34 protein-coding genes and 1 pseudogene are annotated in these 43,745 nt (G+C 50.4%); 14 read left to right on the top strand and 21 right to left on the bottom strand.

Translation table 11 applies throughout. The annotated features are described in order from the left end of the window. Positions 1 to 989: 989 nt before the first annotated feature. From Q0K92_RS08690 to Q0K92_RS08710, 5 genes are all read right to left on the bottom strand, one after another. Positions 990 to 3,176 (bottom strand): SUMF1/EgtB/PvdO family nonheme iron enzyme, encoded by a 2,187-nt coding sequence (locus Q0K92_RS08690; protein WP_297325415.1) that lies wholly within the window; start codon positions 3,174 to 3,176, stop codon positions 990 to 992. Then, entirely contained in the window at positions 3,173 to 4,549 is a 1,377-nt protein-coding gene (locus Q0K92_RS08695; protein ID WP_297325416.1) for a toll/interleukin-1 receptor domain-containing protein, read from the bottom strand. Before Q0K92_RS08695 ends, Q0K92_RS08690 begins: the two co-directional genes overlap by 4 nt. 175 nt (positions 4,550 to 4,724) lie before the next feature. Continuing rightward, the gene (locus Q0K92_RS08700; RefSeq protein WP_297325417.1) at positions 4,725 to 5,642 is read right to left on the bottom strand and encodes an alpha/beta hydrolase; all 918 of its coding nucleotides are present in this window, start codon (positions 5,640 to 5,642) and stop codon (positions 4,725 to 4,727) included. Positions 5,643 to 5,879: 237 nt separating this feature from the next. Beyond that, positions 5,880 to 8,609, bottom strand: coding sequence for an SUMF1/EgtB/PvdO family nonheme iron enzyme (locus Q0K92_RS08705; RefSeq protein ID WP_297325418.1), 2,730 nt, complete (start codon positions 8,607 to 8,609; stop codon positions 5,880 to 5,882). A 316-nt stretch (positions 8,610 to 8,925) separates the two neighbouring features. Continuing rightward, complete coding sequence (locus Q0K92_RS08710; RefSeq protein ID WP_297325419.1) at positions 8,926 to 10,182, bottom strand: hypothetical protein; 1,257 nt, start codon at positions 10,180 to 10,182, stop codon at positions 8,926 to 8,928. Between the two features lie 276 nt (positions 10,183 to 10,458). Between Q0K92_RS08710 and Q0K92_RS08715 the strand changes: the two are divergent. Beyond that, positions 10,459 to 10,546, top strand: a pseudogene (locus Q0K92_RS08715) (IS5/IS1182 family transposase); the annotation flags it as partial. Between the two features lie 205 nt (positions 10,547 to 10,751). Next, positions 10,752 to 10,874: a hypothetical protein gene (locus tag Q0K92_RS08720; RefSeq protein ID WP_297325420.1), complete on the top strand. Its 123-nt coding sequence runs from the start codon at positions 10,752 to 10,754 to the stop codon at positions 10,872 to 10,874. A 13-nt stretch (positions 10,875 to 10,887) separates the two neighbouring features. Here Q0K92_RS08720 and sucD read toward each other — a convergent pair whose 3' ends face one another. From sucD to Q0K92_RS08785, 13 genes are all read right to left on the bottom strand, one after another. Continuing rightward, positions 10,888 to 11,775, bottom strand: coding sequence for a succinate--CoA ligase subunit alpha (gene sucD / locus Q0K92_RS08725; RefSeq protein ID WP_297325421.1), 888 nt, complete (start codon positions 11,773 to 11,775; stop codon positions 10,888 to 10,890). A 9-nt stretch (positions 11,776 to 11,784) separates the two neighbouring features. Further along, the gene (locus Q0K92_RS08730; RefSeq protein ID WP_297325422.1) at positions 11,785 to 12,966 is read right to left on the bottom strand and encodes a malate--CoA ligase subunit beta; all 1,182 of its coding nucleotides are present in this window, start codon (positions 12,964 to 12,966) and stop codon (positions 11,785 to 11,787) included. Positions 12,967 to 13,070: 104 nt separating this feature from the next. Further along, positions 13,071 to 14,018, bottom strand: coding sequence for a CoA ester lyase (locus tag Q0K92_RS08735; RefSeq protein ID WP_297325423.1), 948 nt, complete (start codon positions 14,016 to 14,018; stop codon positions 13,071 to 13,073). 427 nt (positions 14,019 to 14,445) lie between these two features. Further along, a complete protein-coding gene (locus tag Q0K92_RS08740) occupies positions 14,446 to 17,142 on the bottom strand; it encodes an SUMF1/EgtB/PvdO family nonheme iron enzyme (protein ID WP_297325424.1) in 2,697 nt (898 codons plus the stop codon). 38 nt (positions 17,143 to 17,180) lie between these two features. Then, a complete protein-coding gene (locus tag Q0K92_RS08745; RefSeq protein WP_297325425.1) occupies positions 17,181 to 18,146 on the bottom strand; it encodes an ADP-ribosylglycohydrolase family protein in 966 nt (321 codons plus the stop codon). 13 nt (positions 18,147 to 18,159) lie between these two features. Continuing rightward, the gene (locus Q0K92_RS08750; RefSeq protein WP_297325426.1) at positions 18,160 to 18,342 is read right to left on the bottom strand and encodes a Trm112 family protein; all 183 of its coding nucleotides are present in this window, start codon (positions 18,340 to 18,342) and stop codon (positions 18,160 to 18,162) included. Positions 18,343 to 18,393: 51 nt separating this feature from the next. After that, a complete protein-coding gene (locus Q0K92_RS08755) occupies positions 18,394 to 19,233 on the bottom strand; it encodes a ParB/RepB/Spo0J family partition protein (protein WP_297325427.1) in 840 nt (279 codons plus the stop codon). Positions 19,234 to 19,275: 42 nt separating this feature from the next. Next, complete coding sequence (locus tag Q0K92_RS08760) at positions 19,276 to 20,034, bottom strand: ParA family protein (RefSeq protein ID WP_297325428.1); 759 nt, start codon at positions 20,032 to 20,034, stop codon at positions 19,276 to 19,278. A 133-nt stretch (positions 20,035 to 20,167) separates the two neighbouring features. Beyond that, positions 20,168 to 20,821 carry a 16S rRNA (guanine(527)-N(7))-methyltransferase RsmG gene (gene rsmG / locus Q0K92_RS08765; protein WP_297325429.1) on the bottom strand — a complete coding sequence of 218 codons (654 nt, stop codon included), beginning with the start codon at positions 20,819 to 20,821 and terminating at the stop codon, positions 20,168 to 20,170. After that, entirely contained in the window at positions 20,818 to 22,716 is a 1,899-nt protein-coding gene (mnmG, locus tag Q0K92_RS08770) for a tRNA uridine-5-carboxymethylaminomethyl(34) synthesis enzyme MnmG (protein WP_297325430.1), read from the bottom strand. The genes rsmG and mnmG overlap by 4 nt, the downstream gene beginning before the upstream one ends. Before the next feature lie 584 nt (positions 22,717 to 23,300). After that, complete coding sequence (locus Q0K92_RS08775; protein WP_297325431.1) at positions 23,301 to 23,654, bottom strand: hypothetical protein; 354 nt, start codon at positions 23,652 to 23,654, stop codon at positions 23,301 to 23,303. Between the two features lie 62 nt (positions 23,655 to 23,716). Beyond that, positions 23,717 to 26,959: a DUF748 domain-containing protein gene (locus tag Q0K92_RS08780; RefSeq protein WP_297325432.1), complete on the bottom strand. Its 3,243-nt coding sequence runs from the start codon at positions 26,957 to 26,959 to the stop codon at positions 23,717 to 23,719. Positions 26,960 to 27,096: 137 nt separating this feature from the next. Beyond that, the gene (locus tag Q0K92_RS08785; RefSeq protein ID WP_297325433.1) at positions 27,097 to 27,561 is read right to left on the bottom strand and encodes an FKBP-type peptidyl-prolyl cis-trans isomerase; all 465 of its coding nucleotides are present in this window, start codon (positions 27,559 to 27,561) and stop codon (positions 27,097 to 27,099) included. A gap of 609 nt (positions 27,562 to 28,170) precedes the next feature. Between Q0K92_RS08785 and Q0K92_RS08790 the strand changes: the two genes are divergently transcribed. The 6 genes from Q0K92_RS08790 (at position 28,171) to Q0K92_RS08815 (ending at position 34,102) form a co-directional block, all read left to right on the top strand. After that, positions 28,171 to 29,697: a Calx-beta domain-containing protein gene (locus Q0K92_RS08790; RefSeq protein ID WP_297325434.1), complete on the top strand. Its 1,527-nt coding sequence runs from the start codon at positions 28,171 to 28,173 to the stop codon at positions 29,695 to 29,697. 85 nt (positions 29,698 to 29,782) lie between these two features. Continuing rightward, on the top strand, positions 29,783 to 30,646 hold the full coding sequence (locus tag Q0K92_RS08795; RefSeq protein ID WP_297325435.1) for a Calx-beta domain-containing protein: 864 nt from the start codon (positions 29,783 to 29,785) through the stop codon (positions 30,644 to 30,646). Next, positions 30,550 to 30,978: a Calx-beta domain-containing protein gene (locus tag Q0K92_RS08800; protein ID WP_297325445.1), complete on the top strand. Its 429-nt coding sequence runs from the start codon at positions 30,550 to 30,552 to the stop codon at positions 30,976 to 30,978. The genes Q0K92_RS08795 and Q0K92_RS08800 overlap by 97 nt, the downstream gene beginning before the upstream one ends. A 49-nt stretch (positions 30,979 to 31,027) precedes the next feature. Continuing rightward, positions 31,028 to 31,405, top strand: coding sequence for a Calx-beta domain-containing protein (locus Q0K92_RS08805; protein WP_297325446.1), 378 nt, complete (start codon positions 31,028 to 31,030; stop codon positions 31,403 to 31,405). Beyond that, positions 31,356 to 33,311, top strand: a complete 1,956-nt coding sequence (locus Q0K92_RS08810) for a Calx-beta domain-containing protein (protein WP_297325447.1) — start codon at positions 31,356 to 31,358, stop codon at positions 33,309 to 33,311. The genes Q0K92_RS08805 and Q0K92_RS08810 overlap by 50 nt, the downstream gene beginning before the upstream one ends. A 173-nt stretch (positions 33,312 to 33,484) precedes the next feature. Then, positions 33,485 to 34,102, top strand: coding sequence for a YqhA family protein (locus tag Q0K92_RS08815; protein WP_297325436.1), 618 nt, complete (start codon positions 33,485 to 33,487; stop codon positions 34,100 to 34,102). Between the two features lie 17 nt (positions 34,103 to 34,119). Here the strand turns inward: Q0K92_RS08815 and Q0K92_RS08820 are convergent, their stop codons facing one another. Then, positions 34,120 to 34,623 (bottom strand): nicotinamide-nucleotide amidohydrolase family protein, encoded by a 504-nt coding sequence (locus tag Q0K92_RS08820; protein WP_297325448.1) that lies wholly within the window; start codon positions 34,621 to 34,623, stop codon positions 34,120 to 34,122. Between the two features lie 152 nt (positions 34,624 to 34,775). Between Q0K92_RS08820 and Q0K92_RS08825 the strand changes: the two genes are divergently transcribed. Further along, positions 34,776 to 35,885 (top strand): acyltransferase, encoded by a 1,110-nt coding sequence (locus Q0K92_RS08825; protein WP_297325437.1) that lies wholly within the window; start codon positions 34,776 to 34,778, stop codon positions 35,883 to 35,885. A 102-nt stretch (positions 35,886 to 35,987) separates the two neighbouring features. After that, positions 35,988 to 36,557 carry a hypothetical protein gene (locus Q0K92_RS08830; protein ID WP_297325438.1) on the top strand — a complete coding sequence of 190 codons (570 nt, stop codon included), beginning with the start codon at positions 35,988 to 35,990 and terminating at the stop codon, positions 36,555 to 36,557. Positions 36,558 to 36,669: 112 nt separating this feature from the next. Here the strand turns inward: Q0K92_RS08830 and Q0K92_RS08835 are convergent, their stop codons facing one another. Beyond that, on the bottom strand, positions 36,670 to 37,512 hold the full coding sequence (locus tag Q0K92_RS08835) for an HDOD domain-containing protein (protein WP_297325439.1): 843 nt from the start codon (positions 37,510 to 37,512) through the stop codon (positions 36,670 to 36,672). A 436-nt stretch (positions 37,513 to 37,948) separates the two neighbouring features. On the opposite strand from Q0K92_RS08835, the gene Q0K92_RS08840 reads away from it, so the two are divergent. From Q0K92_RS08840 to Q0K92_RS08855, 4 genes are all read left to right on the top strand, one after another. After that, complete coding sequence (locus tag Q0K92_RS08840; RefSeq protein WP_297325440.1) at positions 37,949 to 39,196, top strand: lipoprotein-releasing ABC transporter permease subunit; 1,248 nt, start codon at positions 37,949 to 37,951, stop codon at positions 39,194 to 39,196. Then, entirely contained in the window at positions 39,189 to 39,881 is a 693-nt protein-coding gene (gene lolD / locus Q0K92_RS08845) for a lipoprotein-releasing ABC transporter ATP-binding protein LolD (protein ID WP_297325441.1), read from the top strand. Before Q0K92_RS08840 ends, lolD begins: the two co-directional genes overlap by 8 nt. Before the next feature lie 89 nt (positions 39,882 to 39,970). Continuing rightward, the gene (locus Q0K92_RS08850; protein ID WP_366084243.1) at positions 39,971 to 41,020 is read left to right on the top strand and encodes a class I fructose-bisphosphate aldolase; all 1,050 of its coding nucleotides are present in this window, start codon (positions 39,971 to 39,973) and stop codon (positions 41,018 to 41,020) included. Positions 41,021 to 41,104: 84 nt separating this feature from the next. After that, complete coding sequence (locus Q0K92_RS08855; protein ID WP_297325443.1) at positions 41,105 to 42,820, top strand: ABC transporter ATP-binding protein; 1,716 nt, start codon at positions 41,105 to 41,107, stop codon at positions 42,818 to 42,820. A gap of 35 nt (positions 42,821 to 42,855) precedes the next feature. On the opposite strand, the gene Q0K92_RS08860 is transcribed toward Q0K92_RS08855, so the two are convergent. After that, positions 42,856 to 43,745, bottom strand: an 890-nt coding sequence (locus tag Q0K92_RS08860; RefSeq protein WP_297325444.1) for a hypothetical protein, incomplete at its 5' end; no start/stop codon positions are given.

Below are 43,745 nucleotides of genomic sequence, written 5' to 3' on the forward strand. Positions count from 1 at the left end.
GGTATAGGAACCTCAATATTACGAGTTTGCCTCTTTCTATTAAATACTTATCTTCAATTGTCAACAGACCCTAGCATGCTTCACTTGTTCGATTGTTATCATTGCTCCAAATATATTGACCTTAGAAAATTCAAAAACCAATCATACATATTGTTTATATGCATGCTGAGACCGAAGGCCTGCTAAGTAAACTAGCAAAATACTTATTTTTGTCTAGGAATTTACTTAGTTGTGCATTGACACCCTGAATACATTACCCAGTTCTTCTGCCAAATTTAATAATCCAGGGCGCGCCCAATAATCAACCGCAACACCTAAGAGAGATTAAGGTGTTGGGATGGAAAAAAGAGAAGAACGGTACAAGCAGTTGAACGCAGAAATCGGCATCCATCGTGTTGGATAAGCGCCAGCTCGGCACTTTGCGGGAATGCCAATCCATCATGGCGAGAAGAATAACCAAAGCCTTTCTCCATCGGCACATAGGTAATATCAGTGGCCCAGACTTGATTGGGTCGATTGATTGCCTTACCTTTGAGCAGGTAAAGATATATTTTGTGTTGCTTGGCAGGAATACTGGCTCCCGGTTTGGGCGCGGTGCTGATTAATACCCGGAATCTTCAACATGGATGCCGCTTTCTTGCGACCAATCAGTATTCCCTGACGCAAAAATCACGTGGCGTAGCTGCGCGATCCATATTGCGGTGTTTTTAGGTATTGCTCGTCCATCTTTCGTAGCAAAACCAGGTCAACTTCACTTTCAGAACATAATGCACGGAAGCCGATATTGTGTTACGCGCCGACGCGCGCACATTGTCTGATTATTATTCCAGGAATCACCGCGCAGTACGCGAGTCTCGTCTCAGGGAATCTCACAGAACCGCAATCTGCCAACTTGCTGTGTGAGACGCAAAAAAACAAAAGCGCCGCTGCGCGGCGCTATCAATGAACAGCAAACCAGCGCATCAACGCTCAGCGGCGCCGGTGATCCGCTATTCGATGGGAGACTCACATAACACCCGGAAGCCGATATCGCCGTAACGATTGACCGGATGAGCGCCGTGGCGGGCGGCCGAGCGTACGCCGTCTGGAAAATTAACCCAAGAACCACCGCGCACCACGCGGGCCTCGTAACTGCTTATATCATCGGGGCAGTGCTGTACCTTTGTATCAGATGAGCTATTGAAAATCGAGCAAGTCCATTCCCAGACGTTGCCCGACATGTCGTGTAAGCCGAAGCGGTTGGCTGGGAAACTACCTGCCGGTGCAGTTTTTTCCCCATTCCATGCGCCGCCGCAATTTGTACAGTTGGCCAATCCCTTCCCTGCAATATCGTCGCTGCCGTCCGGCGCGGGCACGCCATATTCTTTTTTAGTACCACCGCGCGCAGCGTATCCCCACTCGGCTTCTGTGGGCAATCTGCATGATTGGCCTGTCATCGCGTTCAACCACTTGGCATAGGACCAGGCGTCAAACCAACTCACGTCGATGACTGGTTGGTCGCCACGGCCCCAGTCTCTATCATATGGGACATCGCGCCCGGTAGCCTGTTGGAATTTGTCGTACTGGGCAAAAGTGATCTCGGTGTTAGCAAGGTAGAAGGGCTGTGCGATCTTTATTGAATAGATCGGTTTATCGCTTCCGGACCCGCCAATCTCAAAGCTCCCAGCGGGTACTTTGACCAGTTTTGGCAGCGGTATCGCCTCGCCGAGTTTGAGCTTATACGCCCATCGCATGGTCAGGGCCTGCAGCGGATAGCTATGCTTGTTCGCCCAGTAAAGACCTTCAGCGAAGAAAGCGAGCAGCCCGATTGCAACGAACGCCAGCATGGCTAAAAAGAACGCTAGCCTGCGGCTTTTGCGCAGCCGCCTTTCCGCCTCCTGCGCAGCCTCCTGCGCCTGCTCGCGCGCTTCGCGTTCGCGCCGTTGATCGCGGCTGGCGCGCACCACATCGGTTAAGACATCATGAGTGAGCTCGAGACGCACGATGCCGCCGCGCTCCTCGCGGCGCACCAGTCGCTCGTCGATCAGCGTCTCGATCTGCGTATCGTCGACTCCGGCTTCGTGCGCGACTTCGAGCGCAACGCTGTCGCGCTGTCCGGAAGCCAGCAGTAGTTTGTCTTCGACGAAGCGGCGGGCGGTTGCGGAGACGCGGCCGATCGCTTTCTCGTAGAATTCGCCAAGGATGCCGGCGCGCACTTGCTCGGTCAGCATCGCGGCGCTGATCTGTGCGGCTCCGTCCTTGATGCGGCGCTTGTTCATCGCGCGGCAAAGCAGGCTGAGCAAAGCGGGATCGACCTCCTGCTCCGCCGCGGGGCGCAGTCGTTGCCTTGCGCCGACGACCGCGGTGACGATTTCCTCGGCCACAGCCTGTGTCACCAGGTCGCCGCCGGGCTTACGCACCACGGTCATGGCCTGAGTGCCGCTCAACGGGCGCAGGCGCATGCGGTTTCCCATGCCGGGCATCAGGCGGCGCAGATCCTCGAGGTAGGCCAGATAGTCTTCGCGCAGCGACAGCAGCACGTGGCAGGCTTGGCGGTTGAAGTCGAAGCTGCGCGAGGCCTCAGCCGGTGAACGGTCGAGCCGCGCTTTGACCGCGCTCGGTGCGCGCCCCTCGGCGAGGTCGGCGATGGCTTCGAGAAAAGCCTTTGACTCATCCGCACGGCGGAATGCCCCGAGGGTGAAAATCTCTTCAAATTGATCGAAAACCAGCACCGGCGTCAGCAACCGGTTGCGCTGGCTCCAGAAAGCATTGCCCTGGCGCTGGAAGTATTCCCACAGCGTTTCGCCGTCTTGACGCGCCGGTATCTTCGCGCGCGCGGCCTGCGCCGCCGCTTCAATCGCAGCAAACACCTGATCGACCAGTGCCACCGCCTCCGGCGCGAAGTTGAAGCGCACGTAAACCGGCAAACATTGATGCGTACGCAACATTGGGAACAAGCCCGCCTTAATCAGCGAGCTCTTACCCAGCCCCGATAGCCCATACAGCACGGTGAGCCGGTGTTGCAGCACCCGCTCCAGAAGCTCGTCGCGTTCGGACTCGCGTGCCGCGAAGTAGGCGGTATCTTCCTCGGCGTAGGACGCCAGGCCCGGCCAGGGCTCCTGCGCGCTCAGGGTCGAGGCTGAGGCGTGTGCCGGAACACTCGCGGATTCGGATTCCAGAGCGGGGATCTGATTCATGTCGCTGAATCGCGAGCGCGCAACTGGGCTTGCTGGAACGCTGCCGTGATAAATTTGCGGAAGGCTGGCGTCACTTTTCCTCCAGGCAATCGCTTCCAGTCTGGTTTCTTAAGTTCGAGCGGCAGCGCCGGGTTGTTGGGCTGGATATCGTCGATGGCCACCGGGATCAGGAACTTGGCGTTGGCTGCAAAGCCGATGCTGCGCTTGAATGCCTCGTGCCACTCGTGGCGGAAGAAGCGATCCTGCTGTGTCAGCGTGTGACGCGATAGGATCAGCACAAACAGCGAACAGGCGTTGACGTTGCGGATGATTTTGCTCTCCCAGTCGTCACCGCCGATGAGTTGCTGACGGTCGAACCAGCAGTCGATGCCGTTGTGATCCAGCGCCTGCTGGATACGCTCGACGATCGCCCGGTCCTCGCTGGCGTAACTGAGGAATAGCCCGCCCTCCAGGATGTCACGTGCAAGCACGCGCGGGGCGGTTGTGAAGGTCAGATCGCGCGGCAGTTTTTCGGCGAAACGCGCAATAAATTCGACCGGGCCCAGCGAAAAGTGCTTGGTACTGCGACCGAAGTGATCGAGGAAGACAGCGAATTCGGAAGCGCTGGAGGCGCGTTCGATGAACCAATCCGTCTTACCACCCGCGGCGCTCAGGCGGGTCGACACGCCCAGTCGAATGAAAAAGCGGGCGAGCCAATCAGCGAAGCCACACCCCACAATCAGCAGGTTCTTTTGCTGTAATAAACGAAATAGCTTCTCTGGCCTGCCCTCTTGAGACTGCAGCGCGTGCATGAACTCCAGCACGTCCTCTTCGGTGACCGCGTACTCGGGCATCGATGTCGCCCGGCCGAACAGGTGGAACACCACCGGGGGGCCGTCGCTCAATTGGGTACTGTCGAGATCGTCCTTACGCACGGGCGAGTACTCGATCTGACGGACTCTTCCAGCCCAGACCGGATGGCGCTGCTCAATGGCGCGCACAAGAAGATTGTCGAAAGTGGTGGTCACGAACAATTTGACCGGCAATGCGGCCAGATCGTTGAGCGCCTTGGGGATGGGAACGCTTTGCTCCAGCTCTTCGACAACCCCCTTAACCACCGGATACAGCTCTTCGGCCCGGTTACGCCGATTGGCCAGATAACTGCAGGCCACTTCGTTGAGTGCGCGTTCACCGGTGTGCTGCGGCGCATCGACTTCCAGCCGCAGGGCAAGTTCCTCGGCCACGAGGGTGTAGAAGTTCTTCGACCCGCTTGCTGCGCTGGGAATCTCGAGCAGCTCGGATCCGGTAATCGGAATGAGCGCGCCTTCGCGAACAAACCGGGTCAGTTCCGACCAGAGGCGGTCTTCTTGGGCAATGCTGAGAACGGCGTTCATGGTTTTGCGTATCTCCAATACTGGCGTCGTAACATCGTGGTTGACGGGTCTCCGGTACGATGATTCGGGAAGGGTCGGCAGGCTGTCAGCCTGTCAAACCGACCCACTTGAAACAATACTGCTTGATCAATTTAAAAAAACCAATCATTGTTTTCTAATTGGGTTTTGATAACACCTATTCGTTTTCAAAAACGAAAATCTTATTACCATTCCCCGCCTTAGCCTTTGCTCCGTTGAAATGTTCTAAATTCACAGGATTACCGTTCAAAATTGCCTCATAGAACTTTTCCAGATAAGGATTGCCATCTTGCCCGCCTTTCAGAAAATAACGATGATTGACGTCAATTTTACTAAAATCGACATAGTTAGCATTGTTTGCCAATAAAATATCTTTACCAAACATTGTTTCCAATTTCTGACCCAATCTTTTTTCTCTTTGTCGCTTGGCCGATAGACCTAAAATGTTGTCATTCTTGTTAACCGTGATATAAATATTATCCGAAAAGTCAATCTTCTTAACCCACTGATCATGGTCTTTGGCATCAGCATCGGCTGAATTTAAAATTACAGTATCAAACAGATTCTTCTCAAGACTTTGCAGTTGATAAGATTCCAGCATTCTTGAAAAGACGATATTTCCCATGCTGTGGACTAACAAGGTTGATTTTATTTTTGAAAATTTCTCAGGATGGTCTTTCTTAAATTTTTGAAATGAAGCCAATACATTCAGTAAATCCGGAGCAGCGGCCTTTGCTTCTTCATTCGGGTATCCTGCAGGCCCCTTGTAGGAAGGAAACCAGTGAAACATGATGACCTTGGCACTATATTCTTCTTCCAAATTCGGAATGACTTCATCCAGCGATTTTTTGGGTTCCTTCCCCCGGCCATGAACATAAAAAATAATGTTATCAGCGCCACGACCGCCAGCTTTCATATCCTTCTCAATCGCTTCTGCCATTTCTTTCACTTCATTGGAAAGGTTTTGGATATGGTACTGAGTACCATCACTGGTAAATAAGGATGCTCCAGCAAATGCATGAATGTTAAAAAAACAGAAACCAAAGACCCAAAAGACATTTATTAGCGTTTTCATAAACAACTCCCTTCGGTTGAATAGGGTTACAAATTATGCATGATATTTGCACTGCCTAGATGACATAAATCAACCCGCAAACAACTGGCATGATATGCTTATTTCTTAATTCTCTTACCTTTTTAGAAGGCACTGAGTTCACGTTTCTCAGTTGAACCGTTCACTCAGAAACTTTCTGCGCGGCGCTATCAGTGAACAGCAAACCAGCGCATCAGCGTTCAGCGCGCCGGTGATCCGCTATTCGATGGGGGACGAACATAACACCCGGAATCCGTAAGCGTAGAATCTATAGTCCGGAGGGGCGTAGTAGCGCGCCGCTACTCTCTCGTAGTCAGGATCATAGTACCAGGAACCACCGCGCAACACGCGGTCCTCGCTCGTACTCAATGAAGTATCGCTCGGCTGATCGTATAAATTCAGGCACCACTCCCAGACATTGCCCGCCATATCGTCTACCCCGAACGGGCTGCGACCCAACGGATACAAGCCTACCGCAACTGTACGTCCAATGCCTGCCCCAATGCTGTTTGTGCGCTGCCCGTTCCACTCACCTGGCCATGGGTAATCTTGCTGCGTACTTCCGGCGGCAGCCCATTGCCATTCCCATTCAGCGGGCAATCGGATCGGCAACTGCAGCCTTACGCTCAGCCAGCGGCAGTAGGCCAGCGCATCGTACCAAGAGACGTGGATTACCGGGTAATTGGCAAAAGACCAGAGCAGCGGACCGGATTTCTCCTCTCTCGGACTACCCTCCCACCAGGCTGAATTGCAGTAACCATCCTTAGCATTCACAAAAGCGCGGTATTGCGCCCAGGTGACCGGGTAGCGGGCCAGGCGAAAGGGGGGCACTGTAAAGCGTTCCCGGGATTCAGTTTCCAAGGTGACTTCACCTGCCGGAATGTTTATCCACGCAATATCGGGCAGACCATTGGCATTAAGTCCAACACCGCGCCGTGGATCACCCAACTGATTGAGCCGCAGGCCGATTTCTTCCCGGCGGTGATGCGGTATATTGTCAGTGTTCAGCTCGTCAATCAGCGCGAGCGGTTCTGGGTACAGAAAGTGACGCAGGGGCTCAGGCAATTGGGGTTCGAGTGTCCGCCAAGTCGCGATGCTCGAATCAGAAAAATCCGCATCGGGAACAGGCGATGCAAGGTGGTTCAGCTTGCGCAATGCTTCAATAGCGGGTGATTGCCGTTCCCAGCCCCACTTCAAGACAGACCGCTGCTGATCTCCGCTCCTATACCAATCCCGTGCTGCCTGCTCGGCTTGACGACGCAGCGCCAGATCCGCTGCATAGCGCGCGTACCAGTCCTTGAAACGTTTCCAATGACTGAACACCGCCTCATGTCCTACTTCATAAACAGCCGGTTGTTCATCACTGCCTTCCCTGCTGACTAAGATGCGCTTATCGACAAGTTGCTGAGCCAAGATCAAAGTAGCTTCAGGCAGATCACCCTTGACTGCACGGCGGCGCACCACAGCCAACGCATCACCCGCTTCATTATCGCGCTGCTCCACGCTGGCGATGGCTAGAAACAAATGTGAAATGGCCTCCTCATCCAATACTTTCGCATCTTGCGAAAGTGTTTTCTCAGCCTGTGCAACTGCTTGTTCAGCCAAACCGTTGATAGCGCCGGCAACACCACCCATGGCAGTGTAAGCTGTTTCGGTAAGCGCATCGCCATCCTTCTTGTCATATAACAGAGACAAAGCAAACTCAGCCAGCGCCAATGCGCCCGGACCGGACCCGGTGTCATCCAGAATGCGTTGCACCAAATGTTGTGAGATCGTCAGTCCCGCCGCTTGGGCTGGACCGGTGATCATTTTTTCCAACGCTGCTGGGCCCGGGACGGTCACCGGAAAATGTCCCGAGCGCAGTAACACGATGCAGGAATCATCTTGCGGCCATTGGTTGTAAAAATCAGAGCGCATGGCGATCACCACGCGCACTAACGGACACTCTACCGCAGCAATAAGCAACTTAAAAAAGTTGCTCCGTGCACCATCCTCCACTTTACTGGCAAATACTTCTTCAAATTGATCGACGAAAAGGAGAATCTGGACGGTTGTGCCAGCTTGCCCCAGCGCATCACTCGCCACAGTGGCAATATCGGCTGGATGCGTTCGTAGCCGCTGCGTCAAATCCGGCACACGCCAGTTTTGGTCTGGAAATGATTTGCTCAAGGCAGCCGCCAGGGGTTGAAACGGATCATCGCCCAATTCGCGCGGGGAAAAGCTGACTGGAATCCAGCGAACACCGCCTACGATAGGACTTTCCGTCAGGGTTGGAATCAGCCCTGCGTATACCAATGAGGATTTACCTGAGCCCGAAGGTCCGATCACAGCAAGAAAGCGTTCGCTGCGCGCAACGAAACGTTCAACCAATGCTTCGATTTCCGCATCACGACCGAAGAATCGATCTGACTCAGCGGTCAAAAAGGCGCGTAAGCCAGGGTATGGACGCCCTTCGATGCGTTTGGGTGGAATAATATTGCCCTGCCGTTGGGAATAATGCCAGAGAGCTTTCAGGACGTGTTCCTTGAGATCTTCTGAGGTTTTGAAGATTGCGGGACGCCCAGTCTTTTCAGTACCCTTATTGACGTGCTGCCGGAACGATTCGATCCGATCTGGTGAGTTCTCCTGAGTGACCGCGTCGTGAAATTGGCTCAAGATCGCGACATCGTCCTTGACGAAGATCAGTGTCGGTAGCTGATGTTCACGTGCCTGCTGGTATTCAAGCTCGGTAATAGAAAAGGGCTGACCTGGAGGGATGAATCCGTAACGGCGACCGATAATTCCGATATATAGATCGCATCCCGCCACGTCTGCCAGACAGCTCTCGCGGACACCGCGCTCGTCAGCCGTATAACTTTCAACAACCGTACAATCACCACCCAGTGCTTTACGGACTGCTTCCCGCTCAGGCCCCAGATCGTTCAATGTCGAGGAAAGATAGACTCTCATGGTCAAACAGAAAGGAGAGGGGTAATCGGGTCCTGGCCGAAAATCGCCCAAAAGTTTATCAAAATAGATGGTTGTGAAAAAATCATTTAGATTTAGATGTTGACGCTTGAGAAAATTATAGAAATAAACGTACTGTTGGTGGAATAACAGACTCAAATTTGATTTCTATGCAAAAAATATACGCTATACGTGTTTCGATGTCGATGATACGCAGCCCCATAGCTCAACATTGAACAAAGCGCGCACCAAGGTACCTCGCCTGTTATGTGACGCTGTTACCACAAAACCATATATTCAGATCCTCTTAGGCAAGTAACTAATCAGGTTTCTTTTTAAATAGCTGATCCAGTTTTGTATTGATTTCATCAATGGCAGTCATTGCACTTTGGGCCTTTGATTCCGCGACTTTTGCTGCATTCACTGCAGTCTTCGCTGCAGTAAGAATTGTGCTATCTGTTGCGCTACCTGGAGCTGCAGCAGTCGCGGATTGAGTGTTAGATACAGGCGGTGTTGATTGTGCCGCTGCACTTGTGGCAGGTTTTCCCGTTCCCTGGGTGGTTTGCCGAAGGTCGCGCTCCTCATCGTCTTTGTGCGCCAGTAGAGACCGCAATTGCAGCAACTTACCCAGGGCGCCGTACCAGAATGGCGCGCCTAGACTGAGAAGCAGGATTGAGAGGAGAACCCCGGCTGGATTTATATTTTTCCAGCTATCTGACCACTCACCTATTTTGGGTACCGTCAGAATGCCCTCATTTGCCAAGGATTTATAAAGATCATTTACTACGGATACCGGTACAGTTGCAGCAGGTTGATCCGATGGATTTTCCGTGGGCTTATTATTATCCTTACGCTGTACCTCAATGGCTGCGTGCACAATTGCCGATCGCGTAGATTCATCCATGGCTAAGCGGTTGACCAGCGTAATCGTATCAAGCTGCAACGCCACAGCAACCAAGGTGGCACTTAAAAAAGTCAAAATACGGGCATTGAAGGTGAATCGCTCACTGACACGATCGATGATCGAATCAAAGCGGCTATTAATTTTAGCCAGGAATTGGCTGGAGGCATGTCGCATTAACGCTATGTTGTGGCGAACATTGCTTGCCATTTCAGGGCTGGATTTCTCCAATTGGAGCGCAAATAGTCGCACATTATCCAGGGTTTGCTCAGGATTGGTGATTCCGTTGGCTGCCATGGTGTTTTTAAGGGCTTTCAATGCTTGCTGCTGGATCTTGGTCATTGCTTGATCCGGTGTTTCTGCTTTGGAAGCCAGTTCCAGAAGTATCTTGGTCAATTCTTCGCGGTGAATCACGTCACCGTATCGAACAATGCCAAATGAAGCGCCACCGTTGACAGCTTGGTGCGTCAGGATCATTTTTACAATTTCCTGCGCATGTCTTTTTGAAAATCCAGGATCAAGCTGTTCAATCATGCCAGCAAGTCCCGCCAGCAGATTCCGCCCCCGGCTTCCGGTTGCAGCAATGATTGCTTGCGTAATCATCGTCACAGCCATACTGGCAACCAGCATAATAACGGATAGCCCAATAAGAATATCGACTGATTTAAACATCATTATCTCTCCTTACCGAAAGTTGACGCCCTCGACTGTTTGGCTTCGGTACATCGCCAGACTTTTCCCGTTGCCTTCCTCTTTTTCTTCAAGAATATCATAGTCAAAAGAAAATTAGCCGATCAGTGACCAATCATGCATTTTTCCCGTGAAATACCAGAAACTCGAGCACGTCTTGATATAGTAAGCAATTCTTCTCCAAATCGGAACTCGCAAAGCTTGCGAACCACTTCGAATACCTGAAATTCATTGATTATGTTACGGAAAAACACTTTGGTGCGATTTAAGCCGTATCGCGCAGTGGCAAAGATATGACAAACTGAAGAGCAATTACGAAAGTATGGTTACTATGGCTTGTGGATATCTGGGTTGCCTTTGTGAAATTTCAGAAGACCCTAGCGCTATTTTAGTGAGTTGTTGCGCTGATGGGGAAAGTTGTGTCGGAGTCTTTACAGTGGCTTGCCGGTATCTTGCGCAGGGCTGGTAAAGGCAGATAATTATAGTAAGCTGACCCGTGTCATGCCGCAGCCGCCGGAAATAAAACTTCCCGAAGCGCTAATTCCGGAACGACTGTGCCGGAATATATTCAGCAAGAGATTGCTGCCGGGCGCCGTGAACAAGTCGCGCAAGAATTTCTCGGTCACCCGGCATGTGAATCAGTGGAACAGGATCCAACGGTATACGGTTTTACGTGATTTTATGGCTTGATTACATCTTAGCCAAAACTTCCGCAACGGTTTGTCCCATCAGCGATGGCGTCGGACAAATCGTAACACCCAGTTCTTTCAATATCGCTACCTTTTCTGCTGCGCTTTCTCCGGCGGATGAAATGATCGCACCCGCATGTCCCATGCGCCGTCCTTCCGGTGCGGTCAGGCCGGCAATATAGGCAACCAGCGGTTTGGTCATGTGTTCTTTGGCGAATTTACCGGCTTCCACTTCCTGCGGGCCGCCAATCTCACCAATCATCAGTGCCACTTTGGTTTCAGGATCCTGCTCCAATCTTTCCAGAATATCCCGGTGTGAGCTGCCGGGAATCGGGTCACCGCCGATGCCGACAGAAGTCGAAATACCGATGCCTAATAGCCGCATTTGATCAGCGGCTTCATAACCCAGCGTGCCGGAGCGACCGACTACGCCGACATTGCCGCGGATATAGATGTGTCCGGGCATGATCCCCAGCATCGCGCGGCCTGGACTGATGGTACCAGCACAGTTGGGGCCGGTCAGCAGCATGCGTTCTTCCTTGTGGAAGCGACGCAGGAAATTCTTCACTGTCATCATGTCTTGCGTCGGTATACCATCGGTGATGGAGACGCAATATTTGATGCCGGCATCAGCAGCTTCCATGATGGAATCCGCAGCAAATGCAGGTGGTACGAAAACAATGCTGGCTTCCGCGCCAACCTGCTTAACCGCTTCTTTGACGGTATTGAATACCGGCAATCCCAAGTGCGTTTGTCCACCTTTGCCTGGCGTTACGCCGCCGACCACATTGGAGCCGTAGTCGATCATTTCCTGCGCATGAAAGGTGCCAATTCTTCCGGTAAACCCTTGAACAATAATTCGTGTTTTTTCGTTGATTAATATCGCCACTTTGTACTCCTAGGCTTTTTGTACGACGACTTCGTTACGTGCGCGAACCACTTTCTCCGCGGCATCCGCTAGCGTATCGGCTGTGATAATCGGTAGACCGCTGTTCGCGATAATGCGCCGGCCTTCTTCTACGTTGGTACCCGACAAACGCACTACCAATGGCAGTTTCATATCGATGTTCCTGACGGCTTGTACAACGCCTTCCGCAATCCAGTCGCAGCGGTTGATACCGGCGAAGATATTGACCAGCATCGCTTTCACATTGGCATCGGCCAACACCAGGCGAAAAGCCTTTTCGGTACGTTCGGCTGAAGCGCCGCCGCCGACATCAAGAAAGTTGGCAGGCTCGCCACCGGCCAGTTTAATCATGTCCATCGTCGCCATCGCCAGGCCGGCGCCATTAATCATGCAGCCGATATCGCCATCCAGTCCGACATAACTTAAGCCCGCTTCTGCGGCGGCGACTTCACGGCTATCCACCTGTGTATTGTCGCGCAGTTCCGCGACTTTATGGCGGCGGAACAGCGCATTCTCGTCAAATACCATTTTGGCGTCGAGCGCCATGATTTCGTTGTTGGTGGTCAGAACCAGCGGATTGATTTCCAGGATGTTGGCATCCAGATCGCGCAATGCACGGTAACAACCTTTAATGGTTTTAACCGCATGATTCAGTTGTGCGGGGTCGATATTCAACGCAAACGCCATTTTTCTCGCCTGAAAATCCTGCAATCCCACCGCCGGTTCGATATAAATCTTGATAATGGCTTCCGGATTGGTCACAGCCAGCTTCTCGATTTCCATGCCGCCCTGCGCGGAACCGATCATGATGACTCGCTCGCTGCTGCGATCGAGCATGAATGACAGATACATTTCCTTGGCGATACTGGTGCCGGCCTCAATGTATAACCTGGAACAGATTTTTCCGGCAGGTCCGGTTTGATGCGTCACCAGTTTTTTGCCGAGCAGCTCTTCAGCCGCCTTTTCCACTTCAGCATGCGTTCTGCATACTTTGATGCCACCCGCTTTACCGCGTGCACCGGAATGGATTTGCGCTTTCACCACCCATACATCGCCATCAATCTCCCTGGCACGTTGCACGGCTTCCACCACGCTGTAGGCCAAGCCGCCATCAGCAATTTTTACGCCGTATCCCGCCAGGATTTCTTTTGCTTGATATTCGTGAATATTCAATTCAATTTCCTCAACAATTGCATTAAATTCAATTCGATAGTTTTATAATTTCAACTTAAACAACGATAAAGATAAAGGCCGCTTAGCGCGGCCTTATCTGTTGACTAGTTTTTTGCTGCAATAGCTTCAGCTACTTTTACCACATTATTAGCCATTCTTTCAGAAGCCGCATCGATTAAACGGCCATCCAGCGCAGCGGCACCTTTACCTTGCGCCGCAGCGTCTTTGAGTGCCGCCAGAATACGTTTTGCTTTCTCAATTTCACGCGCAGGCGGTGTGAATACATCATTGGCCAGTTCTATTTGCGTTGGGTGAATCGCCCATTTTCCTTCACATCCCAACGCGGCGGCGCGTTTAGCCGCCAGTACGTAACCGTCGGGATCCTTGATATCGCCAAAAGGACCGTCGATCGGACGCAACCCGTACGCACGACAAGCCACGATCATGCGGCTGATGGCAAAATGCCATTGATCGCCGGGATAATCCGGGTTCAGGCCGCCGATATTGGTGGTTCTGGCGCGATTGCTGGCGGCATAATCGGCAACACCGAAATGCAAGGCTTCCAGCCGTCCTGATGCGCCATTGCGCGCGATATCCTCCACATTGGCCATGCCCAGCGCGGTTTCGATCAGCGCTTCCAGACCGATGCGGTTTTTCAGACCTTGCTGCATTTCGAGCTGGGTCACCATCGCTTGCACCATGTAAATATCCGCATACACGCCCGCTTTCGGAATCAGCAGTGTATCGATCTTGTGTCCGGCCTGTTCTACCAGATCAACCACATCGCGCACCATATATTGGGTATCGAGACCGTTGATGCGCACCGAAACCGTGATGCCGTGGCCTTTCCAGTCCAGATCGTTGAGTGCTTGGATGACATTTTTACGTGCCTGAATTTTGTCATCAGGCGCGACTGCGTCTTCCAGATCGAGAAAAACAAAATCTACGCCGCTATTCAATGCTTTCTCAAACATTCCCGGATTAGAACCTGGAACTGCCAATTCGCAACGTTGTACCCGCTGAATAGTGGTTTCATATAGCGTGTGACTCATGTTTCCTCCAGAATTAATAAATTTTTTAAGTGATCAATAGGGCTAATAGACGAACATGCCGGATGAGTGGTTTGTTTTTTTAATATCATTTCACCTGATCTGCACTCAGTAGCAGGCATGGAATTAAGGCATTCTGTGTATCGTGGACTAGCAACGCAGGTAATCTTGATGAGGTGAATGGTTAGAATGAATGGTTTTCTGCTGGTTGTTTTAAAGACTAATTATTCAGCGGATTATATCCATTCTGCGGGAATTTATCTACTGACAAGCATTACCACTGTGGCGAACAAATAAACTGTCTGAGTTTGCAGCAAACGATCTGTCTGGGTTTTTTGGAATCCGTGCAGGATTCCAAAAAAATCGCAAGCGCCGCTGCGCGGCGCTATCAATGCACAGCAAATCAGCGCTTCAGCGTTCAGCGCGCCGGTTATCTGCTATTCGATGGGGACTCACATAACACCCGGAAGCCGATACTGCCGCTGCGATAGTTCGGAAGGTACCCGCGGTAGCGTGTCAACGAGTGCGCGAAGTGCGGACTTTCGCCCCAGCAACCACCGCGCAACACGCGGGCCCTGCCATCTATATTTATAGCAATATCTTGAAGTAGCTCATAATGATTCAAACACCATTCCCAAGAGTTGCCAGCCATATCGTCAACACCGAAATGGCTGCGGCCCAATGGGTACATGCCTACCGCAACGGTACGCCCAATCCCGGCTTCTTGTTGATTGGCCCGTGCGGGATTCCATTCACCCCCCGGCCACGGATAATCCTGCTGCGTGGCAGCAACGGCTGCCCATTGCCATTCCCATTCGGCGGGTAATCGAATATCCAGCTTGGATTTTGCGCTGAGCCAGCGGCAAAATACTACCGCATCGTACCAGGAAACGTTGACCACCGGATAATCAGCAAAAGACCACAGCAATGGACCAGGTTTTTTTTCCTTTTGCAAATCCCGCCACCATGCCTCGTTGCGATAACCATCCTCGGCATCGGCAAAAGCGCGATATTGAATCCAGGTGATTGGGTAGCAGGCGATACGAAAACGGGGCATCTGGAAATGATCTCCTGTTTCCAGCGTGACTTCCCCGGCCGGTATATCAATCCAAGCGATGTCCGGTAAACCGTGTTGATCCAAACCGACGCCGTGGCGTGGGTCGCCAAATTGGTTGAGGCGCAAGCCGTTTTCTTCGCGCCGCTGGTGCGGCGTCTCATCGGTGTTGAGTTCTTCTAGCAGCGCCAGCGGTTCCGGGTGCAGAAATTGGCGCAGCGGTTCTTCCAATTGCATTTCGAGCTGTTGCCACAGCGTAATCATCGGATCGCTGAAATCGGGGCCGCATGCCGGTACAGCCATTTGATTCAGTTTGGCCAGCGCTGCAATGACCGGTCTTTGCCGCTCCCATCCCCATTTCAGCACCGACTGGCGTTGCTGCCGCGACCAGTCGCGCGCCGCCTGCTCGGCCTGGCGGCGCAATGCAAGATCGTTGGCATAACGGGCATACCATTCCTGAAAACGTTTCCAATGGCTGAATACCGCTTCGTGCCCGACCTCGTAGATCACCGGCGAATCGCTGCTATCTTGCCTGCTGACCAGAATGCGCTGATCGACTAAATATTTGGCCAACAGCAATGCGGGCTCAGACAGTTCGTGCTGTGCGGCACGGCGGCGCACGACCGTCAGCGCTTCGTTCTTATCGCTGCTTTGCTGTTCCACGCTGGCGATGTTCAGAAATAAGCCTGAAAAAACCTTGTCGTCCAATGGGATGATTTCTTGTGCACGGGCCACCGCCTTTTCAGCCAAGCCTTCGATGGCACCAGCAACACCGCCGATGGCGGTGTAGGCGTCTTCGGTGAGTTCGTTGCCGCGCCTTTGCTGATACAACTGCGCCAGCGTGAATTCCGCCAACGCCAATGCGCCGGGTGCGGTGCCGGTGTCATCCAAAATGCGTTGCACCAAGTGCCGTGCAATCGTGAGACCGGCTGCTTTGGCAGGCTCGACGATCATTTTCTCCAATGCTGCTTGGCCCGGAATACCCAGCGGAAAATGCCCGTTGCGTAGCAGTGTAATACTGTCTTCATCTTGCGGCCATTGGTTGTAGAAATCGGAACGCATGGCAATGACTACGCGCACTAATGGACTCCTTACGGCGGCTTGGAGCAATGCAAAAAATGCGCTACGCGTAGCCGCATCGACTTTTGCTGCAAACAATTCCTCGAACTGATCGGCAAACAACAGTAATTGCGCATTCGCACCCTGCGTTCTCAGCGCGTTTTCGGCCAGGACAGCCATGTCAGCCGGGCGGTTGCGTAACTTCCCTGCAAGCTCCTGAACATGCCAACCTTGTGTTGGAAACGCCCTATCCAATGCATCCGCCAGCTGACAGAATGGATCGTCACTCGTCCGGCGCGGGCTAAAGCTGACCGGAAACCAGCGCACACCGCCGCTAACGGCGGTGGTGGTGAGAACAGGAATCAAACCTGCATAAACCAACGACGACTTGCCTGAACCGGAAGACCCAATCACGGCAAGAAAGCGCTCGCTGCGGACCAACAGGCGCTCAATCAGCGCTTCGATCTCGGCATCACGCCCGAAGAATCGATCCGCTTCGCTCGTCAGAAAAGCACGCAATCCCGGATAGGGATCGCCCACGATGCGCTTCGGCGAGGGCTGAGTCTGTCGCTGGGAGTAGTGTAGATACGCTTTCAGAACATGCGCCTTTAAATCTTCCGGTGTTTTGAAAACGGCTGCACGGCTGGCAATGCGCTGTCTGAAAGCAACGATCAATTCCGGCGGATTTTCATTGGTGACCGCATCGTAAAATGTGCCTTTGATTTCATGATCGTCCTTGATGAAAATCAAAGTCGGTAATGCACACTCTTCTGCACGACGGAATTCTTGCTCAGTGATGGATAGAGAATCTCCTTGGGGAATATGGCCATAGCGCCGTCCGATGATGCCAATATACAAATCACACTCAGCCACATCACTCAAGCAACTCTCTCGCACACTGCGTTCGTCGGCGGTGTAACTTTCAACCACGATGCATTCGCCACCCAATGCGTCTTTGACAGCTTGCCGTTCTGGTAAAAGGTCACTCAAGGTTGACGAAAGATAGACTTTCATGGCGAACTCATCGGTAGAAAATTAAGGTGCTGACTTAATCAAAGCCTCACTAGGCTATTCGCAACGTGGGACAAATTCCGCAGTCGCGCCATCCATTCCAGCGGTATCGAATTGGAACTACTGCATTGCGAAGTATGCGCGGCCATGATGGCGCCAAGCATGATGGCACGGCCGCAACTATCACCGCCGATGCGGATATTTTCTTCGATCGCGGTGCGATAATCGGGTGCGTGCTGTGCGATATGCACGATGATCGGCAGGCCTTCCAGCACGTGGCAGGCTGAACCGAAGCGTTTAGCAATTGCGGCGCTGTCGAGCGTAGAGGATTGCATGGCTTCTTCCACCAGCGGTTTTAATTTTTCGTCCGCGTGCGGGAGTGCAGCAGTGAGCGCTTGGATAATGGATTTTCCGTTCAACACTTTAAACAAAACACAACCTGCATACTGCGCCGCTGCAACTGCGGTGTCATTATTGTTGGTGATACGCACAATGCGTTCGATTTCGGTCTTCAGCGCGTCTTGCGGCCCGGCATGCGCCGCTACCACAGCCGGCAGCGTTGCCAGCGCGGCAAACTGATCGTCATCAGCACCCGAGTTTTCCGGAAATTCCTCCGGTTTGAGCGGTAGCAGTGTCTGTAATGTTAGTCGGGTAGGCGAGTCGACATAACCGATGTAAGCGCCGCCTGGGCCGAAATGACTGCGGTATTCCGTCTGGTACGCGACGCGATCAAATTGGCCATGCTGCACCAAATGCCGCAACATCAGCAAGCATAACTCGCCATATCCCGATGAATCGCCCGCTGTTTTGCTGCCATGCGCAAAATAGCCTTTGGTTGCTGCATAATCATGGGCATCCGGTGGTAGAAAAACCAGCCCTTTGGTTGTCTCGATCTGTGCAATGCGTGCGGGGTCATACAGCCAGTGCAGTCCCAATGCAGCGGAATCCGCGATCAGTGCGCCTAAAACAGCCACCACTCGGGGTTCTAATTGAATACCTGAATTCATCGTGTTTTCGGTGTTATTTAATTTCAACGGCATCGGGTATTCTGCGCGCTTCTTCTGCAAGCATGACGGGAATACCGTCTTTGATCGTAAAAGCCAGTCGATCCGGCTTGCAGATCAATTCCTTGTCGTCTTTTTTGTAAATGAGGGGCCCTTTACACAAGGGGCAAACCAGAATATCCAACAATCGTGCATCCATAAAATTTTCCTTGTTCAATCCAATTAACGTTGATGAGCCATAGCAGCCTATCTACAGCTTGCCGAGAATATCATCCAACTGATCCAGACTGGTATAGTGAATCACAATATTACCCTGGCCGTTTTTCTTCGGCTTGATGGCAACCTGTGCGCCGAGCCGCTCCGACACATCTTCCTGTAATCGCATTAAATCTCTGTCGGGTTTTTTTACCTTTTTGGGCACTGGGTGTTCGATCTGGTTGACGAGTTTTTCCGTCTCGCGTACCGAAAGCTGCCTTTGCACGATCACGTTGGCAATTTTAATTTGCTGTGCAGGCACCAGTGACAGCAGGGCACGGCCATGTCCCATATCAATTTTACCTTGCATCATCAAATCCTGCACCGGCGCAGACAAATTGAGCAGGCGCAGCAAATTGGAAATGGTGCTGCGCGAATTGCCCAGCGCTTCTCCTGCGGTTTGGTGCGTCATGCCAAATTCATTGATCAGACGCTGAATGCCCATGGCTTCTTCGAGCGGATTCAGATTTTCACGCTGGATATTTTCAATCAGCGACATGGCGAGCGCCGATTCATCGGCGACTTTGCGTATCAGCGCCGGTACTTCGGCAAGTCCAGCCAGTTGGGCCGCGCGCCATCTGCGTTCACCGGCGATGATTTCGTACTGATCCGCATTGATGGGTCGCACCAGAATCGGTTGCATGACGCCTTGCGCTTTGATGGATTCCGCCAGCTCCGCTAACGCTACCTGATCCATATTGGTTCTGGGCTGGTATTTACCGGGCTGCAACCTGGAGATTTCAAGGTTTTGCAACGACTCTTCCGCAATAGCGGCGCTGTCATCGCCCGACAATAACGCATCCAAGCCTCTTCCCAGTCCTTTTTGTTTTACCATCGTGTCGGTTCCTTAATTTTACGTATCCAGGCCATTGATAAATCAGGCATTCAGTATTTCTCTGGCAAGCTCAAGATAAGCTTGCGCGCCTTTTGATTGCTCATCATGATACAGAACCGGCAGGCCGAAGCCGGGCGCCTCCGCCAGGCGTACATTGCGTGGAATCACGGTGCGATAGACTTTGTCGCCAAAGTGTTTCTGCAATTGCTCAGAAACCTGCTGCGCCAGGATGCTGCGCGGATCAAACATGGTGCGCAGCAAGCCTTCAATCCTCAGCACAGGATTAAAATTAGTACGCACGCGCTTAATGGTGTTGACCAGATCGCTCAAGCCCTCCAGTGCATAATATTCGCATTGCATCGGGATCATCACTGCATGCGCTGCGCATAAGCCGTTGAGTGTCAAGAGATTTAATGCGGGCGGACAATCGATCAGAATATAATCGTAGTCGTGCTCGATTGCTTCGAGTGCGGATTTCAGGCGCGTTTCCCGCTGCGAAAAATCAACCATTTCCACTTCGGCACCGGCCAGATCCCGGTTGGCAGGAATCAAATCATACTTGCCCTGTGTGCTGGTTACGCGCGTTGCCTGGATCGCCGCATCGCCCAGCAAAACATGATACACCGTGGTTTTAACGGTTTGTTTGTTGGTGCCGCTGCCCATCGTGGCGTTGGCTTGCGGATCAAGATCGACCAATAACACGCGTTTTCCAGATACCGCCAAGCTTGCGGCCAAGTTGACGCTGGTTGTGGTTTTACCAACCCCGCCTTTTTGATTGGTGATGGCTAGAATTTTGGTCACGTTAGCTACTCCTAAATTCGTTGAGTCGAATCTAAGGAAACTTTGAATAATTCACATTTGTCATCCCGAACGTAGTGAGGAATCTTTATAAATGGCAGCATAGATTTCTCGCTGTGCTCAAAATGACAGTTATTCATAGGCTTCCCGAGCCGGTTTTAATAATAATCAATTGCCTGGCCGCATCAAGTCCAGGCACATTCAGGTTTACGATCTTTTCAATTACAAAGGGATCACGCACCTGTTTTAGCTCTTTCTCCGAACAATCCGCTTTCATCGCAACCCAGCGGCAATCGGTATTTTCTTTCGTACCCCACTGCCGGGTTAGCGCCATGAATTCACCCAACTCGGAAAAGGCGCGCGTAATAACGGTATCCACTGTTTTATCCACGCGGATATCCTCAATACGCTGCGCCATGACATCAACGTTGTGCAGCGCCAATTCAATTTTGACCTGCTGTAAAAACGCCGCTTTTTTCTGATTGCTTTCAACCAACGACACTTGCCAATCCGGCCTTGCCAACGCAATCGGAATACCCGGCAACCCCGCGCCACTGCCGACATCGATGATGTGCGAACCGTCAATATGAGGCAGCACGGCCAGACTGTCCATGACATGCTGATAGAGCATGTCGCGTGGATTGCGGATGGCGGTTAAGTTATGGATTTTGTTCCATTTCTGGATGAGCAATACATAGCGCTCAATCAATCCGGGAAGCAGTTTTTCCTGCGCGCCAAAATCATAATCCAGCGCTTTTAAGCCTTGCGTAATCTCTTGTAGCAGACTCATGCGCGCTGTTGATTGTCATTCACCCCAAACCCGCGCTTCAAATGCACCAGCAATAGTGAAATGGCAGCCGGCGTCACGCCGGAAATCCTGGATGCCTGACCGATGGTTTCCGGTTTGTGCTGATTGAGTTTTTGCTGCACTTCATTGGATAACCCTTTCACCACGCCATAATCGATATCCTTAGGCAACAAGGTATTTTCATATTGCGACTGGCGCGACACTTCTTCCTGCTGGCGTTGAATGTAGCCGTGATACTTCGCCTGTATTTCAACTTGTTCAGCCACTTGCACATGGGCTACCGGTGTGCCTGCGCCGGGTAATGTCATCAGTGTGGCATACGTGACATCAGGGCGACGCAGCAACTCGGTTAGCGTATATTCCCGCTCGATGCCTTTACCCAACACGCGAACGGCTTCATTTTCCGGCAAAGTGTTCGGAAACAATCGCACTGAATCGAGTCGTCGCTGTTCTTTCTCGATGGCTTCCTGCTTCGCGGTGAAAGCAGCCCAGCGTTGATCATCGATCAAACCAAGCCTTCTGCCGATTGCGGTCAAGCGCAAATCGGCGTTGTCTTCACGCAATTGCAAGCGATATTCCGCGCGGCTTGTAAACATGCGGTACGGTTCGGTCACCCCGGAAGTTACCAGATCATCGACGAGGACGCCCAAATAGGCTTCATTTCTTTGCGGCAACCACGCCTCTTTTTCCTGAATTTTCAGTGCGGCATTGATGCCTGCCAATAAACCTTGTGCGGCGGCTTCTTCGTAACCGGTGGTGCCGTTGATTTGTCCGGCAAAGAACAGATTTTCGACGGTCTTGGTTTCCAGCGAGCGCTTCAAATTGCGCGGATCAAAATAATCATATTCGATGGCGTAGCCGGGCCGTGTGATATGGGCATGCTCAAGACCGGCGATGGAATGGATCAATTTGACCTGCACTTCAAACGACAAGCTGGTCGATATGCCGTTGGGATAGATTTCATGCGTGCCGAGTCCCTCCGGTTCGAGGAAAATCTGATGCGATTCCCGCGCGGAAAAACGCACCACTTTGTCTTCGATCGAAGGACAGTAGCGAGGGCCAACACCTTCAATTTTTCCGGTGTACAACGGTGAATCGACCAAACCATCACGAATAATGTCATGCGTTAACTCGTTGGTGCTGGTAATCCAGCACGAGATTTGCGCAGGATGCGGAACGCCTTCGCCGACGAATGAAAACACCGGAATCGGTTGATCGCCGGGCTGTTCCTGCAATTTGGCGTAATTCATGCTGCGACCGTCGATGCGCGGTGGTGTGCCGGTTTTTAACCGCCCCGCCGGAAATTCCATGTCGCGCAGTCGTTGCGCCAGCGTTATAGATGGCGGATCGCCGGCCCTGCCGGCTTTGAAATTGGTTTTGCCGATATGCGCCAATCCTGCCAGGAAAGTGCCGACGGTCAGTATCACTGCACGTGCGTAGATTCTGATGTTGAGCTGCGTAATGACGCCAACCACCCGATCATTTTCAATAATCAGATCGTCCACACCTTGCTGCATCACCTGTAGATTCGGCTGGTTTTCGATGCGCTTGCGGATGGCTTGCCGATACAGCACCCGATCCGCTTGTGCGCGCGTTGCCCTGACGGCGGGGCCTTTACTGGAATTGAGAACGCGAAACTGAATGCCGGCCTCATCGGTGGCCAATCCCATCGCACCGCCCAATGCATCGATTTCCTTGACCAGATGGCTTTTTCCAATGCCGCCGATCGACGGATTGCACGACATCTGTCCAATCGTTTCGATATTGTGCGTCAACAACAGCGCCTTATGTCCCATACGTGCAGCGGCCAGCGCTGCTTCAGTACCGGCATGCCCGCCACCAACAACAATGATTTCGAATTCTGTATGACTGCCCATAGTGCTTAAGCCTCTGATGTTACTGGAATAACTAAATTTCTTGATGGCAGAGAGGATTCTTGCCAGAGATGTTTCACGTGAAACCTTTTTGCTATCTATATTCGCCAAAAGGTGCAATTGCTAGGTTGCAATTATAGGTGGAGTGGAATAATTAGTGCAAGTTTATGCATTATAACCTTGAATAGCTGTCACTGACTGATGTTTCTAGTACTCCAAATACCAAATGGGGAAAACCAATATACAGCATAGATTCGGTAATGCTGCTTCATTTAGCGCCAAAATTCAAGAATTGGAACTGTCTAAATTAGATAGTTTATAAGTACCTTACGTCACATTTGTTGGTGGTAGAAGATCACCCCTCCAATCTCGATATTCTTGACCTTTTGGTGTAACAGTAATCATATTGGTTGATGCATCACATGTTATTAAGTGATGCATTTGTAATGCATTAATTATTGCTTGACGTTCGTTAGAAGATGGAATTAATGGCAACCAAAATGAATCATAATGAGCCAATGTTGTAGGTTGAGGGAGTCCGATCAGCCAATCTAAAACAACCTGAGTAGTACGCACCAAGAAGTAGTTTAAGTACCATATTCCCAGAGATATGCAGTGGCTATGTGTGCCCTTATTAGCTGTTCAATCGTTTGTTTTTGCTCGGGTGTTAAAGTTGGGGGAATCCCTTGAACTGAAATTTCAGTTTTCTCAGGCAGAGCTTTTTTCTCTTCTTCTGCGATTCTGCTACGTTGCGTAGTAATAACTTCAGTTCCGCCCGGAAGTTTAATTTTTGCTACTCGTAATAAAAGAGCCTTTATGTCTTCAGTAAATCTACAAATAAAAAAGATCGCAATTACAGAGAATAAAGCTGGGGAACTCAGTAGAACTTTGAGATACTCGAGTATCAATTTTGCTATTTCCAAATTCTCTCCGTTGCTCATTGTTAATTAGATTTTTGGGCTGTAGTAGACTAGCTTTGCTGCTAAGCTAATAGCCCTCTAAATTACTTCAGCAAAAACTCCGCCCGATTCCCTTTCTTCTGCTCGTCTTCTTTGGTTTCGTGCGCACCTACTACAAAAACCCGTTCGTCGGGAATCTTGCCGTTTTCGACCAGCCAATTGCGGGCGGCGTTGGCGCGGCGTTCTGCCAGTGCCGCCAGATCATTGTCGTTGACTTGCGTATTGGTCAGTATGAGTTGCTCCATGTCGGCGCTCGGTAGGCTTTTAGCCAAACCTATCGCGTTTTTGGGCTTTTCGAAGGTTTCTTTTTTGTAGGCGACCTCAAGATATTTGCTGTATTCTTCCGGAGTGAGTGTCACGTCCGCTAAGGCGCCGCTGGCGATGCCTTTTTTGGTTTGTTCGGCAAGCTTTTGCGCTTTGACTTTATCCTGCAGCATAGCCACCTTGAGTCCTTCATAATCCTGCGCGGGGTCGATATGGCCGGAAATTTCCAGTTCGAGTGACGGGCGGTCGTTTAATATTTCCGCCAAGGCTTCCAGGCGCTTCGTTGCTTCTGCGTCGATTTCCGCAAAACCGGGCGCAAAAGTAATCTCCGATAATTCTTCCCCTCCTTCTAACACAGAACCCAATAATGCGAACGGCGAAGTGATGGCCTTGGTGATCAGGTTCGTCAGCGCGGTGAAAATGATATCCGACAGACTGAATTGAGGGTCATCAAGCGAGCCTTTGATCGGCAAGTGAATATCAATTTCTCCGCGCCGATTCTTGAGGATTGAAATCGCCAGGCTGAGCGGCAGCGATACTGTATCTTCGCTCTCTATTTTCTCACCCAGCGTAAATTGATCCAAAAATATTTTATTGTTGCCGGATAAAACACCTTTATCGATCTGATAGTTCACATCCGCAGATAATTTTCCTTTCTCTATTTCATAACCGATATATTTCACCGAGTAAGGACTGAATGGCGGCAGGTCAATATTCTTAACCTTTGCAACAAGATCAAGCGAGAGCTCTGAACTGAATGGATCGGTCGTGCCACGGATTTCTAACGGCGCTGTTTTGGCAACCATGCCATGGATATCGATTTTCCCTGGTTTGCCGGGATAAAGCGGACCGATCTGCCCGGCAAGTCCTGTCAAATTGGCGCGATAATTCGGTTTGATGAATTGGTCGCTGAAATTGATGTTGCCTTGCTGCAGGATGATTTTATCGATATGAACAGGCGTATCTTTTTTTGCCTGCGTGGGTTGTTGCGTTGTTGCAGGTGTGGCGCTGGCAACAGTAGCCTGGGGTTCCAAGGGAACATCTTGCCGAACGATTTGCTTGAGATTGAAGCTGCCATCCGGCAGTATCATCATGCGTGCAAAGAAATCGCTCAGACTGACGGTTTTGATAACAACGCGCAGCGGTTCATTGACAAAGTTCAGGTCGCTGATATCCAGTTTTTTCCAGCGCAGCAGATCCTGCGTGCTTTTTGGATCGAATACATTAAAGTTTCCCAGCTTTCCACTGCCATTCACGGCAATTTTCAACGGCTCGCCATGCGCTTTGATCTTGCCATCAAAGGAAATATCACCGCTGGTCAGCAGCGCAGCCAGCTTATCGCCGGCCCAGCCTTGCAACGACACCACATCGACCGAGTCGAGATTCAGCGTTAAATCCGTTGCAAAGGGTGCCCATGCCAACGAACCATCGACTTTGAATTTGCCGCGTTGATTCACTTGCGCTTGTAGCGCCAGATTCAACGGCTTGACGCCGCTGAGGTCAATGCTATCCACGGTCAGATCCAACGGATCGACCACCATCGGCGCAATCTTCGTCAGCGTCAGATCTTCATAGTGCAGCTTAGCTGCTTTGAGTTTTATGCGTTTGATCTGCGTAGTCCAAGGTGCATCCGAGTTGGATGATTTTTCCTTGCTCACGCGTTCGGGTTCGCGCGATTCCGTTGGTTCCGTTTGTTTTTCAGCTGTCTTGATTTCGGCGGCGGAATAGACAGGTTTTCTGGTTGGGAGTGGAATGCGCGCCTGGATTTTAGGCTGGGCTTTAGTTTTGGTCTGGGCTTGGGCTTGGGCTTGCGGTTTAGGTTCAGCGTGTTCACCTGAGGAATTGAACAATCGGGTTAAATCGATTGCGCCGCTGGCATCCCGGCGCAAAGTGGTTTTCAATCGATCCAGTGTAATTTCTCCCAATGCAATCTGCCGGGCTGTCGCATTCACCGCGATCGAGTCGATGTCCAGTTGGGCGAGCGACAAGACAGGTTCTTTTTCACCTGCGCGCGTTAATGCAATTTGATCGATCGCCAGTTTGATTTGTGATGGTTTTTTGCCGGTCAAGTCAACTTGCGTCAGAGCAATCGCTAATTGCTTCAGATGGGCTTGGTATGGTACCTCTACGGCACTGTTTTTGATTGCCAATTGCCGCAATGTGGTGGTGCCGGTCAGGGTAATGTCGGGCGCTTTATCAGGTGCTTGTGTAAAGGTGACCAGCAACTCGCTGTCGTAAAGACCGGATAGCAGCTGAAGACCTTTAGGTAAAGCGGCATACTGATCGATTTCGGTTAAATCAAATTCACTCAGTTTTAATGTCAATGTCGCTTCCTGGCTCTCGGTAAAAGCACGCAGTTTGCCATCCAGTGACAAGGGTGATCCGTTAATTTTTGCGCTGAAGTGCGGCTCTATCCAATTGGTGAGCGCACTATCGAAATTGGCGACAATCGGAATACCCAGATTGATTTCGGTGATTTGATGATCGGCTTTCATATAGCGATCATCAAATTCAAAATGACCACCTTGGATCGTGATATTACTGATGGAGAATTGCGCGCCACCACGATCTGCGTCCTTTTCATCTGCGGGTTGGCTGAATTGCTCTATCAGATCGGAAATATTGAATTGGTTTTCCGCCTCTCGTACCAAGCGTATTTTGGGTTCCACCAAGGAAATTGATGTGATCACCGGTGCACGGTGCTTGAGCGATTCAATGCTGAGATCGACATGCAGTTTGCTAAATGATAAAAGCGTTGTGCTTTTTTCACCAGCGTCAGCTTTTTCATCGATCCGAAACCCCTGTACGATCAGTTCAAGCGTATGCGGTTTGATTTCAATGGACGTCACACTGACAGGGCGCTGCAGCAGCTCCGACAGGCGCATCTCAAGCTGAGATTTTGCATAACCAGGTAGCCAGAAGTAGCTGAGAGCCCCCAACAGGGCAATCAGAGCGACTACTATGCCAAGACTGATACTCAGTCGTTTATATCGGGTAACACGTGGCTGTACGGTCGAAGTCATAGTAGCGCCCTTTTAGTGTCTACAGCAGGTTAGCGGGATGCTAAAACATTTTAATCATATGATACTGGGTAATTAGCCTTGCGACAGGCAGATCGCGCTATTCAGGAGCCACAAAAAGCAATCCACTTAACGGCCTGTTAATAGTGCGAGCCTGCTTTGAGGCCGACCAATTCAACATCAAAAATCAAAGTTGCATTCGGCGGAATAATATTGCCCGCGCCGCGTGCGCCATACGCCATGGAGGGTGGAATGATCAGCGTGCGTTGCCCGCCCACTTTCATGCCAGTGACGCCTTGATCCCAGCCTTTGATCACGCGCCCTGCGCCCAGCATGAATGAGAAATGCTCTTTACGATCAAATGAACTGTCAAATTTCTTGCCTTTTTTATCCGGCGCGTTTTCGTCGTACAGCCAGCCGGTGTAGTGAACATTCACGGTTTTTCCTACCTCGGCCTCTTCTCCGTTGCCTACCTTGGTATCAATTTTTTGAAACTGCGGGCCATCAGCCGCTGCATGTTCTTTGTAGGCGAATGCTGCCTGGGGCAACATGACTAAAGCTAATAAAATGATACTGAAATGAAACAGGTTCTTTATGTTAGACATAGCATCCTCTAGAGAAAAAATTAAAGTCGGTTCATTCTAACAGGCTGCTGAAAAACTATCTGCGTTGCGCCATGGTTTAAAAACAGACTCAAGCGTTTTTCAACGGCCTGTTGCAATCAACTCCAGGATATTATAACCGCTAAGCGCGATTCGTCATCAGTACAATCGGGGCAATGTTTTTCATGAACAGATTGATCGGGAACGCTTAACTATCGATACTGGGCGCGCTCAATCATCAACCGCAACACCTAAGGGAGGTTAAGGTGTTGGGATGGAGCTTTGAAAAACTTAACTGATTCCTTCCGAAATTCCTGACTATATTGTGTGCGGGGTAATTCCATCTTCATCCTCCATTTCGTCTCTTCATGTTATGAAACTTCGAACTCCATGAAAATCAGCATACCTCACACTATTACTCCGCGATTGCCACGTAATTTAGTGCGCCTCAGCGGTACATTCTTACTCCGCTATTTAGAGATGCCATTCAGTGACAGAAAATCCTTACTCACAGGATAATATCCTAGGAGAACCAGGATGAAATTAACCATACGATTACATTGTCTTAATGGTTATCATAGTGAGTAATCACATTTCAAATAGGGAGAAACCATGAGTACTATTTCAGTAGATGATGTTTATGTTGATGAAACTAATGCATCTGCAATTTTTACCGTGCGGTTGGATGTCGCTGATGCCGCGCCGGTGACGGTCAATTACGCCACTTCAGCCAATACCGCCGCGTTTAATTCAGATTACTTGCATACCACAGGCACTTTGACCTTCGCTCCCGGTGAGTTATCTAAAACCGTCAGCGTTTCTATCATCAACAATGCAATAGCCGAGGTAACCGAAAATTTCTTCCTGGTGTTGTCGTCACCCAGTGCCAATGCCACCATCGCCGACAGTTTCGGGCTTGCCACCATTATCGACAATGATGCACCTTCGGGCATACCGGTGGTTTCGATCAATGACTTCGTCGTCGATGAAGCGAGCAAGGAAGCCGCATTTGTCATTACGCTGGATCGGCCTTCCACCAGCGCGGTTACCATGAACTACGCCACGCAGAACGGCACGGCAATTGCCGGTGCGGATTTTGTCGCCAAAACCGGTTCGCTCAGCTTCGCGCCCGGTGAGACCGCCAAAACCGTCAAAGTCACCGTCACCAACGACGCCGCATTTGAAAACGCCGAGGCCTTCAACCTGGCATTGTCCGCCCTTGTCAACGCTACCACGCTCGACGGTGTGGGCACCGCCACTATTTTTGAAAACGATGCGGCACCCGTGGGTAATTCCAGGATTTCCGTCGACGATGTGGTGGTCGATGAATCGCAAACTTACGCCGATTTTCTGGTGCGCCTGGATGCGCCCAATACCGCTGCGGTGACTGTCAATTACGCCACCTCGGCCAATACCGCGGCATTTAATTCGGATTATCTGCATCTCACCGGCAGCCTGATGTTTGCGCCCGGCGAGATGGTTAAAACCGTGCGTGTCAGTTTGCTCGGCGGCACAACCGCTGAGGTTGCTGAGAATCTTTTCCTGGTGTTGTCGTCACCCAGTGCCAATGCCACCATCGCCGACAGTTTCGGGCTTGCCACCATTATCGACAATGATGCACCTTCGGGCATACCGGTGGTTTCGATCAATGACTTCGTCGTCGATGAAGCGAGCAAGGAAGCCGCATTTGTCATTACGCTGGATCGGCCTTCCACCAGCGCGGTTACCATGAACTACGCCACGCAGAACGGCACGGCAATTGCCGGTGCGGATTTTGTCGCCAAAACCGGTTCGCTCAGCTTCGCGCCCGGTGAGACCGCCAAAACCGTCAAAGTCACCGTCACCAACGACGCCGCATTTGAAAACGCCGAGGCCTTCAACTTGGCATTGTCCGCCCTTACCAACGCCACCACGCTCGACGGTGTGGGCACCGCCACTATTTTTGAAAACGATGCGGCACCATGGGTAATTCCCAGGATTTCCGTCAACGATGTGGTGGTCGATGAATCGCCGCAAACTTACGCCGATTTTCTGGTGCGCCTGGATGCGCCCAATACCGCTGCGGTGACTGTCAATTACGCCACCTCGGCCAATACCGCGGCATTTAATTCGGATTATCTGCATCTCACGGCAGCCTGATGTTTGCGCCGGGCGAAGAATGGTTAAAACCATCTGTCAGTTTACTCGGCGGCACAACCGCTGAGGTTGCTGAGAATCTTTCCTGGTGTTGTCGTCACCCAGTGCCAATGCCACCATCGCCGACAGTTTCGGGCTTGCCACCATTATCGACAATGATGCACCTTCGGGCACGCCGGTGGTTTCGATCAATGACTTCGTCGTCGATGAAGCGAGCAAGGAAGCCGCATTTGTCATTACGCTGGATCGGCCTTCCACCAGCGCGGTTACCATGAACTACGCCACGCAGAACGGCACGGCAATTGCCGGTGCGGATTTTGTCGCCAAAACCGGTTCGCTCAGCTTCGCGCCCGGTGAGACCGCCAAAACCGTCAAAGTCACCGTCACCAACGACGCCGCATTTGAAAACGCCGAGGCCTTTAACTTGGCATTGTCCGCCCTTACCAACGCTACCACGCTTGATGGCGTGGGCACCGCCACTATTTTTGAAAACGATGCGGCACCCGTGGGTAATTCCAGGATTTCCGTCGACGACGTGGTGGTCGATGAATCGCAAACTTACGCCGATTTTCTGGTGCGCCTGGATGCGCCCAATACCGCTGCGGTGACTGTCAATTACGCCACCTCGGCCAATACCGCGGCATTTAATCCAGATTATCCGCATTTCACCGGCAGCCTGATGTTTGCGCCCGGCGAGATGGTTAAAACCGTGCGTGTCAGTTTGCTGGGCGGCACAACCGCTGAGGTTGCTGAGAATCTTTTCTGGTGTTGTCGTCACCCAGTGCCAATGCCACCATCGCCGACAGTTTCGGGCTTGCCACCATTATCGACAATGATGCACCTTCGGGCACGCCGGTGGTTTCGATCAATGACTTCGCCGTCGATGAAGCGAGCAAGGAAGCCGCATTTGTCATTACGCTGGATCGGCCTTCCACCAGCGCAGTTACCATGAACTACGCCACGCAGAACGGCACGGCAATTGCCGGTGCGGATTTTGTCGCCAAAACCGGTTCGCTCAGCTTCGCGCCCGGTGAGACCGCCAAAACCGTCAAAGTCACCATCACCAACGACGCCGCATTTGAAAACGCCGAGGCCTTTAACTTGGCATTGTCCGCCCTTACCAACGCTACCACGCTTGATGGCGTGGGCACCGTACTATTTTTGAAAACGATGCGGCACCCGTGGGTAATTCCAGGATTTCCGTCGACGATGTGGTGGTCGATGAATCGCAAACTTACGCCGATTTTCTGGTGCGCCTGGATGCGCCCAATACCGCTGCGGTGACTGTCAATTACGCCACTTCGGCCAATACCGCGGCATTTATTCGGATTATCTGCATCTCACCGGCAGCCTGATGTTTGCGCCCGGCGAGATGGTTAAAACCGTGCGTGTCAGTTTGCTGGGCGGCACAACCGCTGAGGTTGCTGAGAATCTTTTCCTGGTGTTGTCGTCACCCAGTGCCAATGCCACCATCGCCGACAGTTTCGGGCTTGCCACCATTATCGACAATGATGCACCTTCGGGCACGCCGGTGGTTTCGATCAATGACTTCGTCGTCGATGAAGCGAGCAAGGAAGCCGCATTTGTCATTACGCTGGATCGGCCTTCCACCAGCGCGGTTACCATGAACTACGCCACGCAGAACGGCACGGCAATTGCCGGTGCGGATTTTTGTCGCCAAAACCGGTTCGCTGAGCTTCGCGCCCGGTGAGACCGCCAAAACCGTCAAACCCGCCGTCACCAACGATGCCGCATTTGAAAACGCCGAGGCCTTCAACCTGGCATTGTCCGCCCTTACCAACGCCACCACGCTTGATGGCGTGGGCACCGCCACTATTTTTGAAAACGATGCGGCACCCGTGGGTAATTCCAGGATTTCCGTCGACGACGTGGTGGTCGATGAATCGCAAACTTACGCCGATTTTCTGGTGCGCCTGGATGCGCCCAATACCGCTGCGGTGACTGTCAATTACGCCACCTCGGCCAATACCGCGGCATTTAATTCGGATTATCTGCATCTCACCGGCAGCCTGATGTTTGCGCCCGGCGAGATGGTTAAAACCGTGCGTGTCAGTTTGCTCGGCGGCACAACCGCTGAGACCGCTGAGAGTTTTCAGCTTGTCTTGTCCTCACCCAGCGCCAACGCCACGATTGCAGATGGCTCTGCGCTTGCCACTATCATCGATAACGACGCGCCTTCCGGTACGCCGGTGGCATCTATTACAGACGCCATTGTAGACGAGGTTGACCAAACTGCCACCGTCACAGTGATTCTTAACAAACCCAGCACCAGCGGTGTTACGTTTGATGTGGCCGGGCAAAATGTCACAGCTGGCAATAACAGCGATTTCCGCAATTTGCAAATTGGTAAAATTGCATTTGCTCCGGGTGAAACTGCGAAAACAGTCATATTTGGATTACTGAACGATACCCGAGCCGAAGAAGCAGAACTGTTTGATGTGGCATTAACCAATCCTGTCGGGGCTACTTTGGGAGATGCGCGTGCGCATGCCATCATCGCCGGTAACGATAATGCTGCCGTTGCTTCGCCGGTATTGCATGTGGCCAATGTCGCAGCATCGGAAGACAAAGGATACATTGACTTTTTAGTGACGCTGACAGCACCGAGTATCAGTGGCACCAGCATAAACTACAGCACCTCCGCAGGTACTGCTGTCTTTAATTCGGATTATATCCACACCACCGGAACGTTGGCTTTCATTCCCGGTGAAGTATCCAAAACAATCCGGGTTACTTTGATCGATGATGCCGGCGCAGAAGCCTCGCTCGAGAACTTTACCCTCAATTTAAGCGGCGCCGTCAATGCCACCATCGGCACAGCGTCGGCAACTGCGACCATCATTGATAATGAAAGCGCAGCACCAGTGGCACCGATTGCAATCACAGGCACTCCTGGAAACGATATTTTGCAAGGCACTCAGTTCGCTGATGCCATGACAGGCGCTGCTGGCAACGACACTTTTAACGGCGGTGAAGGCAACGACAGCATGGGCGGTGGCGGTGGAAACGATATTTACGTTGTTGAAAATGCTGGCGATACTTATACGGAAGGAGCCGGTGGCGGTAACGATCTGGTGATCAGCTACTTAGCAACGCATACGTTGGGTGCCAATGTTGAAAGGCTGCAACTGGCAGGTACGGCAACCACGGGAATCGGAAATACGTTAAATAATACGGTGATTGGAAATGCCAGAGATAACACCCTCAATGGCGGTTCGGGCAACGATACGCTGGATGGGGTTGCAGGTTCCGATAGTATTTCCGGCGGTACCGGTGCTGATTTCTTCGCATTTAGTACCGCCCTGAATGCGGCTACCAATGTCGATATCGTGACTGACTTCAACGTCACTGATGATACTATCCAATTGGAAAATGCCATTTTTACCCAATTTATAGCAACAGGCGCTATCCCGGCGGACACGTTTGTTTCCGGTGCAGGTGCGGTCGCCCTGGATAGTAATGATTTCCTGATCTACAACACGGTGAATGGTAATCTCTCGTACGATGCCGATGGCAATGGCGCCGGCGCTCAGGTAGTATTTGCAACCCTGACGGGAATACCGGTTCTGACTGCAGCAGATTTTGTAGTTATTTAACTTTACGCCCGTATCCCCGTAACAATTTTGCGGGGATACGGTATGATTGCTGCATCTGCTTAACAGGCTGCTAAAGGGTATCTTCGGGTACCCTTAATTTTTTTAAACGCTTAGCATAAAATACTGCATCTTTAACCTTTAACCGGATGGCTTTTGTAACGAATACTAATGATATGGAAAATAAAGAACCTTCAAACAATAATTCTGCAAAGCGAATTCCTCCCGTAGCGCGCTTTCTTTTTCTCACACGCTGGTTACAGTTGCCTTTATATCTGGGACTGGTGCTGGCGCAATGTGTTTATGTGTTTCATTTCTGGGTTGAATTATCTGATTTGATCGGTGCGGTCATGGGCAATCAAACCGCATTACAGCATATCCTCGATATCGTTACGATTGAAGGCGCAACCAGACCGGCCAAGTTGACTGAAACAACCATTATGCTGGTCGTCCTTGGCTTGATCGATGTGGTGATGATCTCCAATCTGCTGATCATGGTGATTATCGGCGGCTACGAAACTTTCGTTTCACGCATGAATCTGGAGGGACATCCCGATCAACCGGAATGGTTATCGCATGTCAATGCTTCCGTATTGAAAGTGAAACTGGCAACGGCCATTATCGGAATCTCATCCATACATTTGCTGAAAACCTTTATCAACGCCACTGCTTACGACGAAAAAACGCTCATCGCACAAACCGGCATTCACATGGCGTTCTTATTTTCAGCCATTGCCATTGCTTACTGCGACCGCATTATTACCCAGACCAGCCAACAGTCGGGTGAACACTGACCAATATTCGCTTGATCTCAGGCTACAGCCGTTGCATCACTCAATAAGTGCAGTATCCCCTGCAACGCTGTAGCCACCGACAGGCGCCTGATAGTTTCACGATCGCCTTGAAAGCATTGGATCTCCTGCCGCACTGCGCCATCTTTAAGCGCCCAGGCAAAACAAACCATTCCCACGGGTTTTAGCGCAGTACCGCCATCAGGGCCTGCAATACCCGTAATCGACACGCCAATCTGCGCATGGCTCCTGTTAAGCGCTCCGATAACCATTTCCTGTGCGGTTTGTGCCGATACTGCACCATATCGATCCAGTGTAGTTTGCTGAACACCCAGCATTTCACATTTGGACGCGTTGCTATAGGTGATAAAGCCGCGTTCGTACCAAGCCGAGCTGCCTGCCACGGCAGTCACTGCCTGGCCTAGCCAGCCACCTGTGCAGGATTCGGCAGTCACAAGCTTCAACCCACACTGAGCAAGCCGCACTCCCACCTTTGCTGCCAAATCGAAAGAATTTTGATTGATATCAGAAATTTTGTGACTCCAATATTGCGATAATGTCAAAATGACTAAAATAGTATTTTGATTTATTGCTATGCTAATGCTGCGCTAATCTTTAAAAAATGCTTCTTGTATAATTATATTTGAAACCGTCTTTACTTTCTGACGACAGGGATATGCAAGCCGATCATCCAGCAAGAATGCCTTTTATTGATGCATTAAAAGCTGTCTGCTGCTTACTGATAGTCACGCATCATTTAGCAATTTACGGCCCCATGTCGGATATCGCCTATCCACTGATCCCTACTTTAATTGATTGGCTTCGTGAATACGGAAGAATGGCGGTACAAATGTTTTTTGTCATCGCCGGTTTTCTCGTTGCTGCAAAGTTTGCGCCGCAGGGCTTATCACTAGTGGCAACACCAATCAGGCTAATCCATCAGCGTTATCTGAGATTGATCATGCCGTATCTTGCCGCGCTCACATTAGCGATTGGATGTGCCGCGCTGGCCAGAATGTGGATATACCATGAATCGATTCCTGCCGCACCCACTGTATCTCAACTACTGACACATATTTTTTTACTGCACGATCTGTTGAATCAGGACGTTCTATCGGCAGGCATCTGGTACGTTGCGATTGATTTTCAATTATTTGTACTGACGATTTTGTTGCTATGGATTTCCAATCAAGTTCAGCATCAATACCCAAGTCTATACATGCTAAGTCTGATTTTAATCATCAGTCTGACAGCGGCTTCTTTATTCTTTTTTAATCGAGATAGTTACTGGGATGAGACGGCTTTATATTTTTTCGGCGCTTATGGTCTTGGTATTCTGATTTATTGGGCTTCTGTCAGTAAACATCAGGTTCTCTGGTTTACTGTGCTGATCGCATTGATTCTTGCAGCACTAGCCATAGATTTCCGCTCCCGCATCGCCGTAGCGGGCAGTGTCATGGTGATACTGGGATTGGCGCGATATTATGGGATCTTGGGAAGCAACTATATACCAGGTTATCTGACTTATGTCGGACGCGCATCCTATTCCATATTCCTGGTGCATTTTCCCATATCGCTGGTTGTCAACGCTGCATTCTTCAAATTTTTACCACACCAACCAGTCATCCAGCTATTCGGTCTGCTTGTGGCAATCGGTGCCAGTATTGCTGCCGGTATTCTGCTATTCAATTGGCTTGAAGCTCGTCCGGTAACCAATCGCACACGCATGCTACTGCCCACAGGATTTATCGCATGTGGCCTATTGATCATGCTTGGAAATAATTAGAAGCAATAGTTTATTGAACAAAATTCGGTGTCACTTAGCTTCAGCAACAATATATTCATGCCGTTTGAAAGATTTCATTACCATCCAACAAGGAATTATCCTATGAAATACTTTTTACTGGCAGCATTAATTTCATTCGCTGCAACACCCGCATTAGCCAATGATCTGGGAATTTCAATCAATATTGGTCAGCCTGGTTTTTATGGTCAGATTAACTTGGGTAATCAATATCCCCGACCGCAATTGATTTATCCCAACCCTGTCCTGGCCATGTCGCCCGCTGTCGCCGTTCAGCAGCAGCCGATTTACCTCTATGTACCACCAGGTCATGCCAAGAAATGGAGTAAGCACTGTCATCGCTATAACGCTTGCAACCAGCCTGTCTACTTTATCCAGGAGAATTGGTACAACGATGTCTATGTACCGCAATACCGCAGTCAGAGCAATTACTCCGGCGATCATTATGATTCGGGGCGGCGGCACGATGGCGATGATGATTCACGCAATCATTCGCAACGATATGGAGAATCGCGTCGGGATTCCCATGAAAACCATCAAGGCAGACGCGACGACCGCGACAACCAAGGGCGTGGCAATGACAAGCACCGAGGTAAGCGTGATCACGGAGATAATGACAGAAAAGAACAGGATCGGGGTAATCGAAGAGATTAATGCAGCGATGCTAAAATAATCAGTCTAAGTGGTAAAGCGGGTATGTTGGCAGGCTATACGCCGTCCCGCAATCAAGCTTTACCACACGACAGGCATTCTCAACAAACAATGATCATCTCACGATATTGAGCAATTCAATGACTTGTAGCTTAGCCACGGTAATTACCGACTCAATCAATTCCGGTGATAAGCTGAGCAGATTCCATGCCTCGAACGCGTGTGCAGGTATCGCTTTTTCAGAGTTAATTTTTTGATTTGTGCATGGCTGGATAAAGTTGGCGATATTGACGGCTGCACAAAGCGTACTGGCATCATATTTATGTGTTTCATCCTTCATCGGAGTAAATTGAAGTTCAACCATTTTCCAAATATTGAGAGGTAATCGCCATTGCCTCAAAAGCTCGGCGCCTAATTGGGCATGTGTAAAACCAAAAACCTTACGCTCCGCATCAATTACTGCGTCCACACCTTGATTCACACAACCTAATACTTTTGCGGATTCTTTCGGGAATTGACTGAAAAGTATCAATCTGCCGACACCATGCAACAATCCAGCGATAAAAAAGCGTTCCCTGCTATCAACGCTAGAAGCTAATAAACGAGCGGTAACGCCACAGGTAACGCTGTGATACCAAAACGTATCCATGTTTACCAAATCGGAAGGAATACCTTTAAACGTTGCGGTGACTGACGATGCAATGACCATATTCCGTAACTCTTTATGTCCGATAATGGAAATGGCTCTTAAAACAGTTTCTACTTTCCCGGAAAGACCAAAATATGAGCTGTTCGCAAATCTCAATAATTTTGCTGTCAATGCAGGATCATTTAGAATTACCCGCTCCAACTCAGTATTGGTTGCTTCTCCTGAATCAATTAACTCATTGATACGGATCACCACATCAGGTAAGGAAAAAATTGAGCGAACATCAGTCACTATCGCACATGGATCCATTTAAGCCTCACACAGTTAAGAAAATAAAATTCAACACTAACGCTAACTTTTACTCATACACCAAAGCTTCTTCTGAAATAGCATGACAATCTTCAACAGATGAATGAATAACCCGGATTGTATTCAGAATTGAAAAAATCAGTGATGCATAAAATTCAGAAACTTGTTTACGGCACCATAATGATCAAATTCAATCCCTCTAACATCATTTTCATTATTGTCATATCAATATCGGCTGTTATTCTCTGAATTTAAGGAATAAGATGCAGCTTAAGAAGAATTACCAGGATAACGTGATGGTAAAAGCTGCACATGAACTACTGAGTAGTTGTTGAATAAAATTTTCTTTTACATTTCCCTGATCATCGTTTATTTGTTAAGCCTCTTCTAATTGTGGCAAACTTCGGGGATAAATTTATTACGGGTGTATAAATTCGTGTCTCCATATGAGCTTTTCATCGGTTTGCGCTACACGCGTGCCAAAAAACGCAATCATTTCATCTCGTTTATTTCATTAATCTCCCTGATGGGGATTACATTAGGGATGACCGCACTAATTACTGTCATGTCGGTTATGAACGGTTTTCAGAAAGAAGTGCGTACCCGCATTCTGGGCGTCGCTTCGCATGTTCAGATCGGTAGTCTGCATGGCAATCTGCGTCATTGGCAGCAAACTGCAGAAGAAGCAGCCAAGCATCCGGCCGTGGAAGCTGCTGCGCCTTATGTCAACGCACAGGGCATGCTGTCGCACAATCAAGTAGTGCAAGGCGTTGTTGTGCGTGGCATTTTACCGACGATGGAAGATAAGGTAGCCGATTTTACAAAAACAATGGTGAGTGGTGAGCTGGATCGTCTGGTGCCGGGTGAATTCGGTATCGTCATCGGCATGGAATTAGCACGCACCATGGGTACTTTCCTCGGTGACAAGATTGTATTGATCTCACCGCAAGGGCAAGTTACGCCCGCAGGTATATTGCCACGACTGAAGCAGTTTACCGTGGTAGGCATCTTTGAAGTAGGGCATTTTGAATATGACTCCGGCCTGGTGCTGATTCACATGTTCGATGCACAAAAGCTGTATCGCATGGAAAATGATGATGTGTCGGGTGTGCGCTTGAAGCTCAAGGATTTATTTCAGGCACCCCAGGTGGTGCAAGAGTTACCTGCACTATTGACGATCGACAGTTATATCAGTGACTGGACCAAGCAGCATGCCAATTATTTTCGTGCCATCCAGATCGAGAAACGCATGCTGTCACTGATTCTGGCATTGATCATCGCGGTTGCGGCATTCAATATTGTATCCACCTTGGTGATGGCGGTGACTGACAAGCAGGCGGATATTGCGATTCTACGTACGCTGGGTGCCAGTCCGCGCAGTATCATGAAGATATTCATTGTGCAGGGCACGTTTATTGGCGTCTTCGGTACGGTTCTCGGCGTCGTGGGTGGTATGCTGTTAGCCTACAACGTCGGTGAAGTGGTTGCCTTTATTGAAAGTTTGTTCAATGTGCAGTTTTTGTCGCGTGAAGTGTATTACATCAGCAAGATTCCTACGGACCCGCAAATGACGGATATCACAACGGTTGCTATCACTTCGTTTATTCTGACTTTATTGGCAACGATTTATCCCAGCTATCGTGCATCCAAGGTGAATCCTGCGGAGGCGTTGCGCTATGAATGATGTTGTGATTTCCTGCCGCGATCTGTTCAAGGAATTTTCTCAAGGCGATGTCGCGGTGTCGGTATTAAAGGGCGTAAATCTGACACTGAACAAAGGTGAAATGGTATCAATCGTCGGCGCATCCGGCTCGGGCAAAAGCACGTTACTGCACGTACTCGGCGGACTCGACGCACCCAGCAGCGGAGAAATCAAAATTCTCGGGCAGGATATCGCGAATATCAATGAAGAAGCACGGTGCCGTTTACGCAATGGTTCTCTGGGCTTCATTTACCAATTTCACCATTTGTTACCGGAATTCAGCGCGCTGGAAAATGTCGCCATGCCGCTGCTGATCCGCCGTTTGCCGAACCAGGAAGCGTATGACCGGGCGGCTGATATTTTGAAGCAAGTGGGTTTGAGTCACCGCCTGACACATACGCCCGGTGAATTATCCGGCGGTGAACGCCAACGCGCTGCCGTTGCCCGTGCTTTGGTAACACAACCCGCGTGCATTCTGGCGGATGAGCCCACGGGAAATCTTGATCGCCATACCGCTGAAGCGGTATTCGATTTAATGCTGGAGTTGAATCACAAAGTCAACGCCAGCCTGATCATCGTAACGCACGATGCGCGACTGGCTAATCGCGCGCAACAGGTCAAGCAACTGATCGACGGCGTTTTATGTGATATTACGAATGTACCGTGAATATAAAACCATCAAAATGATATTTGTGATGCTGATGGAAACTCAACGTCTCAAATAATGATGTTACAACAATCCTAAAAAGGATAAAAATGATGAACATTACGACTATACTGGGAAATGAAAGCGACTTTCTGCTCAATCATGTCTGCAACACCATACCCAAGAGCAGCTTGCAGGTACCCGGAACTGATTTTGTCGATCGCGTGATGGCCTTGAGCGATCGCAAACCCAGCGTATTACGCAATTTACAGATGCTGTATAACCACGGACGTTTGGCAGGCACAGGCTATTTATCACTGTTGCCCGTCGATCAAGGCGTTGAGCATTCAGCAGGCGCATCATTTGCGCCCAACCCGATGTTTTTTGACCCGCGGCACATTGTTGAGCTCGCGATTGCAGGGGGGTGCAATGGCGTGGCTTCCACACTGGGCGTGCTCGCCATCGTGGCACGACGCTATGCACATAAGATTCCGATGATTCTTAAAATTAATCATAATGAATTGCTAACCTATCCCAATCAATTCGACCAAACGCTTTTTGCCAGCGTCGATCAGGCTTTTGACATGGGTGCCTGTGCTGTCGGCGCGACGGTTTTTTTCGGCTCTGAAGAATCGCGCCGCCAAATTCAGGAAGTTTCTCAGGCATTCGAACATGCGCATAGTCTGGGCATGGTCACCATATTGTGGGCTTATACACGTAATAGCGCGTTTAAAACGGCTGATCAGGATTACCATGTGAGTGCCGACCTGACTGGTCAGGCCAATCACTTGGCAGTCACTATCGGCGCGGATATCGTCAAACAAAAAATGGCTACCAACAATGGCGGTTATAACGCCATTAAATTCGGCAAAACGCATCCAAAAGTCTATAGCGAATTGACGACTGATCATCCGATCGATCTGGTGCGCTATCAGATCGCCAATTGTTATATGGGACGAATAGGGATGATTAATTCGGGTGGCGAATCTGGCAGCGACGATCTGCACCAGGCAATCCGGACTGCGGTCATTAACAAGCGTGCAGGTGGCATGGGACTCATTTCCGGACGCAAAGCATTTCAGAAACCATTTGCGGAAGGTGTCAAGCTCCTGAATGCAATTCAGGATGTTTATCTATCTGAAGCCGTAACGATTGCCTAAGTAATCCGGGCAACCTGTACCATGAACCCGAATTTATTTTCATCAACAACTCACTGATAGCTCATCGATTTTTCTAACTCGCCTATGCGTACTTTATTTACGTACATTATGGTCTTTCCCCGGCGCAGTGCATTCGTTCTGATTGCATTGCTCATCGCCGGCATCGCTGAAGGACTGAGTTTAACTGCGTTACTGCCTTTATTATCGATCGCTGTGGGCGAATCCGGTGGCGCAAATGATTCCGGTATCGGTAAATTCATGGAAAAAGCGCTGCAAGATATCGGTATTGAACCCACACTGGACACAATCCTGCTGATTATCGTCGGCGGAATGTTTTTCAAAGGGCTGGTGCTGCTGCTGGCCAACCGCCAAGTGGGTTACACCGTCGCGCATGTCGCGACAGCACTGCGCCTGGATCTCATTGAAGCTTTATTGGCCAGTCGCTGGCAATATTATTTACGGCAACCCGCCGGTTCCCTGGCTAACTCGGTTGCGACGGAAGCCTATCGCGCGGCCAACGGTTTCGAGCACAGCGTGAATGTACTGGCGCTTGCCATTCAAGTGCTGGTGTATTCCATCGTGGCATTATTCATTTCATGGGAAGCGACACTGGCTTCATTAGTCATCGGCTTATTCTTATTGCTTGTATTGAATCGCTTAGTCAGCGCCACCCGCCGTGCAGGCACCAAACAAACCCATTTGCTGCGCGATTTATTGACCTACTTATCCGATGTACTGAGTTCGGTCAAATCACTGAAAGCGATGGCACGCGATAACGTTGCCGATGCCATTCTGCATGAACAAACCCAGCACCTGGAAAAAGCCACGCGTCGGGAAGTCATGAACAGAGCGGCATTGACTGCACTACAGGAGCCCATTCTCGCTGCTTTGACAGCCAGCGGTTTATATCTTGCGCTGGTGGTTTGGGAATTATCCTTGCCGGAAGTCATGCTGATGGTTTTTTTGCTCACGCGCATTCTGGGATTACTGAATAAAACACAGCGCCGACACCAGCAACTTGCCGCACAAGAAAGCGCTTACTGGGCTTTACGCAAAGCTGCCGATGATGCACGCGCGGCAGCGGAGAGAGCGACTGGAACGCTGCAACCCACACTGCAAAAAGGCATCACCTTGCAACATGTCAAATTTGATTATGATCAGAAAATCATTTTCAAGAACCTGAACATCGAAATACCGATCAACACATTTACCGCAGTCATGGGACCCTCCGGCGTCGGTAAAAGTACTTTGCTGGACTTACTCTGCGGACTGACCGAACCAAAGTCCGGCGAAGTGCAGATCGACGGCATATCCTTACACGACATCAATCTGCGCCAGTGGCGCCACATGATTGGTTATGTTTCGCAAGACACCGTGCTGCTGCATGACACCGTGATGAACAATATCCTGGTCGGAGAACCCGCATTAACCGCGGCCGATGCAGAACGGGCGCTACGCCAAGCCGGCGCGTGGGATTTCGTCAGCACCTTGCCGGAAGGGCTGCAAACCGTTGTAGGTGAGCGCGGTGGACTGCTTTCCGGCGGGCAGCGCCAGCGTATCGCTATCGCGCGTGCTCTGGCACACAGCCCGTCATTCCTGATTCTGGATGAACCCACCAGCGCACTGGATCCGGAAAGCGAGCAAACCATCTGCGAAACGCTACAGAAACTCGCCAAGGATTTGACAATTATTGCTGTTTCGCATCAACCAGCCGTCATCAACGCGGCGGATCGTGTCTTTATCCTTTCCAATGGCGTGGCGGAACTATTGTCGTCGCAAGGACCTGATCATCAGCACTGACAAATTCATATTTGTCCTACGTTTTCAAAAGCATCTCACGCGACTTCTGTGATCAGCTTTTCGTAATAATTACCTTGTACCCAATCAAATCCCGCAGAAACAGCAATATTCACTTGTTCTTTTTGTTCGATTTGTTGCAATATCGTTTGTCCTCCGGCCAATTTTTGTAATTCCATTAATTTTTTTAAATCCGCTGGCCAGATGGCATTCGAATGTCGGATGGTTTCAATATTGGGCGTATTGATACGCAAATAATTCGCCGACATTTTAACAATCAGATCCCAAAGCCCGGTCGCAGTGTACAACGAGCCGATATTGAGTGCGATTTGATAGCCGCGGCGGCGATAATTGTATAAACCGTCCAGCAGTTCTTTGTGATTTAAAGCATGAGAGCTGTTGATTGCCGTTGAAATGACCACATTCTTGGTCGTCAATCCGCATTTGAAAATAATTTTCTCAAAATAAGCACCATGTTCTTGCTGAACACTCAGTATATGTCTTGGATCAACATCCAGAAAAACGACGCCATCGTTATGCGGATGATTCAGATAATTCAGCATATGAACTGTTCTGCATAGGCGATCCAAGCTGATAATCGATTGAAAATTGGCAGGCTGCGTAACCGTATCGCTAATCAAATTGCCTATTTCTGCAGTCTGCTCGCTATGCACGTTACTATCATAGGGTGTAACGGATAGTTGCGCGATATGACCGACAAGTCTTTCGTTATTATCCGCCTGTCGTACCGGCAAAAAAACACTGCTCACCCGAATGGGTCCAAAAATACCGCTGACCACACCCCTGTCCAGAATAAATGGACGAAAACTGGAATGATGTTCGTGCTCAAAACGATCGTTAAAATAATCGACTAATTGCTGTAAAGGTATTACTTGTTGTATAGGCATAGTGACTCCATAGTTTAAGC

Origin of the sequence: Nitrosomonas sp. (genome assembly GCF_024282095.1) — a bacterium.
Classification (GTDB): Bacteria; Pseudomonadota; Gammaproteobacteria; order Burkholderiales; family Nitrosomonadaceae; genus Nitrosomonas.

What these genes read in the sequence shown, in the direction of transcription:
- Q0K92_RS08690 (WP_297325415.1), bottom strand. Translation starts at nt 3,176, where the DNA reads ATGAATCAGATCCCCGCTCTGGAATCCGAATCCGCGAGTGTTCCGGCA.
- Q0K92_RS08695 (WP_297325416.1), bottom strand. Translation starts at nt 4,549, where the DNA reads ATGAACGCCGTTCTCAGCATTGCCCAAGAAGACCGCCTCTGGTCGGAA.
- Q0K92_RS08700 (WP_297325417.1), bottom strand. Translation starts at nt 5,642, where the DNA reads ATGAAAACGCTAATAAATGTCTTTTGGGTCTTTGGTTTCTGTTTTTTT.
- Q0K92_RS08705 (WP_297325418.1), bottom strand. Translation starts at nt 8,609, where the DNA reads ATGAGAGTCTATCTTTCCTCGACATTGAACGATCTGGGGCCTGAGCGG.
- Q0K92_RS08710 (WP_297325419.1), bottom strand. Translation starts at nt 10,182, where the DNA reads ATGATGTTTAAATCAGTCGATATTCTTATTGGGCTATCCGTTATTATG.
- Q0K92_RS08735 (WP_297325423.1), bottom strand. Translation starts at nt 14,018, where the DNA reads ATGAGTCACACGCTATATGAAACCACTATTCAGCGGGTACAACGTTGC.
- Q0K92_RS08740 (WP_297325424.1), bottom strand. Translation starts at nt 17,142, where the DNA reads ATGAAAGTCTATCTTTCGTCAACCTTGAGTGACCTTTTACCAGAACGG.
- Q0K92_RS08745 (WP_297325425.1), bottom strand. Translation starts at nt 18,146, where the DNA reads ATGAATTCAGGTATTCAATTAGAACCCCGAGTGGTGGCTGTTTTAGGC.
- Q0K92_RS08750 (WP_297325426.1), bottom strand. Translation starts at nt 18,342, where the DNA reads ATGGATGCACGATTGTTGGATATTCTGGTTTGCCCCTTGTGTAAAGGG.
- Q0K92_RS08755 (WP_297325427.1), bottom strand. Translation starts at nt 19,233, where the DNA reads ATGGTAAAACAAAAAGGACTGGGAAGAGGCTTGGATGCGTTATTGTCG.
- rsmG (WP_297325429.1), bottom strand. Translation starts at nt 20,821, where the DNA reads ATGAGTCTGCTACAAGAGATTACGCAAGGCTTAAAAGCGCTGGATTAT.
- mnmG (WP_297325430.1), bottom strand. Translation starts at nt 22,716, where the DNA reads ATGGGCAGTCATACAGAATTCGAAATCATTGTTGTTGGTGGCGGGCAT.
- Q0K92_RS08775 (WP_297325431.1), bottom strand. Translation starts at nt 23,654, where the DNA reads ATGAGCAACGGAGAGAATTTGGAAATAGCAAAATTGATACTCGAGTAT.
- Q0K92_RS08780 (WP_297325432.1), bottom strand. Translation starts at nt 26,959, where the DNA reads ATGACTTCGACCGTACAGCCACGTGTTACCCGATATAAACGACTGAGT.
- Q0K92_RS08785 (WP_297325433.1), bottom strand. Translation starts at nt 27,561, where the DNA reads ATGTCTAACATAAAGAACCTGTTTCATTTCAGTATCATTTTATTAGCT.
- Q0K92_RS08790 (WP_297325434.1), top strand. Translation starts at nt 28,171, where the DNA reads ATGAGTACTATTTCAGTAGATGATGTTTATGTTGATGAAACTAATGCA.
- Q0K92_RS08815 (WP_297325436.1), top strand. Translation starts at nt 33,485, where the DNA reads ATGGAAAATAAAGAACCTTCAAACAATAATTCTGCAAAGCGAATTCCT.
- Q0K92_RS08825 (WP_297325437.1), top strand. Translation starts at nt 34,776, where the DNA reads ATGCAAGCCGATCATCCAGCAAGAATGCCTTTTATTGATGCATTAAAA.
- Q0K92_RS08830 (WP_297325438.1), top strand. Translation starts at nt 35,988, where the DNA reads ATGAAATACTTTTTACTGGCAGCATTAATTTCATTCGCTGCAACACCC.
- Q0K92_RS08835 (WP_297325439.1), bottom strand. Translation starts at nt 37,512, where the DNA reads ATGGATCCATGTGCGATAGTGACTGATGTTCGCTCAATTTTTTCCTTA.
- lolD (WP_297325441.1), top strand. Translation starts at nt 39,189, where the DNA reads ATGAATGATGTTGTGATTTCCTGCCGCGATCTGTTCAAGGAATTTTCT.
- Q0K92_RS08850 (WP_366084243.1), top strand. Translation starts at nt 39,971, where the DNA reads ATGATGAACATTACGACTATACTGGGAAATGAAAGCGACTTTCTGCTC.
- Q0K92_RS08855 (WP_297325443.1), top strand. Translation starts at nt 41,105, where the DNA reads ATGCGTACTTTATTTACGTACATTATGGTCTTTCCCCGGCGCAGTGCA.